The organism is Neomoorella sulfitireducens (assembly GCF_024733845.1).
In the GTDB taxonomy this organism is placed as follows: Bacteria; Bacillota; DSM-521; order Neomoorellales; family Neomoorellaceae; genus Neomoorella; species Neomoorella sulfitireducens.
The window spans coordinates 1-57,671 of the sequence record NZ_JANRHG010000015.1; the positions used below are offsets into that span (position 1 = coordinate 1).

At 58.5% G+C, this 57,671-nt stretch carries 57 protein-coding genes, 1 pseudogene and 1 riboswitch (1 of these 59 running past the window's edge); of the genes and pseudogenes, 2 read left to right on the forward strand and 56 right to left on the reverse strand.

Annotated features, from left to right (window positions below):
• The 32 genes and pseudogenes from NWF31_RS12500 to rimP all read right to left on the reverse strand — a co-directional run.
• Positions 1-1,314: pseudogene (locus NWF31_RS12500) on the reverse strand (methyl-accepting chemotaxis protein); the annotation flags it as partial.
• Between the two features lie 50 nt (positions 1,315-1,364).
• Positions 1,365-1,595 (reverse strand): hypothetical protein, encoded by a 231-nt coding sequence (locus tag NWF31_RS12505; RefSeq protein WP_258360844.1) that lies wholly within the window; start codon positions 1,593-1,595, stop codon positions 1,365-1,367.
• Positions 1,596-1,660: 65 nt separating this feature from the next.
• Positions 1,661-2,101, reverse strand: coding sequence for a type VII toxin-antitoxin system HepT family RNase toxin (hepT, locus tag NWF31_RS12510; RefSeq protein WP_258360845.1), 441 nt, complete (start codon positions 2,099-2,101; stop codon positions 1,661-1,663).
• Positions 2,091-2,534, reverse strand: a complete 444-nt coding sequence (gene mntA / locus NWF31_RS12515; protein ID WP_258360846.1) for a type VII toxin-antitoxin system MntA family adenylyltransferase antitoxin — start codon at positions 2,532-2,534, stop codon at positions 2,091-2,093. Before mntA ends, hepT begins: the two co-directional genes overlap by 11 nt.
• A gap of 178 nt (positions 2,535-2,712) precedes the next feature.
• Positions 2,713-4,356: an S-layer homology domain-containing protein gene (locus tag NWF31_RS12520; protein WP_258360847.1), complete on the reverse strand. Its 1,644-nt coding sequence runs from the start codon at positions 4,354-4,356 to the stop codon at positions 2,713-2,715.
• A gap of 77 nt (positions 4,357-4,433) precedes the next feature.
• Positions 4,434-6,617, reverse strand: coding sequence for an S-layer homology domain-containing protein (locus NWF31_RS14840; protein ID WP_258360848.1), 2,184 nt, complete (start codon positions 6,615-6,617; stop codon positions 4,434-4,436).
• Positions 6,618-6,650: 33 nt separating this feature from the next.
• The gene (locus tag NWF31_RS12530) at positions 6,651-6,929 is read right to left on the reverse strand and encodes a hypothetical protein (RefSeq protein ID WP_258360849.1); all 279 of its coding nucleotides are present in this window, start codon (positions 6,927-6,929) and stop codon (positions 6,651-6,653) included.
• Between the two features lie 218 nt (positions 6,930-7,147).
• Complete coding sequence (locus NWF31_RS12535; RefSeq protein WP_258360850.1) at positions 7,148-8,815, reverse strand: ribonuclease J; 1,668 nt, start codon at positions 8,813-8,815, stop codon at positions 7,148-7,150.
• Positions 8,816-8,948: 133 nt separating this feature from the next.
• A complete protein-coding gene (dapA, locus tag NWF31_RS12540) occupies positions 8,949-9,836 on the reverse strand; it encodes a 4-hydroxy-tetrahydrodipicolinate synthase (RefSeq protein ID WP_258360851.1) in 888 nt (295 codons plus the stop codon).
• On the reverse strand, positions 9,823-11,064 hold the full coding sequence (gene dapG / locus NWF31_RS12545) for an aspartate kinase (protein ID WP_258360852.1): 1,242 nt from the start codon (positions 11,062-11,064) through the stop codon (positions 9,823-9,825). Before dapG ends, dapA begins: the two co-directional genes overlap by 14 nt.
• A 16-nt stretch (positions 11,065-11,080) precedes the next feature.
• Positions 11,081-12,088, reverse strand: a complete 1,008-nt coding sequence (locus NWF31_RS12550) for an aspartate-semialdehyde dehydrogenase (RefSeq protein WP_258360853.1) — start codon at positions 12,086-12,088, stop codon at positions 11,081-11,083.
• A 10-nt stretch (positions 12,089-12,098) separates the two neighbouring features.
• A complete protein-coding gene (locus NWF31_RS12555) occupies positions 12,099-12,710 on the reverse strand; it encodes a dipicolinate synthase subunit B (RefSeq protein WP_258360854.1) in 612 nt (203 codons plus the stop codon).
• Between the two features lie 22 nt (positions 12,711-12,732).
• Entirely contained in the window at positions 12,733-13,626 is an 894-nt protein-coding gene (gene dpsA, locus NWF31_RS12560; protein ID WP_258360855.1) for a dipicolinate synthase subunit DpsA, read from the reverse strand.
• A gap of 78 nt (positions 13,627-13,704) precedes the next feature.
• Positions 13,705-14,508 carry a 4-hydroxy-tetrahydrodipicolinate reductase gene (dapB, locus tag NWF31_RS12565; protein ID WP_258360856.1) on the reverse strand — a complete coding sequence of 268 codons (804 nt, stop codon included), beginning with the start codon at positions 14,506-14,508 and terminating at the stop codon, positions 13,705-13,707.
• A gap of 88 nt (positions 14,509-14,596) precedes the next feature.
• Positions 14,597-14,822: riboswitch (Lysine riboswitch) on the reverse strand.
• A 58-nt stretch (positions 14,823-14,880) separates the two neighbouring features.
• Entirely contained in the window at positions 14,881-15,147 is a 267-nt protein-coding gene (locus NWF31_RS12570; RefSeq protein WP_258360857.1) for a YlmC/YmxH family sporulation protein, read from the reverse strand.
• Positions 15,148-15,151: 4 nt separating this feature from the next.
• Positions 15,152-15,466 carry a hypothetical protein gene (locus NWF31_RS12575; RefSeq protein WP_258360858.1) on the reverse strand — a complete coding sequence of 105 codons (315 nt, stop codon included), beginning with the start codon at positions 15,464-15,466 and terminating at the stop codon, positions 15,152-15,154.
• Positions 15,467-15,512: 46 nt separating this feature from the next.
• Positions 15,513-15,890, reverse strand: a complete 378-nt coding sequence (locus tag NWF31_RS12580) for a dUTPase (protein WP_258360859.1) — start codon at positions 15,888-15,890, stop codon at positions 15,513-15,515.
• A 12-nt stretch (positions 15,891-15,902) separates the two neighbouring features.
• Positions 15,903-17,168: a M16 family metallopeptidase gene (locus NWF31_RS12585; RefSeq protein ID WP_258360860.1), complete on the reverse strand. Its 1,266-nt coding sequence runs from the start codon at positions 17,166-17,168 to the stop codon at positions 15,903-15,905.
• A gap of 24 nt (positions 17,169-17,192) precedes the next feature.
• Positions 17,193-18,284 (reverse strand): D-alanyl-D-alanine carboxypeptidase family protein, encoded by a 1,092-nt coding sequence (locus tag NWF31_RS12590; RefSeq protein WP_258360861.1) that lies wholly within the window; start codon positions 18,282-18,284, stop codon positions 17,193-17,195.
• An 87-nt stretch (positions 18,285-18,371) separates the two neighbouring features.
• Positions 18,372-19,088: a polysaccharide deacetylase family protein gene (locus tag NWF31_RS12595; RefSeq protein ID WP_258360862.1), complete on the reverse strand. Its 717-nt coding sequence runs from the start codon at positions 19,086-19,088 to the stop codon at positions 18,372-18,374.
• A 68-nt stretch (positions 19,089-19,156) separates the two neighbouring features.
• Positions 19,157-21,391, reverse strand: a complete 2,235-nt coding sequence (gene pnp / locus NWF31_RS12600) for a polyribonucleotide nucleotidyltransferase (protein ID WP_258360863.1) — start codon at positions 21,389-21,391, stop codon at positions 19,157-19,159.
• A gap of 141 nt (positions 21,392-21,532) precedes the next feature.
• A complete protein-coding gene (rpsO, locus tag NWF31_RS12605) occupies positions 21,533-21,802 on the reverse strand; it encodes a 30S ribosomal protein S15 (protein ID WP_258360864.1) in 270 nt (89 codons plus the stop codon).
• Positions 21,803-21,934: 132 nt separating this feature from the next.
• A complete protein-coding gene (locus NWF31_RS12610) occupies positions 21,935-22,156 on the reverse strand; it encodes a hypothetical protein (protein ID WP_258360865.1) in 222 nt (73 codons plus the stop codon).
• 89 nt (positions 22,157-22,245) lie between these two features.
• On the reverse strand, positions 22,246-23,178 hold the full coding sequence (locus NWF31_RS12615) for a bifunctional riboflavin kinase/FAD synthetase (RefSeq protein ID WP_258360866.1): 933 nt from the start codon (positions 23,176-23,178) through the stop codon (positions 22,246-22,248).
• Positions 23,179-23,190: 12 nt separating this feature from the next.
• On the reverse strand, positions 23,191-24,105 hold the full coding sequence (gene truB, locus NWF31_RS12620; RefSeq protein ID WP_258360867.1) for a tRNA pseudouridine(55) synthase TruB: 915 nt from the start codon (positions 24,103-24,105) through the stop codon (positions 23,191-23,193).
• Positions 24,086-25,066, reverse strand: coding sequence for a DHH family phosphoesterase (locus tag NWF31_RS12625; protein WP_258360868.1), 981 nt, complete (start codon positions 25,064-25,066; stop codon positions 24,086-24,088). Before NWF31_RS12625 ends, truB begins: the two co-directional genes overlap by 20 nt.
• Positions 25,053-25,427: a 30S ribosome-binding factor RbfA gene (gene rbfA, locus NWF31_RS12630; RefSeq protein ID WP_277999020.1), complete on the reverse strand. Its 375-nt coding sequence runs from the start codon at positions 25,425-25,427 to the stop codon at positions 25,053-25,055. Before rbfA ends, NWF31_RS12625 begins: the two co-directional genes overlap by 14 nt.
• 7 nt (positions 25,428-25,434) lie before the next feature.
• On the reverse strand, positions 25,435-28,209 hold the full coding sequence (gene infB / locus NWF31_RS12635) for a translation initiation factor IF-2 (protein WP_277999021.1): 2,775 nt from the start codon (positions 28,207-28,209) through the stop codon (positions 25,435-25,437).
• Between the two features lie 18 nt (positions 28,210-28,227).
• On the reverse strand, positions 28,228-28,536 hold the full coding sequence (locus NWF31_RS12645; RefSeq protein WP_258360870.1) for a L7Ae/L30e/S12e/Gadd45 family ribosomal protein: 309 nt from the start codon (positions 28,534-28,536) through the stop codon (positions 28,228-28,230).
• Positions 28,529-28,810, reverse strand: a complete 282-nt coding sequence (rnpM, locus tag NWF31_RS12650; RefSeq protein WP_258360871.1) for an RNase P modulator RnpM — start codon at positions 28,808-28,810, stop codon at positions 28,529-28,531. Before rnpM ends, NWF31_RS12645 begins: the two co-directional genes overlap by 8 nt.
• A 2-nt stretch (positions 28,811-28,812) precedes the next feature.
• Positions 28,813-29,904 carry a transcription termination factor NusA gene (gene nusA, locus NWF31_RS12655; protein WP_258360872.1) on the reverse strand — a complete coding sequence of 364 codons (1,092 nt, stop codon included), beginning with the start codon at positions 29,902-29,904 and terminating at the stop codon, positions 28,813-28,815.
• Positions 29,905-29,906: 2 nt separating this feature from the next.
• The gene (gene rimP, locus NWF31_RS12660; protein WP_258360873.1) at positions 29,907-30,383 is read right to left on the reverse strand and encodes a ribosome maturation factor RimP; all 477 of its coding nucleotides are present in this window, start codon (positions 30,381-30,383) and stop codon (positions 29,907-29,909) included.
• Positions 30,384-30,615: 232 nt separating this feature from the next.
• Here rimP and NWF31_RS12665 point away from each other — a divergent pair, with 232 nt between their 5' ends.
• Both NWF31_RS12665 and NWF31_RS12670 read left to right on the forward strand, forming a co-directional pair.
• Positions 30,616-30,888: a YlcI/YnfO family protein gene (locus NWF31_RS12665; RefSeq protein ID WP_258360874.1), complete on the forward strand. Its 273-nt coding sequence runs from the start codon at positions 30,616-30,618 to the stop codon at positions 30,886-30,888.
• Entirely contained in the window at positions 30,876-31,277 is a 402-nt protein-coding gene (locus NWF31_RS12670) for a type II toxin-antitoxin system VapC family toxin (RefSeq protein ID WP_258360875.1), read from the forward strand. The genes NWF31_RS12665 and NWF31_RS12670 overlap by 13 nt, the downstream gene beginning before the upstream one ends.
• Positions 31,278-31,380: 103 nt before the next feature.
• Here NWF31_RS12670 and NWF31_RS12675 read toward each other — a convergent pair whose 3' ends face one another.
• The 24 genes from NWF31_RS12675 to NWF31_RS12790 form a co-directional block, all read right to left on the reverse strand.
• Positions 31,381-35,073, reverse strand: coding sequence for a PolC-type DNA polymerase III (locus NWF31_RS12675; protein WP_277999022.1), 3,693 nt, complete (start codon positions 35,071-35,073; stop codon positions 31,381-31,383).
• A gap of 18 nt (positions 35,074-35,091) precedes the next feature.
• The gene (locus tag NWF31_RS12680; protein ID WP_258360876.1) at positions 35,092-36,813 is read right to left on the reverse strand and encodes a proline--tRNA ligase; all 1,722 of its coding nucleotides are present in this window, start codon (positions 36,811-36,813) and stop codon (positions 35,092-35,094) included.
• Positions 36,800-37,885, reverse strand: a complete 1,086-nt coding sequence (gene ispG / locus NWF31_RS12685) for a flavodoxin-dependent (E)-4-hydroxy-3-methylbut-2-enyl-diphosphate synthase (RefSeq protein ID WP_422880284.1) — start codon at positions 37,883-37,885, stop codon at positions 36,800-36,802. The genes NWF31_RS12680 and ispG overlap by 14 nt, the downstream gene beginning before the upstream one ends.
• A 16-nt stretch (positions 37,886-37,901) precedes the next feature.
• Positions 37,902-38,912 carry an RIP metalloprotease RseP gene (gene rseP / locus NWF31_RS12690; protein ID WP_258360878.1) on the reverse strand — a complete coding sequence of 337 codons (1,011 nt, stop codon included), beginning with the start codon at positions 38,910-38,912 and terminating at the stop codon, positions 37,902-37,904.
• A 335-nt stretch (positions 38,913-39,247) separates the two neighbouring features.
• Positions 39,248-40,423, reverse strand: coding sequence for a 1-deoxy-D-xylulose-5-phosphate reductoisomerase (locus NWF31_RS12695; protein WP_258360879.1), 1,176 nt, complete (start codon positions 40,421-40,423; stop codon positions 39,248-39,250).
• Entirely contained in the window at positions 40,408-41,523 is a 1,116-nt protein-coding gene (gene ytvI / locus NWF31_RS12700; RefSeq protein ID WP_258360880.1) for a sporulation integral membrane protein YtvI, read from the reverse strand. The genes NWF31_RS12695 and ytvI overlap by 16 nt, the downstream gene beginning before the upstream one ends.
• An 18-nt stretch (positions 41,524-41,541) precedes the next feature.
• A complete protein-coding gene (locus NWF31_RS12705; protein WP_258360881.1) occupies positions 41,542-42,327 on the reverse strand; it encodes a phosphatidate cytidylyltransferase in 786 nt (261 codons plus the stop codon).
• Between the two features lie 18 nt (positions 42,328-42,345).
• Positions 42,346-43,125 carry an undecaprenyl pyrophosphate synthase gene (uppS, locus tag NWF31_RS12710; protein ID WP_422880285.1) on the reverse strand — a complete coding sequence of 260 codons (780 nt, stop codon included), beginning with the start codon at positions 43,123-43,125 and terminating at the stop codon, positions 42,346-42,348.
• Positions 43,126-43,188: 63 nt separating this feature from the next.
• On the reverse strand, positions 43,189-43,359 hold the full coding sequence (gene fdxA / locus NWF31_RS12715; RefSeq protein ID WP_258360882.1) for a 4Fe-4S ferredoxin: 171 nt from the start codon (positions 43,357-43,359) through the stop codon (positions 43,189-43,191).
• Between the two features lie 18 nt (positions 43,360-43,377).
• Entirely contained in the window at positions 43,378-43,587 is a 210-nt protein-coding gene (locus NWF31_RS12720) for a PASTA domain-containing protein (RefSeq protein ID WP_258360883.1), read from the reverse strand.
• A 2-nt stretch (positions 43,588-43,589) separates the two neighbouring features.
• A complete protein-coding gene (gene frr / locus NWF31_RS12725) occupies positions 43,590-44,147 on the reverse strand; it encodes a ribosome recycling factor (RefSeq protein WP_277999023.1) in 558 nt (185 codons plus the stop codon).
• A complete protein-coding gene (pyrH, locus tag NWF31_RS12730) occupies positions 44,147-44,869 on the reverse strand; it encodes a UMP kinase (protein ID WP_258360884.1) in 723 nt (240 codons plus the stop codon). The genes frr and pyrH overlap by 1 nt, the downstream gene beginning before the upstream one ends.
• A 103-nt stretch (positions 44,870-44,972) precedes the next feature.
• On the reverse strand, positions 44,973-45,581 hold the full coding sequence (gene tsf, locus NWF31_RS12735; RefSeq protein WP_258360885.1) for a translation elongation factor Ts: 609 nt from the start codon (positions 45,579-45,581) through the stop codon (positions 44,973-44,975).
• Between the two features lie 114 nt (positions 45,582-45,695).
• Positions 45,696-46,394, reverse strand: a complete 699-nt coding sequence (gene rpsB, locus NWF31_RS12740; protein ID WP_258360900.1) for a 30S ribosomal protein S2 — start codon at positions 46,392-46,394, stop codon at positions 45,696-45,698.
• A 169-nt stretch (positions 46,395-46,563) separates the two neighbouring features.
• On the reverse strand, positions 46,564-47,346 hold the full coding sequence (codY, locus tag NWF31_RS12745) for a GTP-sensing pleiotropic transcriptional regulator CodY (protein WP_258360886.1): 783 nt from the start codon (positions 47,344-47,346) through the stop codon (positions 46,564-46,566).
• A 20-nt stretch (positions 47,347-47,366) separates the two neighbouring features.
• The gene (gene hslU / locus NWF31_RS12750; protein WP_258360887.1) at positions 47,367-48,749 is read right to left on the reverse strand and encodes an ATP-dependent protease ATPase subunit HslU; all 1,383 of its coding nucleotides are present in this window, start codon (positions 48,747-48,749) and stop codon (positions 47,367-47,369) included.
• Between the two features lie 22 nt (positions 48,750-48,771).
• Positions 48,772-49,296, reverse strand: coding sequence for an ATP-dependent protease subunit HslV (gene hslV, locus NWF31_RS12755; protein WP_258360888.1), 525 nt, complete (start codon positions 49,294-49,296; stop codon positions 48,772-48,774).
• 5 nt (positions 49,297-49,301) lie between these two features.
• Positions 49,302-50,231, reverse strand: a complete 930-nt coding sequence (gene xerC, locus NWF31_RS12760; protein ID WP_258360889.1) for a tyrosine recombinase XerC — start codon at positions 50,229-50,231, stop codon at positions 49,302-49,304.
• A 54-nt stretch (positions 50,232-50,285) separates the two neighbouring features.
• Positions 50,286-51,599 carry a methylenetetrahydrofolate--tRNA-(uracil(54)-C(5))-methyltransferase (FADH(2)-oxidizing) TrmFO gene (gene trmFO, locus NWF31_RS12765; RefSeq protein ID WP_258360890.1) on the reverse strand — a complete coding sequence of 438 codons (1,314 nt, stop codon included), beginning with the start codon at positions 51,597-51,599 and terminating at the stop codon, positions 50,286-50,288.
• Between the two features lie 24 nt (positions 51,600-51,623).
• Positions 51,624-53,714 carry a type I DNA topoisomerase gene (topA, locus tag NWF31_RS12770; RefSeq protein WP_258360891.1) on the reverse strand — a complete coding sequence of 697 codons (2,091 nt, stop codon included), beginning with the start codon at positions 53,712-53,714 and terminating at the stop codon, positions 51,624-51,626.
• Positions 53,715-53,725: 11 nt separating this feature from the next.
• On the reverse strand, positions 53,726-54,820 hold the full coding sequence (dprA, locus tag NWF31_RS12775; protein ID WP_258360892.1) for a DNA-processing protein DprA: 1,095 nt from the start codon (positions 54,818-54,820) through the stop codon (positions 53,726-53,728).
• Positions 54,821-55,045: 225 nt separating this feature from the next.
• A complete protein-coding gene (locus NWF31_RS12780; RefSeq protein WP_258360893.1) occupies positions 55,046-56,149 on the reverse strand; it encodes an iron-containing alcohol dehydrogenase family protein in 1,104 nt (367 codons plus the stop codon).
• A 103-nt stretch (positions 56,150-56,252) separates the two neighbouring features.
• Complete coding sequence (locus NWF31_RS12785; protein WP_258360894.1) at positions 56,253-56,777, reverse strand: ferredoxin domain-containing protein; 525 nt, start codon at positions 56,775-56,777, stop codon at positions 56,253-56,255.
• 125 nt (positions 56,778-56,902) lie between these two features.
• Positions 56,903-57,671 carry the 3' portion of a YifB family Mg chelatase-like AAA ATPase gene (locus NWF31_RS12790; protein WP_258360895.1) on the reverse strand. It continues 779 nt past the right edge of the window, so 769 of the gene's 1,548 nt are visible here — the last part of the coding sequence; its start codon lies off the right edge, out of view; its stop codon occupies positions 56,903-56,905.

Below are 57,671 nucleotides of genomic sequence, written 5' to 3' on the forward strand. Positions count from 1 at the left end.
CACTTCATTGGTCTCGGAAGCGATGTTGTTCAGCAGGGATCTTATCTTATCCGAAGAGGCGCGGGACTGCTCGGCGAGTTTCCTCACTTCGTCCGCCACCACTGCAAACCCGCGTCCCGCTTCCCCGGCGCGTGCCGCTTCTATCGCCGCGTTTAACGCCAGCAGGTTCGTTTGTTCTGCTATCCCGTTGATCACTTCCAGGATTTCTCCTACCTGGCTTACCGATCCTTTCAGCCCTTCCAGCCTCTCCCTGACTGCCTTGAAGGCCTCGCTTACACTCCTGATAGAGCCTATAAGACTGTCGAGTTCTTCTTTGCCTGTAGCGGCCAGGCGGGATGTCTCCTCACTGTTGGCCTTGACCCGGCCGAGTTCGGTATAAACCTTTTCCAGGTTGGTCGTCATCTTTTCAAGCAAGCCCAGTATCTCCTGCAGGTGGCTCGACTGCTCCCCGGCTCCCGCAGCCACCTGCTGGATGGCTTTAGCGGTTTCACCGGAAGAGGATGCGATCTCTTCTGACGACGCGCTTAAGTTTTCAGAGTTGCTGGATAGGGTCTGGGCGTCGGTCTTTAGCTGTACCAGCAGGGGTTTTATGTTAGCTAATATACGGTCAACGGCCCGGGTAAGCTCTCCTATCTCGTCCTTTGCGCGCAGGAATTTCTCAGACACCGGACGGGTAAAGTCGCCGTCGGCTATGGCCCCCAGGAAATCTAAAGCCATCCTAAGCGGCGCGGAAATCCTCCGCAGGATGAAGCTTGCCAAGCCCAGCAGGATTACTATGCCCAAAATAATTATAATCAGAGACATGTTCCGGGCACGTATATAGCTGGCGTTTGCTATATTCTTTTCATCTTCTGCCATCTGGAGAGATATTTCCGTAAGCGTATTAAGGGGTTCTCTAGCGTTTTCAAAGAGGTTATCTATTTGGTCACGCATTGCTACAGCCTGTTGCTTTGCTTCCGGCGTGCCCTCCTCAAGCAATTTTATATATCTATCAAGTTCCGTCTTCCATTTATCCCTGGCGTTTATATGCTGGGCAATAACCTCACGCTGCTGCCCGGTAGTCGCCAGCTCCGCGTACCCGTTCACCCGGTCAACTACCTGCTGGAAGTTTTCCTCTATATCTTTAAGAGAGTCGCCCCATTCTGGACTTCCAGGCGTATACTCGGACATCTTCAACTGGGCTACATAAACCTGGTAAAGGTCCCTGTCCGCGTTAAGTATTTTCTCTACGCTGGGGATAAAGACATCTTCTATCGTTACCGTAATCCCGTTGACCCTGGCCAGGTTATATATGCCGGCGTACCCCACGATCAGGGTAGTGATTATAGCTATTGCCAGCATAATAACCATGCTTGTCCGTAGTTTCATGCCGTTTGCCTCCTTTCGTAATTAGCGGTCGTAACCGCCTTATCGTTTTTTGCCTTTATGCTGTCATATTTCGTCAGGTTTTGTCTATATACATCGGTTATCATGGTCAATAATAAACCCCGCCTTGCATTTAAAGCGGGGTTTCGGATTTCAAGCGGGCCGTCTTCAGGGCAAAAAAACAACGCAACAGCTCGATCGCTGGCTGTAATTTGGTGTTCAGCCGGCATAGTCCAGCATCTCCTCAAGACATCGACAACCCCCTAGAGCTGGGCCTCGCCCCGGCAGCAGGATGTTATGGGGAGCCGCCCCGGGAAGCAGAAAACAATTCAACCATTGTCTTTAAAAATATATCCAAATCTTTAAGGCCATTTTTCATGATACTGTAGAGGGTATTATTATCAACATCCCAGTAAATATGTACTAACCTGTTGCGAAAGCGGGCCATACTGATAAGGGTGCCTACAAATTCCGGCGGAAAAATACCGGCTTCACCCAGTACGCGGAAGGTATCGGCGTAATCCTCCGGTATCCGCCAATTATTCTGGGCTATAATGTGGTTACTCAAATCAATGGCCGCCTCAATGGCGACAATAAATTGATATTTAGCGCTACCGATTTTATCCGGGTCGGCTAAAAAATCATTTTCAGGCAGGCGGGCCAGCTCCTGCAGTCGTTTTTGCGCCTGCTTAAACGCCGCCAGGAGCTTGCCGGCCTTCAAGGCGTCATATTTCAAGGCCCAAAGTCTCCTTTAAATAACGTTTGCGAAAAAGGACAAAATCAAAATACCTGTCCAGGACATACTCCTGAAAGTCAGCCCGGATATCAGGAGCATTCTCAAGCAACAGGCGGCCGTTTTTAAGCACACTGTACCTAAAGGACAAAGGGGCATTATTGAGGATACGAACGTCAACCGGATAAGGTATCAAGGCCCGGATATCATCCTCCAGGCGAATTTCATAAAGAAAGTCAGCATCGCCCGGCGCCTTTTTACAAAGATAAACGGCCAGATCAATATCCCTGAAAGGTCCTTCCTCCAGGAAAGAACCGTGGAGGTAGGCAAAGGCAATCTCCCACCTTTTTTTCAAGGCGGCCGCGATTTTTTCCATCAGGCGTTCTTTTTCTTCATCCGTCAGGAAAAAAAACTTGAAACGATCCAGGCCTGTCACCTTCTTCCTTACTAAACCTCAAACTGGTCACTTACCTGCTACCATTGTAAATATTATAACGAAATGTTGCAAGATAAAGATCTCGAAGCCAGCTTCTCCCGCCAGGCAGCCGCATTGCAAAACATCCTGTTCCTCCTTACAGGGCCACTGATCCACCTGGTGGCAGTATCACTCCAGCCTACAATCCCGGTGCCATGGCTTTATCCACCAGCCTCTTCAGCATTACCACGGCTTCGGCCCGGGTGGCGCGCTCCCGGGGCGCCAGGCCCCCATCGCGGCCGCCGATGATCCCTGCCGTCACGACTGCCACCATAGCCGGCCGCGCCCAGGAAGGAACATCCGCCTGATCTTTATATTCCTGCAGGACGTCCTCCACCGCGCCGGGTTCCTGCTGCACCGCCAGGCCCTTTATAGTCATGGCGTTCTGCAGCATAGCTGCCATTTCGGCCCTCGTTATCGGGCTGTTGGGCTTAAAGGTCTTATCATCAAAGCCGTGCACCAGTCCCGCCCGGACGGCGGCGGCCACGGGGGAAGCGTACCAGGCATCAGGCGGCACATCCTTGAAGATAACTGCCGTCCCCTGCGCCGGCAATTCCAGGACCCGCTGCAGGAGGCTCGTAAATTCAGCTCTGCTAATCGCGCGGTCAGGCTCAAACCGTCCCTCACCCACGCCGGCGGCGATATGCCTGGCTGCCATAATCTCTACATCCCTGGCCGCCCAATGACCCGCCAGGTCGGCAAATCCGGCCCGGTACTCCATGACGGCGTAACTACCGTTACCCGGCAGGGTAAATTCCAGGTAAGGTCCTTCTTTCACTATCCTGCCACTGCAGTAGACCAGGGTCCCATCCTCCTGCACCTGGTAGACGCCCAGGAGGTCCCGGTCCAGCCCCTGTTCCTCTTCATATTTTATCCTGGCGACGATACCGGACGGGAGCCCCGCCTTATCCCCGGCGGTGAGGGTATAAACCACACCGGCCGCCCTGTAACCCGGGCCATTAACTTCTTTTACCCGTGCCAGGTCCGGGCTCGCCTGGCTGCACGCCAGCTCCGCCCCGCCAGAGCCCAAAGCCGCATAGGCGGCCGGCGGCAGGGTAAGGCATACCGGGCCGTAGTCCAGCTCCAGGGTTGCCCCCATTTCCTCCAGGTCCCGGAGCAGGGCCGGCGGCAGGGAAAAAATCCGGGAAGAAGCCGTCTCCCCGGCCAGGGAAAGGACCAGCCTGCCGTCCTTTATCCCGGCGGCCGCTTCCGGTGTCACCTGCCAGGTAACTACCCCGGCTGCTGCATCACGCTGGATCGCTTCCCCCGTACCCGCCGGCGGCACCCCCGGCCCGCCCCCACCGGTTGCGGGCTGCCCGCCGGTGCCCAGCAGGTCGGCTACAATCTGCTGCCTGACGGGCTCCAGGGCCGGCGGGAAATTGCCCTGCAGGAGAGCTTGAATACTGGAACTGGACGACAGTGCCCCGGCAAGGGTATTATATTTTTCATCAAGCAGCAATTTCATCGCCGTTTTCATGACCAGGGCGTTTACCTCATCCTCACTATCAATGCCCTCCGTACCGGCAGCTGCAATTCCTTCCTGCAGCTCCGCCAGGAAGGAGCGGATGTCGCCGTCAAAATCCTTTTCGGTGCCGTTTAACTTGAGGTATTTTTCGAGCAGTTCCCCGCGGTAGGACTGGTAGGCGGGGTCGCCTTTCAGCCGGTCGTAAAGCCCGGGAAGATCCAGCCCCGCGGCCGCGACCGGCCCTCCCGTTAGTGAAAGCAGCATAAGAAACAACAGCGTCCAGCAAATAAAAAACCTTGTAGAAACCCTCCGCAGCAACCTTCTTCCCCCCGGTTAAAAAATAGGAGGCATGCCCGCCGTTGGAGGCATACCCCCGTTTTCTTTCAACAAGCAGGTTAAATACGGTCCTGCAGCCGTTTGAGCATGACCACCGTCTCCGCCCGGGTGGCGCTGCCCAGGGGCACGAAGGTGGTAACCGTCCGGCCGGCAATTAACCCGGCCTCCACCGCTACAGCCGCGCTCTCCCTGGCCCAGGCCGCGATGCTGCCGCTGTCAGTGAACCTGCTCAAGATATCGGCCACCCGGCCGGTGACATCCACCTTCTTGCCGGTGTAAGCCAGGGCCCGGCTCAACATGGCGGCCATCTCCTGGCGGCTGATGGCCTTATCCGGCCGGAAGCTGCCGTCCTCGTAACCAGCCACCAGGCCGGTCCCGGCGGCAGTCACCACGGCGCCGTAATACCAGTCGCCCGGCCGGATGTCATTAAAGGGATTGACGGCGGCCCCATCCTCATCGATGCCCAGGGCACGTAGCAGGAAGGCCGTAAACTGCGCCCGTGTTACCTGGCCTCCGGGATTGAATTCATCGGCCGTGACGCCGGCCGCAACGTGGCGGGCAGCCATGATCTCGATATCCCGCTGGGCCCAGTGTCCCTGGATGTCGCTGAAGGTCTTTTCATAGGACAGCACCGTGTACTTCGAGAAGGATTTAAGGATGGCGCTGATGGAATTGGTGGCCTTATCCACCCTGCCGCCCCTGTATTCCCAAATGCCTGCAGCAACATTGTAGCGGTAGATGCCCAGCTTGTCGGCGTCCACACTCTGCGGGCGATAAGTCAGGGTAAGGGTCACGGGTTTGGCCGGGGTAACCGCCTGCCGGTCGTCACCCTTTACGGCAAACAGGTCGATCTCGACAACGTCCGCAGCCTGGCGCATTGCTGCCGGTAGAGCGCCGGTAAACGCCCGGGCCTCTGCTTCATCCAGGACCTGGAAGGCAAAATTAATTTTTATCTCCGGCGCGGCCAAAACCTCCGGCGGTATCACTCCTGCCGGGAGAAGCGCCTTAACACCGGCCACTTCCAGGGAAAGGGCTTTAGCTTCTTCCGCGGCTTTAGTAAAGACGGCGGCCGGCAGTTCCATCGTAACGGTTTTTACGGTCACATCTGCCGGGAGGTCAACTTTAAAGACCACCGGGCCGGTGGCAGTTTGGGCAATCAGGTCGGCCGCCTTGCCTGCATCGATGGCAGTCGTCACGCTGCCCGTGGATTTGTCGATGGTTACCTGACCGAAGTCGGTGGTAGTGGTAGTAGTCTCCCCGGCCGGCGGGACACCACCGCCACCACCGGAAGCAGCCGTAGTAACTGTCACTTCAAATTCCGCCAGCCATAGCGTGTTGTTAAAATCCGGCTTCGCCCCCGCCGAGGGATGGTAAGCGCGGACGGTGATAGTCCCCTTTTTATGGGCAGTTAGCTTGTTCCCGTCAAAACTGGCGACATACGGATCGGACGACTGCCACCCCAAGACGGCAGCTACAGCAGGACTCACTTCGAATTGGTTTAAAACCGTTAATCCGAATTCACGGGTATCGCCGACAGTCAAAGTGGTGCTGCCCAGCGGCTGAGTCCGGGAGCGTATGTATCCCTTCAGCAGGGCCTGCTCGGCGGCTTTGCCGTGGTCCACTTTAGCGCGCAAAGCTTCTTTAACCTGCATCAACCGCTCGATATCCCAACCCAAACCCGTCATCAGGGCGTCTTTAAAATCAGAATTTACCTCAGAGGCGGCGTCAGACACAATGTCGCTGAAACTGTCCAAAACTGCATCATAGCTTGAACCTGTTATAAAATCCGCTAAAATATTGCCGAGTTTCTCTTCAATAGCACCAGGTAAATTTTCCTCAACAGCCAGGGCAAAATCCCAGGCCTCGTCGACGTTTACGCCCGGTAATAACTTGCTAAATATTTCGCTGTTGTCGGGGTCGGTACGGAAGGTGTTGATTTTTTCTTTCAATTCGCCAGCGTCCTGCGAGTACTGGATTTCAGCCGCGGCTATAATCATTGGCGCCAGCTCACAGGCAGCTGTATTTTCATCATCAATATCAAGCTTGGTTTTTACATCTTCGGTTATCAAACCATTACCAACTAAAATACTCGCTACCTCGTCCTCTCTAAGCCCCGCAAGCTCATTCTTTGCCGCCTGGATATCCTTCTTATCAGCATCGTCCAGGCAGTCATACACCTCTCCCAGCCTGTTCACCAGCCAAAATACCACCGTTCCTCGCGGTACGGTGGCGCCAGGGCTCACGGCTTTTTTACCACCATCGCTGTAATGGCTGCTTTAAAGGACGGCCATCACCCGTACCAGGACAATAAACCCGAAGCCAATGAGCAAGGGGATGATGCCCACGGTCAGGGCGCGGCTGAGGGGCCGTACCCACGGGTAAGGGGCTGCGACCGCCGTTCCTTCCCCCGTGCCCTCGACGCTTGTGCCGGCATCCAGCAGTTCCTTGGCGATCAGGAAGGCGATCAGGCAGAGGACTGCCGCCAGGCCAAGTCCCGCAGCCATGGTGGAGCTGGCAATGGTGGTGACGGTGGTGGTTGTGACCGTAGAGATCAACGGCAACACCTCCCGTTATTTATTTTGCGGGGGGCTCCTTCCCCGGCTATCTGGATTATTTCGGCATAAATAGAAATTCCTCCTTTGTGGTTTTAATTTCGCTTGCTTTTGGTTAAAAGTTTCGTGCCTCGCCTCGCCCGCTGCCGGGCATAAAATTTATAGGCGGTCCCCTTGTGGCAGAGGACCGCCTCGATAGGAAAGTGTTATCCAGTAGAGCGCTATACCTCCATGATAATCGGCAAGATCATGGGGCGGCGCCTGGTCTTTTCATAGAGGAACTTGCTTAAAGAGTCGCGGATATTGCCTTTTATGGTGGCCCAGTCGGTTACCCGGCGTTCCTCGCATTTTTCCAGGGCCTGGCGGACCTTTTCTTTGGCTTCCTCCAGCAGTTCCTCGGCCTCGCGGACGTAGACGAAGCCCCGGGAGACGATATCCGGCCCGGCGACGACGGCGCCGGTTTCTTTGCTTAAAGTTACGACGACGATCATCAGGCCGTCCTGGGCCAGCTGTTTGCGGTCCCGCAAGACAATATTGCCCACGTCGCCTACACCCAGGCCGTCCACCAGGAGCCTCCCGGCCGGAACCCGCCCCGTGATGCCGCCCCGCTCGCGGGTAAACTCCAGCACCTGGCCGTTTTCCGCCACGAAGACGTTTTCCGGCGGGATGCCGAGTTCTTCGGCCAGGCGGGCATGCTTGATGAGCATGCGGTATTCGCCGTGGACGGGGACGAAGAATTTGGGTTTGACCAGGCTTAAGACCAGCTTGAGCTCTTCCTGGCTGGCGTGGCCGGAGACGTGGACGCCGTCTACGGCCTCGTGGTAGACGTCGGCCCCCTGGCGGAAGAGCTGGTCCACCGTCCGCGCCACCAGCTTTTCGTTGCCGGGTATGGGCAGGGCCGAGATGATGACCGTGTCGCCGGGGACGATCTCGATCTGGCGGTGGTCGTTCCTGGCGATGCGGGTCAGGGCCGACATGGGCTCGCCCTGGCTGCCGGTGGAGATGATCACCGTCCTGTTCTTGGGCAGGTAGGCCAGCTCGCTCAAATCCACCAGGGTGTCGTCCGGGATATCCAGGTAGCCCAGCTCCAGGGCGATGTTGACGACGTTGACCATGCTGCGGCCGACCACGGCCACCTTGCGGTTGTACTTGCAGGCGGTGGAGATTATCTGCTGCAGCCGGTGCACGTTGGAAGCGAAGCTGGCGACGATAACCCGCTCCCGGGCCCGGCGGAAAACCTCGTCAAAGGTCGCCCCCACCACCTTTTCGGACATGGTGTAGCCGGGGCGCTCGACGTTGGTGCTGTCAGACAGCAGCACCAGGACGCCTTCTTCCCCCAGCCGGGCGAATTTATAGAAGTCGAAAACCTCGCCGTCAATGGGCGTGTAATCGATTTTGAAATCGCTGGTGTGGACAATAGTCCCCACCGGCGTGTGGATGGCCAGGGCCACCGTGTCGGCGATGGAATGGCTGACGTGGATGAACTCCACCCTGAAGGGGCCGACCCGCAGGGTATCCCGGGGCTTCACCTGCTGCAGCTTTACCCCGTTCAGGTTGCCCTGCTCCTTCAACTTGGCCTGGAGCAGGCCCAGGGTAAGTCTCGTGCCGTACACGGGCACGTTCAGGTCCTTCAGCACATAGGGCAGGGCGCCGATATGGTCTTCGTGGCCGTGGGTAACGATGATCCCCTTCACCATCTGCCGGTGCTCCAGCAGGTAGGTGTAGTCGGGTATTACTGCATCCACGCCCAGCATCTCTTCCTCGGGAAAGGTAAGGCCGCAATCGACGACCAGTATGCTGTTCCCGTACCTGATCGCCATCATGTTCTTGCCTATCTCCCCGAGGCCGCCCAGGGGAATCAGGGATACTTTTTGCTCGTTTTCGGCCATTAATCCACCTCCATTGATAAAAATTTTACGGCGCCATCACAATTAAACCGGGCCTGCTCGTGCCGGCCCGGTTATAACCCACGATCTCAACCAGCTATATTTATTATACCCCATCCGTCCTGTTCCCGCAACATCACCCGGCCGGCAAAACGCCGGCTTCTTTCAGGGCGGCGGCGATTTTTTCCTTTTCCGCCTGGTTGGCCCCGACCAGGGGCAGGCGCACCGGGCCGGACGGCAGCCCCAGCATTTGCAGGGCTTCCTTGACCGGCACCGGGTTGGAGGTTATAAATAGGGCTTTAAACAAGGGGAAGAGCTCCCGGTGCAGGGCCGCCGCCGCGGCCACGTCACCGCCGGCAAAGGCCCTGACCATGGCCTGCATCTTTTCCCCCGCCACATGGGAGGCGACGCTGATCACGCCATGGGCGCCCACGGCCATTAAGGGCAGGGTCAGGGAGTCGTCGCCGCTGTACAGGAGGAAACCGGGCGGCGCGTCTTTGATGATGGCCGTGGCCTGGTCCATATCGCCGCTGGCTTCTTTGACGGCGACGATGTTTTTAATCTCCGCCAGGCGTAAGGTCGTGGCCGCCTCCATATTGCGCCCCGTGCGGGAGGGGATATTGTAGAGGATGATGGGTAGGGAAACGGCCCCGGCAATGGCTTTAAAATGCTGGTACAGGCCCTCCTGGGAGGGGCGGTTGTAGTAGGGTACCACCAGCATCAAGCCGTCTACCCCCAGGGCTTCTGCCTCCCGGGAGAGCTCGATGCTGGCGGCGGTGGAGTTGGTACCCGTGCCGGCAATGACCGCCGCCCTGCCGCCCACCGCTTCTTTGACAGCCCGGAAAAGGGCTATCTTCTCGTCATGGCTCAAAGCCGGCGACTCCCCGGTGGTGCCGGCCACCACCAGGCCGTCGCTGCCGTGGTCTACCAGGTAAGCGGCCAGTTGCTTAGCGCCGTCCAGGTCTAGTTTACCATCTTCTGTAAAAGGGGTCACCATGGCAGTGAGGATTCTACCCCACGGCATTAGCTTTCACCTCGCCTGTTTCTTCATCGTGCAGCTTGAATTCGCGGTGCAGGACCTGTACGGCCCGCTCCATGTCGGCCTGGTCTACCAGGCACCATATCGAGGTATAAGAATCGGCCGACTGTAAAATCTTTATTCCCGCGCGGTTCAGGGCGGTGACGATGGCCGCCATGACCCCGGGTACGCCGCGCATGCCGGCCCCCACGGCAGCCACCTTGGCGCAGTTGGGACGGGCCGCAACGTTAAAGCCCAATCCTTCGATCAACTCCACCGCCCGGCCGGCGACGCCGGCGGCGACGGTAAAGACCAGTTCGCCGGGAAAGACGTTAATGAAGTCCACGCTGATGTCGTCCCGGGCCAGGGTCTGGAAAACGGTCTCGGCCCCTGCGTCGCCCGGCAGGGCAACCTTCAGCTGGGTCAGGCCGGCCATATGGGTGATGCCCGTTATTACCCGGTCCCGGCTGATATGCACGCCGCCGGGGCCCGGCTGCCAGGCCACTACCAGGGTGCCCGGCCCGTCGCCAAAGGTGGACTTGATCTTCAAGGGGATATTTCCTTCCTGGGCGATTTCCACGGCGCGGGGATGGATCACTTTTGCCCCTTCGTAGGCCATCTGGCAGGCTTCCGTATAGGTGATGGTGCTCAGGGTCCTGGCGTCGCTGACGATGCGGGGGTCGGCCGTCTTGACACCGTCCACGTCGGTGAAAATCTCCACCGCTTCCGCCTGCAGGGCCACGCCCAGGGCCGCGGCCGTGGTGTCGCTGCCGCCCCGGCCCAGGGTGGTGATTTCCCCGGCTTCGGTAACCCCCTGGAAGCCGGCCACCACCACAACCTGTTCCTGCTCCAGGCAGGACCGGACCCGCCGGGGGTCCACCCGGAGGATACGGGCGTCGTTAAAGCGGGCGTCGGTAATGATGCCGGCCTGGCCGCCGGTAAGAAAGACGGCCGGCAGGCCCCGTCCCTGCAAGGTCGCGCTTAACACGACACCGGCAATAATCTCCCCGCAGGACAGGAGCAAGTCGCGTTCCCGGGGAGAAATGGGGTTGCCGGACAACAAATCCAGTAATGTATCGGTGGCATAGGGTGCCCCGCGGCGGCCCATGGCCGAAACGACGACCGCCACCCGGTAACCGGCCCGGCAGGCCGCTTCAATATGCCGGGCCACCAGCAACCGCTGCTCCGGGGTGGCTACCGAGGAGCCGCCGAACTTCTGCACCAGGACCTTCATGGCCGTCACCTCGCTTTTAGAGAAGGCCCTCCTGCACCAGCAGTTCCGCAATCTGGACGGCGTTGGTCGCCGCGCCCTTGCGTAAATTATCGGCTACGATCCACATGTTCAGGCCGCAGGGGACGGTAAAATCTTCGCGGATGCGGCCGACGAAGACTTCATCGCGGCCGTCGGCATGGATGGCCAGGGGATAGGCTCTGGCTTCCAGGTCATCCACCACCACGACCCCCGGCGCCCGGCGCAGGAGTTCCCTGGCCGCCGCTGCCGTCAGTTTTTCCCGTGTCTCCACGTTGACCGCTTCCGAGTGGCCGTTAAAGACCGGCACCCGCACCGTCGTGGCCGTTACCTGGATCTGGTCGTCGCCCATGATCTTTTTGGTCTCGTTGACCATTTTCATTTCTTCTTTGCTGTAGCCGTTCTCCAGGAAGACGTCGATGTGGGGCAGGCAGTTGAAGGCGATCGGCCAGGGAAATACCCTGCCCGTTACCTCTTCCCCGTTCAGGACCTGCTGCGCCTGCTGCCGCAGCTCGTCGATGGCTTCCTGGCCGGCGCCGGATACGGCCTGGTAGGTGGAAACAACAATCCTCTTGATGCCGGCGGCGTCGTAGATGGGTTTTAGAGCCACCACCATCTGGATGGTGGAGCAGTTGGGATTGGCGATCAAACCTTTGTGCCAGCGGACGTCCCGGGGATTGACCTCCGGCACCACCAGGGGCACCTCGGGGTCCATGCGGAAGTTGTTGCTGTTGTCGATTACCACCGCGCCGGCTTCCACCGCCGCCCGGCCGTAAAGCTTGCTGGCCTCGCCGCCGGCGAAGAGGGCCACGTCAATGCCGGCAAAGGAGGCCGGGGTGGTTTCTTCGATAACGTACTCCTCATTCCTGAAGGTTACGGTTTTGCCTGCCGAACGGCTGGTGGCCAGGACCTTCAGCCTGCCGACGGGGAAATTCCTCTCCTCCAAAACCTTGAGCATGGCCTGGCCCACGGCTCCGGTTCCAACTACAGCGACGTTATAAGTCTTCATTTGCTGATTGCTATCCTCCTGTCGCCTGTCCCTTTGGCGGCGGACCCAGTAAAAGGGGCTGGATCTGGCGCCCCTCCAGGGCCGCCAGGATGGTGTCGACTATTAAATCCATACTGGCTACCAGGGAATTGGGTTTATTGTGGGGGTCGTCCTGGCCAAAGGGAACCAGGTAAATATTTTTCATGTTCATTACCCGGCCTAAATTCACGGCGTTGGCCCCCAGGCCGTCGTTGGTGGAAATGGCCAGCACCACCGGGCGCAGGTTGCGCAGCTGGGCTTTCATGGCCATCAGGACCGGGGTGTCGGTAATCCCGTTGGCCAGTTTGGCCAGGGTATTGCCGGTACAGGGGGCAACGACAATGACGTCGAAAAGTTTTTTCGGGCCGATCGGCTCTGCCGTAACAATAGTATCTATGGCTTTTTGCCCGGTAATTCTTTCTACCTCCGCCCGCCAGAAGGCACTGGTGCCGAAACGGGTATCGCTGTCCCTGACGGCCGGGGACAGGATCGGCACCGCCCTGGCGCCTTCGGCAACAACCCTGGCCAGCTCCTGCATTACCACCGCCAGGGTACAATGGGAGCCGGTGACGGCAAACCCTACTCTCTTGCCCTGCAGCCGCATGATAAGCACCTCCACGCAGGGTTTACAGTCGTCCCAGGCATTTCCGGATAACGGCGGGGTACACCCGGGCCAGGATTTCCCCGGCTGTCCGGGGGGCCACCTTGCCCGGCAGCCCCGGGGCGAGGACGGCCCGGCGCTTGAGGGCGGCAGCGGCGGCGAAATCAGTCCCACCGGGGTCCGACGCCAGGTCGATGATCAGGACCCCCGGCCTAGTCAGGGCCAGGAGTTCTCCCGTCAGGACCGGGGCGGGAACGGTATTGAAAATGACGTCGGCCCGCGCGATTACGGCTGCCAGATCGGTAAAGGCGAAGGCCGGCCACCCCACGGCGTAGGCCCGGGCCCGGTCGGGCGCCCCCCGGTCGACTACCGTCACCCGGGCGCCTATCCCGGCCAGCATCCGCGCCAGGGTGAAACCGGTACGGCCCAGGCCCAGGACGAAGGCCTCGCTGCCGTGCAGGGTAATGGGGAGCTCCTGCATGGCCATCATGATGGCCCCTTCGGCAGTAGGGATGGAATTTAAGATGGCCATTTCGTCCATCTCTGCCGTTTCTACCAGCTGCCAGCCGCGCTCTGCCGCTATTTCTTTCAGGAAGGCCTTGGCCACCCCTACCAGGACCGGCGTCCCCGGCGGGATGGCAGCGGCCAGTTCCCCGGTGAAATACAGGGGCCGCCGCGCCAGGGGGGCGTGGATGGTACCTCCCGCTTTTACCCCCGGCACCGGTAAAATAATTACCCCCGCTCCCCTCACGGCGTCCGGGGGATGGTCATAACAGGTGCAACCTTCCCGCTCCGGTAAATCACCCAGGCCGGCTACCTGCACTTCTGCTCCCCGGCGCAGCAGCTCTTCCAGGAGAACTATTTCCCGGGCATCGCCTCCCAGCATTGCCACCTTAGTCCCTGCCAGCATCCCGCCCATGCCGGAACGACCTCCTGTCAAGTTAGTACAACTGTACTACTTGCAATATATGTGCGGCCGCCCCGGGAGGTGCCAGGCCTATAATTCCAGCAGGTTTTCCAGCCCGTAAACCAGCCCTTTAAGGTGGAGGACCTGCCGCACGGCCAGTAAAAGCCCGGGCAAAAAGGCTTCCCGGCCGGTTGTGTCATGGCGGATGGTCAGGAGCTGTCCCTGGCCGCCGAAAATTACCTCCTGGTGGGCTATTGCTCCCGGCAGGCGCAGGCTGTGGACGGCCAGGCCCCGGTAAGCGCCTCCCCTGGCCCCGGGCACCTTTTCTTCCCCGGCCGGCAGGGGCGGTACCGCCTCCATCGCCCCGGCCATAAGTTCGGCCGTTTTTAAGGCCGTCCCCGAAGGGGCGTCGATCTTTTGTTCGTGGTGCATTTCGATAATTTCCGCCCGGGGGAAGTAACGGGCCGCCTGGCGGGCAAAGTGCATCATTAATATGGCCCCGAGGGAAAAATTGGGAGCCACCACCGCGCCTACCTGCCGGGCTTCGCAGAGCTGGTGCAGCTCGTCCAGCTGCGCAGTGCTCATGCCGGTGGTGCCGATGACCGGGCTTACCCCCTCCTCTACGGCCAGGCGGGCGTTGGCCAGGGCGGCGGCGGCCACGGTGAAATCGACCAGCACCCGGGGGCGGGCGGCCCTTATCACTGCTGCCAGGTCGTCACTGATGGACACCCCGGCAGGCTGCAAGCCGTTTAAGGTGCCGATATCCGTGCCGGCCGCCACCCGGTCTACGGCGCCTACCACTTCTATGTCATCAGCCTGGAGCAGGCCCTTCGTCATCTCCCGGCCCATGCGGCCGGCGGCGCCGGTAACTACCACTCTTATCGTTGCTGTCACCCCCTTTTAAAAAAACTAAGGGGAAACCATGAGCATCCCGCTCCGGTTTCCCCCGGATTACCAGAATACTCATCTCGCCAGGCCTCTTCGTGCGAGTAGCGCTCCACCGTTAACGCCTCGCCTCCGGCGCCGGTCCCATGCCTCAATACCGGCGCCCCCGCCGTTACGGTGACAGTCCGGCCCTTATTCAGCGGCCGTCCCAGGAAGATGACCTTGGGCCTGCCATCTCCCTTCGGCAGCGTACCCTTTCCTGCCGGCTCACCGGTGCCCGCCTCACCGGCAGTACTCTTGCCCGCTGCACCTCTACCCCACTGCACACGAGATGAGTTTATGCCTTTGTTTACCCTATGATACCACCGGAGATAAGTCCTGTCAATCTTTCTCCCGCCGGCGGCTGTAAGTGGGATCCAGGCTGACTACTACCACTTCGCTGCCGACCTTCTGGACGGCTTCCCAGGGGATCACCATTTCCTGGCGGGCGCCGAATAAAGACAGCCATCTCCCCTTCACGGGCAGGATAATGGCGGCAATGGTCCCCCCGGCCAGGTCCAGGATCAGGTCGGCGTCGCCGATATGTCCCAGGCGGGAGCCGTCGTAGAGGTTAATTATCTCCTTGCCCATGAGTTCCGTCAGGCGCATGCCTCTACCGCCCTTTCCGCCGCGGCCAGATAACCAGGACCAGGGGCTGGACGAGGGCTATTATCAGGGCGACAACGGCCAGGGGATCGACCAGCAACCCGCCGATGGCTATCGTTTGCGGCAGGCTGATCTTTAAGAAGCTGGCCAGGAGCACCAGGGAGAGGTAAATACCCCCGGCGATGGCTGCCAGTTCGGCCAGGGCCCGGGAAACGGGGCTGGCGACGGCTTCCATATTGCTGCTGCGGTAAAAGCCGACCTTGGCCTTTAGGGCCAGGATTAAAAGGAAGAGCAGGAGGCAGATAAAAAATAAAGCATTCATGGATCTCATCTCCCTTCGCTAAAACATATGAAGGGAGAGGTCTACTTTATGCCTCCTTGTCCTCCCCGATGGCGGCATATTCCTGCCGATCCGTCAGGCCCTGCTGCCGCTTGAAGTTTTCCTCGTTTTTAGCCAGGTACGCCCGGTAAAATTCGTCTGCCGTAATGCCGGCTTTGAGGCACATGCTGACGAGAAAGTGGAGGATGTCGACGAGTTCGCCTTTGATGGCTTCGCGGTCTAAAGGATGGGGATTCTTCCACCATTTGAAGTTTACTTCATCCAGGAGCTCTCCCAGCTCGGCGACCATGGCCAGGACTTCTTTCTGGATCCACTCCTCCAGGCCGTAACCGGGCAGCCGGCGCCGACGGGCCAGGTCCCTGTCGAAGCGCTCCTGGAGGGCAAAGATATGTTCTAAACGATCCATGAGTAATCCTCCCTAAACCCCGGCCTGGCGGGCGCAGGCGGCCAGGTCCAGGGGTTCGACTTCCGGCCCCAGGGTGGTCAGGGACAGGTATTCCGGCCGGAAGAGGCGCCCGGCGACGGCCCGGACGTCATCTTCAGTAACCTCGTTCAATCGCTCGATAACTTCTTCCGCCGTAATAACCCGGCCATAGGTGAGTTCCGTCTTGCCCAGCCGGCTCATGCGGTGGTTGACGTTCTCCTGGCCGAGAAGGAGGTTGCCGCGGATCTGGTCTTTGGTGCGTTTTAATTCTTTCTCCGTTACCCCTTTATCTTTCAGAAAAGCTATTTCTTCTAAGATCAGGGTTACCACCCGGCGGTAATTATCGGGGCTGGTGCCGGCGTAAATGGTCAAAAGGCCGCTGTCGCTGAAACCGGCATGGTAAGAGTAGACGGAATAGGCCAGGGCCTGTTCTTCACGGATGAGCTGGAAGAGGCGAGAACTCAGGCCGCCGCCCAGGATGTTGTTCAGGGCCTGGAGGGCATAAATATCGCCATGGTCCTGGGGCAGTCCCGGCACCCCCAGGCAGATCTGCACCTGCTCCGTGTCTTTAACGTTAACGCTGACCCCGGGGTGGTTCCGGGGCGGGCGGTATTCCCCCTGCCTGCCGGGGCAGGTTTTAAGGCCGAAGGCCTCGTGAAGCCTGGCGACCAGTCCGGCGGTGCTAAATTTCCCGGCAGCCGCCAGGACGATACTGGCGCTGTTGTAATGTTCCTGGTAGTAGCGGTAAATGACGTCCCGGTTTAAATTGGCTACCGTTTCATAAGTACCAAGGATGGCCCGGCCCAGGGGATGCCCGGGCCAGATGGCCTGGGCAAAGAGGTCGTGTACCAGCTCGTCCGGGGAATCTTCGTACATCTTGATTTCTTCCAGGATGACCTTCTTCTCTTTTTCGATGTCTTCGACGGCCAGGAGGGAATTAAAAAACATGTCGCTTAAAACGTCAATGGCCAGGTCCAGGTGTTCGGCCAGCACCCGGGTGTAAAAACAGGTGTATTCCTTGGTGGTAAAGGCGTTGATTATTCCCCCCACTGCCTCCAGTTCCTCGGCTATCTGCCGGGCCGTTCGCCTGGTTGTGCCTTTAAACAACAGGTGCTCCAGGAAATGGGAAACGCCCTGGTTGGTTGTGTCTTCATCGCGGGAACCGGTACGCACCCACACCCCCAGGGCTATGGAATTGGCAAAGGGAACTTCTTCACTCACCACCCGGATGCCGTTCTCCAGGATATGTTTTTGGTACATTCCCTTCCCCCTAACTTTTTCTTTTTATTTCTTAAACCGTGACCACCAGGGCCGGGCAGCTACATCCCGGGTGGCAACAAGGGTAGAACCGGCGACTTCCCGGCCCCGGAACAGGATCTTTACCTGGCCCAGCTCCTGGCCTTTCCTGACGGGAGCTTTAACGGCAGCCGGCAGTAACACGCGTTTTTCCAGATAGGCCGCCTGGTCCGCGGGTACCGTGAAACCGGCCGTCACCAGCGGCGCTACAGGGACGGATGTTTCTTTCCCGTTTTTTACATAAACCCGGCCGGCAGGTTCCCCGGCCGGGGCGGTTTCGTTATAAAAATCGTTAAAGCCGTAGTCCAGCAGGGCGCGGGCGTCGGCATAGCGATCCCAGCTGCCCAGGACGACGGCAATGAGCCGGCGTCCCGCCCTGGTGGCCGAAGCGACCAGGCACTGGCCGGCGGCGTCGGTGGTGCCGGTCTTGACGCCATCGGCTCCGGGATAGGAGCCCAGCAGGCGGTTGGTATTGTAGAGGTAACGCACACCGTCCGGCCCCGGGATCTGGTCCTCCTGCGTGGCTACCAGGCGGCGAAAGATGGGGTTGTCCAGGGCGTACCGGGCCATGAGGGCCAGGTCATAGGCAGTGGTGTAATGGTCTGGATCGGTAAGCCCGTGGGGATTGTTAAAGTGAGTGTGAAAAGCCCCTATCTGCCGGGCTTTACGGTTCATGAGCCAGGCAAAACCCGCTTCCGTGCCGGCCAGGCATTCGGCAATGGCAACGGTGGCGTCATTGCCGGAATTAAGGAGGGCGCCTTTGACCAGGTCGCCCAGGGTTAATATTTCTCCTGTAGTTAAATAAATACTGGCCCCGGGTGTAGTGGCGGCATAGCTGCTCACCTTAACGGGAGTATCCGGCCGGCCCAGTTCCAGGGCCAGGATGGCGGTCATGATCTTCGTGGTGCTGGCCGGCGGCCGCTCTTCCCTGGCGCCGTATTCGTAAAGGACCTGGCCGGTACCGGCCTCCATCAGAATAGCCGCCGTTGCCGTAATGGAGGGTTCAGCGGCAGCCCCTGCCGTCCCGGGCCAGAAGAGACAGTTTATGATTAGCAGCAGCGCGTATACAAGCCTTGACAACAGGCCTTCACTCCCCTGGAAAATTATCATTAAACAGGGGTTATTATCTCCAGGGAAGGCCGGCCTTATAAAACAGGTGTCCTGCTGTTAAAGGATCTCGGAAACGGTTACCAGGGCATAGCCCCGCTTTTTCAATTCTTTTAATAGCTCCGGCAGGGCTTTGCCGGCCGGTCCGGTCGGGTGCATGAGGATGATGGCCCCGTTCTGGCATCTGGGAATTACCGTGGCCAGGATGTCCTCCGGTCTGGTATTGGGCAGGTAGTCGCCGGTATTGATGGTCCACATGATAAATTTGTAGCCCAGGTCGCCGGCCGCAGCCACTACCTGGGGTTGGCTCTCCCCGTAAGGGGGAGAATAAAGGAGGGGTTTCCTGCCGGTAATGGCCACCAGGGTATCTTCCCCGGCCTGGATGTCGCGGCGGTTTTCCTCCCGGGTTAAATTATCGGGGTGGGGGTGGCTCTGGCCGTGGTTGCCTATTTCATGGCCGCCGGCCAGCATCTGCCGCACCAGTTCGGGGTGCCTTGCGGCCCACTGGCCGGTGGGAAAAAAGGTGGCCCGTGCCCCTTCCTGCTCCAGGGCCTGCAAAATGGCCGGCAGGTACTCTTCCCCCCAGTCAACGGTAAAGGTCAGGGCTACGGCTTTGCGCCCCGGGTCGCCCTGGTAGATGGGCTGGGTTTTCATGACCGGCACCGCCCTCGCCGCCAGCCAGTGCCGGGCAGTAAAGCCGAGGACCAGCAGCAACACCGCCGCAACCAGCAGGGCCAGGCGCCGCAGCTGCTGCCGCCGGTAGTAGAACACATACATTGACCGCACCACCTTTATCGTGTCCTGATCAATGTATATGCCCCCGGCGCTGCAATCAGACGCGGCTGCTAGCGCGGCCGCCGGTTGTTCAGGCCGCGGTTGCCGTCCCGGCCCTGGCGGCGCAGGTGGCGCCCGCCTCCCTCATGGACGGGCTGGGGCAGGGCTTCTTTACGGGAAAGCTTCAACCGCCCCTGGGAATCAAAGCCGATGGCCTTGACGAGGATATAGTCGCCCTCCTGGACCACGTCTTCTACCTTTTCTACCCGCTCGTTGGCCAGCTGGGAGATATGCACCAGGCCCTCTTTGCCGGGCATACCCAGGACCCCGGGGATGACTTCCACAAAGGCGCCGAAATCGGTTATCCTGGTCACCTTGCCGTTATATACTTTGCCCGTCTCTATATCCTGGGTCAGGGCCTGGATAATCTCCGCCGCCCGCTCGCCCCTGGCGGCATCGGTGGAAGCGATAAAGACGCGGCCGTCGTCCTCGACGTCGATCTCTACGCCGGTTTCTTCAATGATCTTTTTGATAATCTTGCCGCCCGGGCCGATGATGTCGCGGATTTTATCGGGGTCAATGGTTAAGGTCAGCATCCGGGGAGCATAGGGAGAAAGCTCGGCCCGCGGGGCGGGGATGGCGGCCAGGATTTTGTCCAGGATGAAAAGCCGTCCCCGGCGCGCCTGTTCCAGGGCGCGTTCTAAAATGGCCCGGTCGATGCCCGCAATCTTTATATCCATCTGCAGGGCCGTAATGCCGTTTCTGGTGCCGGCAACTTTAAAGTCCATATCCCCCAGGGCGTCTTCAATCCCCTGGATGTCCGTCAGCACGGCCACCCGGTCCCCTTCCTTGACCAGGCCCATGGCCACCCCGGCTACCGGTGCCTTGATGGGCACGCCGGCGTCCATGAGGGCCAGGGTACTGCCGCAGACGCTGCCCATGGAAGTGGAGCCGTTGGAGCCCAGGACTTCGGAAACCAGGCGGATGGCGTAGGGGAATTCTTCTTCCGGGGGAATCATGGGTTCCAGGGCCCTTTCCGCCAGGGCGCCGTGGCCAATCTCCCGCCTGCCGGGGGCGCGGATGGGCCGTGCCTCGCCGACGCTGTAGGGCGGGAAGTTATAATGGTGCATGTAGCGCTTGGATTCGTCTACTCCCAGGTCGTCGAGGATCTGTTCGTCGCTGATGGGGCCCAGGGTGGTTACCGTCAGCACCTGGGTCTCGCCCCGGGTAAAAAGACCTGACCCGTGGGTACGGCTCAAAACCCCTACTTCACAGGTAATAGGCCGGATTTCATCGAGGGCGCGGCCGTCGATCCTCACGCCCTGGGTAAGGATCATTTGCCGCATTATTTCTTTTTCTATCCTGGTAATTAAATCATTGACCAGCCGAGGGACCTCCGGCTGCTCCGCCAGCAACTCTTCCCTGCCGGTCAATACCAGTTCCTTGATCTCTTCCCGGCAGGCCTCCAGCCGTTTTTCCCTTTCCTGCTTGACAAGCCTTTCATCGCGGCTGCTGTAGATGGCTTCCTGCAGGCGCGGTGTGGCAATCTCCCGCACCTGGCTTTCCAGTTCGGGATCCAGGCGGGGCTCAACTACTTCCTGCTTTTCCCAGGCCAGGCCCATTTCTAAAGCTCCGGCGCGGAAATCATTGATAAAAGCGACAATCCGTTTAATCTCTTCATGGGCCTGCATGATGCATTCCAGCATCAGTTCCTCGGGGACCTCTTTGGCCCCTGCTTCGACCATCATAATAGCCGTTTCCGTACCGGCTACTACCAGGTTTAGAGCGCTTTTTTCGTCTTCGGCCAGGGTTGGGTTGATAACCGGTTTGCCGTCGATTAATCCCACGGCTACCGCCCCTATGGGCCCGGCAAAGGGGATGGACGAGATGGTCAGGGCGGCCGAAGCGCCGATAATGCCGGCCACATTGGGCGGGCAATCCTGGTCTACCGATAAAACGGTGGCGACGACGTGGACGTCGTTGCGGTAATACTTGGGAAATAACGGCCGGATGGGCCGGTCGATCAGCCGGGCCGAAAGGATGGCCTTCTCGCTGGGGCGGCCTTCCCGTTTAATAAAACCGCCCGGTATTTTACCGGCAGCGTAAAGCCTTTCTTCGTAGTCAACCGTCAGGGGGAAAAAATCGATTCCTTCCCGCGGTTCGGCGGCGGCTGTGGCCGTGACCAGCACCATGGTGCCGCCGTAAGTTACCAGGACGGCACCCCCGGCCTGGCGCGCCAGGCGGCCGGTTTCCAGGGTTAAATCCCGGCCGGCAATGGTGAGGGTTTTGCGCAATACCCCTTGCATTAGTTTTAAGTAGCCTCCTTAATCATACCATTAATAAACTTTAACTCATTCGACATTTGTTATAGTATTTCCTTCCAATGTCGCCCTAAATACTGCTAAAAAGTCATTAAAAAAGGAGCGGCCTTACCGCTCCTCCAAACTTTATCGCCTTAATCCCAGGGCTTCGATTATTTGCCGGTAGCGCCCGATGTCATTATCACGCAGGTAGTTAAGTAAACCGCGGCGCTGGCCGACCATTTTCAGCAAACCCCGGCGCGAATGATGGTCCTTATGGTGCACCTTCAGGTGTTCCGTCAGGTGGTTGATGCGTTCCGTCAGGATGGCAATCTGGACTTCCGGTGAGCCGGTATCATTTTCATGCTGCCGGTAGCGGGCGATTATTTCCTGCTTTTTGGCTTGATCCAGGGCCATCAGCGTCACCTCCTTCTCCTTAAAATCCCCAGCGGGCCAAGAAAGGCGTCGGAGCTTCGCCAATCCTCGCCTCGGGTTCATTAATTATATTATAGGCCTTGCCGGCGCCGAACGCAACTGCAGCTTTCACGGCTATTTACCGATAATGGTGATCACCAGCCTCCCGGCCGGCACGTCTTTTACCACCAGGTCGAAGGCGCGCCCGGAAGCAGCCACAAAACCGCGGAAACGGGTGGCCGTGGGGATATATCCCGGGATGCTCCTGGCTGCCGCCCGGATGTCCTGTTCCCTTATCTGTTCCTGGCGCAATTCCTGCAGGCGTTTCCTGGCATGGGCCGTGATCACTACCTTCATCATTCCCAGCCCCATTCCGGCCGCGGGTAAATTTCTGGACTCGCCGCAGTATATTTTACGCCGTGGCCCGATGGGTGGTTACCCCTGCCTTACGCCTGCCGTTCGTTTAAAAAGGCGCGCGCCCTGGTACAGTCTTCCTGCATCTGGGCTGCTAACTCCCGGGGACCGGCAAAGCGGCGCTCCGGGCGCAAATAGGCGCGTAACTCGAGTTCTAATTGTTGGCCGTAGAGGCCGCCTTCAAAGTCGAGGAGGTGGGCTTCAATAGTTGCCGGCAGGTCCGTCCCAAAGGTGGGCCGGCGGCCGATGTTTACTACCGCCCGGTATACCCGGTCCCGGAAGCGGGCCAGGCAGGCGTAAACTCCCCGTGCCGGCAGCTTGATTTCCGGCGGCACGGCCAGGTTGGCGGTAGGAAAACCGAGTTCACGCCCGCGGCGGTCGCCGGCGACAACAGTGCCGGCCAGGACCGGCCAGTAACCCAGGAGTTTCCTGGCGAGGAGGATATCGCCCCGGTCGAGGGCGTCGCGGATGGTAGTGCTGCTGACCGTCATCCCTTCGTACGTAACCGGGGCCATTACTTCTACCTCAAAGCCGAGTTCTTCCCCCAGCCGTTTAAGCAAAGCGGGCGTGCCCGCGCCCCGGTGGCCGAAGGTGAAGTTAAAGCCCACGGCCACCAGGCGCGGGTGAAACCGGGGCCAGAGGATATCATACACAAAGGTTTCCGGTGCAAGCCGGGCCAGTTCCCTGTTAAAGGGCAGGATAAATAAAAAGTCCACTCCCAGGGCGGCTATTAATTTTTCTTTCCTATCTGTAGTGGTTAAAAGGCCGGGAGGGTTGTCACCAGTTATACAGGCGGGATGGGGCGAAAAGGTGATAACTACAGCCGGTTTCCCTGCTATTCTGGCTTTCCGGACGATGCTGCCGATTAGTTGCTGGTGGCCCCGGTGGACGCCGTCGAAGTTCCCGAGGGCCAGGTAACAGCCTGCGACTATTTCCTCTCCCGGCATTCCCTGCCGTACCTGCATTGCTCTACTCCTTCACTGCAATACCTTTTCGGGTTTAAAACAGTATCCTTCACCTTTCGGCACCACCCTGGCCACGGCCAGGAGAACCCCCGCGGGGGTTTCCAGGCGAACCAGATGCCCCGGCCGCAGGGCCGGCACCAGGGTGCAGCCGTCCGGGTCGACGGCGGCGCCGCTGGCCGCTGCTTTGACGGCCTTTCCCGTGACGACGGCCGCCGGTAAATGGGCTATACCCGCTGCCGGCGGCAGGAGGAATTCCCGGCCGCCCTTTGCCACCTGCCCTGCTATTTCTTCCAGGGTCCAGGCCTCCTCCAGTTTAAAACTGCCGGCGCGGGTGCGCAGGAGAAAGGCCAGGGTGGCCCCGCAGCCCAGGTAATCACCCCAGTCGGCACCCAGGGTGCGGATGTAGGTGCCTTTAGAACAGGTAATATCCGCCAGTACGCGAAAGAACGGCCCGTCCGGCCATCCTTGCAGCACCTGGAATTTTTCGATATTGACCAGGCGGGCCGGCCGCTCCACTTCCAGGCCTTCCCTGGCCAGCTCGTAGAGGCGCCGTCCCTCAAAATGAACTGCCGAAACCATGGGCGGTACCTGGCTGATGCTGCCGGTAAAGGGGCGGGCTGCTTCCTGGAGCTCCGCCAGGGTAAATCCCCGGCACCCCGGCCGGGCCAGGACCCGGCCGCCGAGGTCCTGGGTATCGGTCTTCAGCCCCAGGATAAACTCCGCCCGGTAGGCCTTGCCGCCGGCCTGGATGTATTCCAGCAAACGGGTCGCCCTGCCGGCGGCCACCGGCAGCACCCCGGCGGCCATGGGATCCAGGGTGCCGCCGTGACCGATACGCCGTTCTTTCAAAAGGCGGCGTAATTCCTGGACGACATCATGGGAGGTAAGGCCGGGGGGCTTTAGAATATTAATGAAACCTGCCGTCATTTAATTCTTCACCTGCCGCCGCAACGACCATGGCTACGACGGCGTCGAGGTCACCCTTAACGGTACAGCCGGCAGCGCGGCGGTGGCCGCCGCCGCCAAAGCGCGCCGCTATGGCGTTAACGTCGACGCTTTTTTTGGAGCGCAGGCTGACCTTTACCTGGCCGCCGGGCAGTTCCCGGAAAAGCAGGCCCACCTCGACGCCGGCGATGCTGCGCGGGTAATTTACCAGGCCCTCGGCATCTTCCGGCCGGGCCCCGGTGGCTTCCAGGGCCGTCCCGGAAACCGTCATCCAGGCAATCCTGCCGTCATAGGCCAGGGTCAGGGTGGGTAAAGCCGCCGCCAGCAGGCGGATGCCGGCCAGGGGCTTCCTCTCCCACAGGTATTCCCTGATCCGGGGCAGGTCGGCTCCCAGTTCCATCAGCCTTGCCGCCAGGCGCATGGTCGCTGCCGTACAGTTTTCGTACTGGAAAGAGCCGGTGTCGGTGGCCAGGGCGGTATAAAGACAGGTGGCGATGTCCGGTGTAATGGTGACGGGCATTTTTTCCAGGATGGCAAACACCAGCTCGGCCGTAGCTGCCGCCCTCCCGTCTACCAGGTTCAGGTCGCCGAAACGGGTATTGCTGACATGGTGGTCGATGTTAATGACCGTCCCGGTTTTTTGCCGCCACCGGCTGAAGCCTTCCCCGGCCCTTTCCATGTCGGTGCTGTCAACCATTACCAGAAGCCCGGGTACCTCTGTCACCCTCGCGGGAGGGATAATGGTTTCCTGGCCGGGGAGGAAGTGAAACATCTCCGGCACTGGGTCGGCGTTAACGGCCACTACCTTTGCTCCCCGCTGCCGCAGGGCCAGGGCCAGGGCCAGGGTGGACCCCAGGCAGTCCCCGTCCGGGATAATGTGCGAGACAACGGCTGCTTCCCGGGCCGCAGCCAGGGTGGCGGCTATACTTTCAATTGCCGTCATCATCCTGCTCCTCTGCCTTGACGCGCGCCAGCAGCCTGTTGATGTGATCGCCGTGGGCGATGGAGGCATCAAATTTAAAGGTTATTTCCGGTGTATAGCGCAATGGCAGGCGCCGGGCGATTTCCCGTCGCACAAAGCCCGTCGCCCTGGCCAGGCCTCCCATAACTTCCCTTTTTTGGGCTTCATCACCGTAAACGCTGACGTAGACCCGGGCATAGCGGAGGTCACTGGATAGCTCTACTCCTGTAACTGAAACCAGGCCGGCTTCCAGGCGGGGATCTTTTAATTCATCCCTTAAAATCCGGGCTATTTCTTTTTTCATCTGCTCGGCAACCCGTTCAACCCGTAACGCCAAGGCCATCGCCTCCCTACAGTTCCCTTTTAACCTCTTCTATAATATAGGCTTCGATAATGTCGCCGACCTTAATATCGTTATATTTTTCCAGGCCTATACCGCATTCGTAACCCTGGGCTACCTCGCGGACGTCGTCTTTAAAGCGCTTCAGGGATTCGATGCGGCCTTCAAAGGCTACCACTCCATCCCGGATTACCCGCGCCAGGGCCCGGTTCTGGATTTTGCCTTCGGTGACAAGGCAGCCGGCTACGGTGCCCACCTTCGGCACTTTAAAGGTTGCCCGCACTTCAGCCCGGCCCAGGACAACCTCCCGTTTCTCCGGTTCAAGGAGGCCGCTCATGGCCGCCTTGACCTCGTCGATAGCCTCGTAGATCACCCGGTAGAGACGGATTTCTATCCCCGCTTCTTCCGCCGCCTTACGGGCGTTGGCGTCCGGGCGGACGTTAAACCCAATAATGATGGCCCTCGAAGCGGCGGCCAGCATGACGTCGCTTTCGGTGATGGCGCCGACGCCGCCGTGAATAATGCTGACTTTTACTTCGGCGGTAGATAGCTGCTCCAGGGCGGCCCGCAGGGCTTCCACCGAACCCTGGACGTCGCCTTTGATGACCAGGTTGAGTTCTTTGACCTCGCCTGCTTCCATCTGTTTGAACAGGTCATCCAGGGAAGTCTTATTGGCGGCCTTGAATTCTTCCTGGCGCTTTTCTTCGTGGCGCAGGGAGGCCACCTGGCGGGCCAGCTTTTCGTCCTCCACGACCTGGAAAATGTCACCGGCCTGGGGCAGTTCGGCAAGACCCAGAACTTCCACCGGCATAGACGGCTCGGCGCTCTTTACCCGCTCGCCTTTGTCGTCGAAGAGGGCCCTGACACGGCCGTACACCGACCCGGCTACCAGGTTGTCGCCCACCTTCAGGGTCCCCTTCTGGACCAGCATGGTAGCCACCGGGCCGCGGCCTTTATCCAGCTTGGCTTCAATGACTATCCCCCGGGCCGGGCGATCGGGGTTGGCCTTGAGCTCCATCATATCGGCCGTGAGCAGGGTCATTTCCAGCAGTTCATTGAGGCCTTCTTTTTTAAGGGCCGAGACGGGCACCATAATGGTTTCGCCGCCCCACTCCTCCGGCACCAGGCCGTACTCCGTCAGCTGTTGCTTGACCCGCTCCGGATTGGCGTCGGGCCGGTCCATTTTATTGATGGCTACAATAATGGGCACGCCGGCAGCTTTGGCATGGTTTATGGCCTCCACCGTCTGGGGCATGACGCCGTCGTCGGCGGCTACCACCAGGATGGCTATATCCGTAGCCTGGGCGCCCCGGGCACGCATGGCGGTAAAGGCCTCGTGGCCGGGAGTATCCAGAAAGGTAATTTTCCTGTTTCTAACCTTGACCTGGTAAGCACCGATATGCTGGGTGATACCGCCGGCCTCGGTAGCCGTAACGTTGGTGCGCCGTATGGCATCTAACAAAGAGGTCTTACCGTGGTCGACATGGCCCATAACGGTTACTACCGGCGGCCGTTCCTGCAGGCTTTCCGGGTCATCGGGCAGGTCTTCCAGCAAGGTAATGGGTTTCTCCTCTTTAACTTCAACGACGGCTCCCATTTCCTGGGCGACAATGGCGGCCGTATCGATATCCAGTTCCTGGTTGATGGTGGCCATTATCCCCTGGCCGAGTAAAAACTTAATAACCTCGGCCGCCGTTTTACCGAGCCTTTTGGCGAGTTCCTGGACGGTAATACTGCCCGTTAAAGTGACCCGGCGCACGACCCTGGGAGCTTCCTGCTGGACGCCTCTGGCTTTATTCTTTTCTTTACCCCGCCGCATCAGGCGTTCTTCAAGCTGCTCTTCCAGGGCTACCATCTTGCGGCTGCGGCCCGGTTCGGCCTGCCTGGGAGCCGGCTTGCCCGCCGGGCGTTCCCGCCGCTTTTCCGGCGCTTCCTTGGTAACTGCCTCCGGCGGCTTCGGAATGCGCAACTGTTTGTTGCGGGGCGGCCTGGCCGGTCCTTTCCCTGCCGGGCGCGGGGCGGCATCCCTGGCGGGCACCGGTACCTGCTGGTCCACCCTGGCCGGGCGCTCTTCCCGTTGCGGGGCCCGGCGATTATCCTGTTCCTGGCCTTTATTTTCCCGGCGGCGGGCCTGCTTCTGGTCCTGACGTTTAGCCTGCCCGGGGTGTCTTTTCCCCGACGGCTGGCCTTCTTTTTCTACCTTGCCGGGACGTTCTTTGCTTTCAAACTCCCGGAGCCGTTCCGGCTTAGCTGCCGCAGGTCCCGGTTCTTTCGTGGGTGCCTGCTGCTCTTTTTCCGGGCGTGGCTTTGTCTCTACCTCTGCTGCCGGTGGGGAAGGTGATTTTGCAATAACCTGCTGGCTCTGGCCGGCACCTGGCTTACTGGCATCCTGGTCCGGCCGGGTGCGGGTGGCTGCTTTCTCAATTACCTCGTCCGGGGCGGCAGCGGCTGTCTTCTCCACGCCCTGCTCCCCCGGGGCCGTCTTTTCAGCAACCGGCTGTGCCGGCCCGGCAACCGCCACCTTTTCCGCCTTATTGTCAGCCGGCTGCGGCTGGCCAGCAGCTTCTCCGGGCGACGCCGCTGCTGCCTGTTGCTGCTTGAGCCTGGCCGCCTTTGCTGCCCGCCACATCTGCCGGTAATGGTTACGTATTTTTATAACTTCCCCGTTCTCCAGGACACTCATGTGGGAACGGGTATAAATCCCTAGCTGGGCCATGGTGTCCATTAGATCCTTATTAGAAACCCGCAATTCTTTGGCTAATTCGTAAACGCGTGTTTTGGCCATTAAACCACCCCCATATTCTCATGCACCAACCTCCCGTACATGTTGCCGGATTAACCTTGCCAGTTCTGCATCAGTAACGCCGACGACGGCACATGGAGGTTTACCTAGCGCTGCTCCCATGGTAAATTTGTCGCCGTAAACAATAACTTCAATGCCGGACTCCCGGCAACTCGCCATAAGTTTATCTCGCATTCGGAAACTGCTGTCAGTTGCCAGTAACAAGAGAAAAATCTTTTGCCCCTTGATTGCCCGTATAACTGCCTGGTATCCCCAGGTTATCCTGCCCGCCCGGTAGGCCAGGCCGAGGAGGTTATAAACTTTATTCATGGTCTTCGTCCTGGCTAAGACTGGCTTCGAGGTCCGCCACGACCTCCGGGGTCAGGCTTACGCCCAGGGCCCGCTCCAGGGCCCTGCTTTTAAGGGCTTTGCGCAGGCATTCCACCCTGGGGCAAATATAGGCTCCTCTCCCGGCCCGTTTGCCGGTAGGGTCGAGGACCACCTCTTGCGCCGGTGTACGGACAACTCGTATCAGGTTTCTTTTGTCATTACGAGCCCGGCAACCGACACACATGCGCACGGGTATTTTCCTGGGCTTGGGCAAGCTTACTCCTCCTCTATTATCCCGTCTGCAAATTCAAGGTCGTCATCCCAGGTATCCCAGTCACCGGCTTCGGATTCACTTTTGATGTCGATTTTCCAGCCGGTTATCCTGGCCGCCAGGCGGGCGTTCTGGCCTTCCTTGCCGATGGCCAGGGACAGCTGGTTGTCGGGAACGATTACCTGGCTGACCTTGTTTTCTTCATCCACGGTAACGTCCAGCACCCGGGCCGGGCTCAAGGAGTTGGCTACAAAAACGGCCGGGTCGTCGCTCCATTTAATAATATCGACTTTTTCGCCCCGGAGTTCCTGGACTACGGCCTGGACCCGGGAGCCTTTTGGCCCTACGCAGGCGCCGACGGGATCTACTTTTTCATCCCGGGAATGGACGGCAATTTTGGAACGGGCCCCTGCCTCCCGGGCCACGCCCTTAATCTCCACAATACCGTCATGAATTTCTGGTACTTCCATTTCAAAAAGCCTTTTAATCAGGCCGGGATGGGTCCGGGATACCAGGATCTGCGGCCCTTTGTTGGTTTTGCGCACTTCCAGGATGTAGGCCTTGAAACGTTCTCCCTGGCGGTAAACCTCGCCGGGGCTCTGCTCACCAGGTAAGAGGATGGCTTCCGCCCGGCCCAGGTCCAGGATTATATTTTTTCCTTCCTGGCGCTGGACAACGCCGGAAACAATATCGTTTTCGCGGCCAATATACTCGTCGTAAATCAGGTTCCGCTCTGCTTCGCGGATACGCTGGACGACTACCTGCTTGGCCGTCTGGGCGGCGATGCGCCCGAAATCCCGCGGCGTTACCTCCCTTTCTACGACATCGCCGATCTCATAATTGCTGTTGATGGCCCGGGCTTCCGCCAGGGAAATCTCCGTCCGCGGGTCGCTTACTTCTTCGACCACCTGGCGCTGGGCCAGGACTTTAATCTCGCCTGTGTCCCGCCCGATTTCTACCCGGACATTGTGGGCCGAACCAAAGTTTTTCTTGTAAGCAGAAATTAGAGCTGCCTCAATGGCTTCCAGCAGGATGTCGACCTTGATGCCTTTCTCTTTCTCCAGGTCGTGCAATGCTTGGATAAACTCAATATTCATCCTTAGGCCTCCTCATCCTCTGCCAGGTCAAAAATAAGCCTGGCCGTCGCTACCTGGTCCGGGGGTACGGCCAGCAGGCGACCATCTTCAAGCTGCACCTGCACCTGCCCATCCCGTAAACCAAGGAGCCGCCCCTGAAAATGGCGTTGACCGTCAATTGGGGCAAAGGTTCGCATTTTTATTTTCCGCCCGGCAAAACGCTGGAAATCGGCTTCTTTTTTTAAGGGGCGCTCCAGGCCCGGCGACGAGACTTCCAGGTAGTAGCTGTGGGGAATGGGATCTTCCTGGTCCAGGATGTCGCCGACGGCCCGGCTGGCCTTTTCACAGTCATCCAGGCCGATACCTCCCGGGCGGTCGATAAACAGCCGCAGGATATAGCGGCCTCCTTCCCGGCCGTACTGCAGGTCGACCAGTTCGTAGCCCATGTCGTCCAACACCGGCTCTACCAGGCCCTGGATTAATTCTGTCAGCTTGCTCAAAAGGGTAACCTCCCGGGTTTTCAACATAAAAGAGTGGGCAGGTACCCACTCTTTTCCAGCTAAAACAGCAAGTAATGTTGCCTGAAAAACAACCTGGAAATAGTATAGCACAGCTTATTCCCGCCTGCAAGGGAAAAATCAAGCCGGAGCAAATTATCTACTAAGTGATCGGGAAAAGTTGTGTTTTACCGCCATTTATGGTAACATTATATGTAACAGGAGGTGATATAATTTGGATAGTACAAAGATATTACACATCAGGTTCCCGGTAGAGGTAGTGGAACAATTATCTTCTTTTCTTAAAAATTATAGCGCCAACCGGAACCGTTTTATCGTCGAGGCAGTTGTTGAGAAAATGCGTCGCGAAATGCAAGTTCAAGCATTTAAAAATACGCGCGGTATTCTGGCGGCCGAGGATGCCCCGGAATGGGTAAATAACCCAGGTGCTGATTGGGTGAAAAAATTGCGCAGTAAAGAAAGGACGGTTCATTCTTGGTCTACCTGATTGATACATGCCTGTTAATCGATCACCTAACCGGCCGGCTGCTGCCCCAGGTATCCACATGGCTGGAACAAGCCATAATCTCAGGAGCAACAGCCACCAGCGTGGTAGTTTACCACGAACTTTTAACCGGGGCGCGTACCGCCAAAGCTCAGGCAGCTATTAAAAACCTCCTGGAAAACTGGGAGGTTATTCCTGTTAACCGTAAAATTGCTGGGCAAGCAGCAGCATTAAGGCGCGAATGGGCCGCCAAGGGAAAAGCCATAGGTATGGCCGACAGCCTTATCGCTGCCACAGCCGCTGTTCACGGGTTAAAAGTAGTGACAGCTAACTTGAAGGATTTTCCGGCTGTAGCTGCTTTAAGTCCGGAAGAAGCAGCTGGAATAAAATAAATACCCGCTTATTTTCCTAACTTCACAATTAAGCCCCTCAACGCCACCGCCGATCTGAAGAGGCTGTTGGAAAAGAGCTGTTAGGGATTAATAATAGAGAGTGTTATAAAAAACCGCCAAAAAGCACTAGCTGGTCGGAGGCAGGTAAATCAGCTAAAGCGCCGTGTTTCTCCAGGGCTTCGATGACCGTTTTGCTCACCCGGCTGCGGGCCTGGAGGTCCTCCAGGGAAGTAAAGGGCCGTTCCCGGCGGGCGCGGACGATGGCTTCGGCCGCCGCCTGTCCCACCCCGGGCAGGGCTGCCAGGGGCGGTAACAGCCTGTCTTTCTGCACCTGGAAGCGGCCGGCGTCCGATCGCTGCAGGTCGATGCGCTCCATGGCAATGCCCCGGCAGTACATTTCCCGGGCTACTTCCAGGATGGTAAGGATATTCTTCTCCCGGGCCGTGGCTTCGTTGCCTTTTTTCTCCAAAGAGGCGATTTCCTCCTGGATACGGGGCAGGCCGGCGGCTACAATGTCAGCATCGAATTCATCGGCGCGGACGCTGAAAAAGGAAGCGTAGAAGGCCTCCGGGTAATAGACTTTAAAGTAGGCGATGCGGAAGGCCATGGTTACGTAGGCCACGGCGTGGGCCTTGGGAAAGAGGTAGCTGATTTTTTTACAGGACTGGATGAACCATCCGGGCACCCCGGCCGCCCGCATGGCCTCTTCGTACTCCCTTTTCACGCCCTTGCCCTTCCGCACATCCTCCATGGTCCTGAAGGCGATGTCGGCCACCACGCCGTACTGGATGAGGTAGTTCATGATATCGTCGCGGGTGGATATGGCCTCGCTGAGTTTGGCCGTGCCGCTTTTAATCAAATCCCGGGCGTTATTTAACCACACATCAGTACCATGGGAGAAACCGCTAATGCGCACCAGCTCGGCAAAGGTCCGCGGCCTGGTTTCCTCCAGCATCTGGCGGACGAAACGGGTGCCGAATTCGGGAATACCCAGGGTGCCGACCTGGGTGCCTATGTCCTCGGGCCGCACCCCCAGGGCCTCAACACCGGAAAAAAGGGACATGGTGCGGGGCTCGTCCAGGGGGATATCCCGGACGTCAACGCCGGTCAGGTCCTCCAGCATCTTGATAACCGTGGGATCATCGTGGCCCAGGAGGTCCAGCTTCACCAGACGGTGGCTGATGGCTTCATAGTCAAAATGGGTGGTGATGGTATTGCTGCCGGTGTCGTCGGCCGGCCGCTGCAGGGGCGTAAAGAGGTGGATATCCACCCGCCGGGGAACGACCATCAGTCCCCCCGGGTGCTGGCCAGTGGTCCGCTTGACGCCGGTGATCCCCCTTACCAGGCGGTTTATTTCCGCCTGGCGGGCCTTGAGGCCCCGCTCCTCCAGGTACTTATGGACAAAGCCGAAGGCCGTCCGTTCGGCCAGGGTGGCGATGGTCCCGGCCCGGAATACGTGGTCTTTGCCGAAGATTTCTTCGGCGTACTGGTGGGCCCGGGGCTGGTATTCCCCGGAAAAGTTGAGGTCGATGTCCGGCACCTTGTCCCCTTTAAAACCCAGGAAGACTTCGAAGGGGATGTCGTGGCCGTCTTTGAACAACCCGGTCCCGCAGCGGGGACAGTCTTTCGCGGGCAGGTCGGCGCCGCATTTGAAGCTGCCGTCGGTGATAAACTCGCTGTAGCGGCAGGCCGGGCAGCGGTAATGGGGCGGCAGGGGGTTTACTTCCGTAATCCCGGCCAGGGTGGCCACCAGGGAAGACCCCACCGATCCCCGCGAGCCGACCAGGTAACCGTCTTCGTTGGATTTCAATACCAGCTTGTGGGCTATGAGGTACAGCACGGCAAAGCCGTGGCCGATAATGGATTTCATTTCCTTATCCAGGCGGGCCCGGACAAGTTCCGGCAAGGGGTCGCCGTACCAGTCATGGGCCCGGGTGGTAACGATGCGGGTTAACTCCTCTTCGGCGCCGGGTATCTCCGGGGGATAGAACTCGTCGGGAATGGGCTTTAACTCTTCCACCTGGCCGGCAATGAGCCGGGGATTGGTAATTACTACCTGGCGGGCTGTGGCATCATCCAGATAGCTGAATTCCGCCAGCATTTCCTCCGTCGTCCGGTAGTAGAGGGGGGCCTGGACTTCTTCGGCATAGCCCTGGCCGGCCTGGAGGATCTGGCGGTAGACGGCATCCTCCGGGTTTAAAAAATGGACGTCGCCGGTAGCAACGACCGGTTTGTTAAGCTTTTGACCCAGGGCGATGATTTGCCGGTTCATGTTCATCAGGGCCCGGGTATCGGCAAGTTTGCCTTCCCGGATTAAAAAGTCATTGTTGGCCAGGGGCTGGATCTCCAGGAAATCATAAAAGGAGGCAATTTCCTCCAGGCGTTCGGCCCCTGCCCCGGCCAGGTAATGCCTGATTAATTCCCCGGCCTCACAGGCGGTGCCTAAAAGAAGCCCCTCGCGGTACTGCTGGATCAAATGGCGCGGCAGCCTGGGTTTGCGGTAAAAATATTCCAGATGGGCGTGGGATACCAGGCGGTATAGATTTTCCAATCCCTGCCTGTTTTTCACCAGCAGGATGATGTGATAGGTCTGCTGGCGGTCCGGGGGCTGGCCGTCTTCATCAAAGAGGTAGCCTTCCAGGCCGTAGATGATTTTTACCCCGTATTTGCTGCCGGCCTCGGCGGCGGCCGGGAAGGCCTGGAGGACGCCATGGTCGGTGATGGCGATGGCACCGTGGCCCCACCGGGCCGCCTGTTTCACTGCCGCCGCCACTTCGATGACGCCATCCATGGCGCTCATCTTGGTGTGGAGGTGGAGCTCCACCCTTTTTTCCGGCGCCGCATCCCGGCGCCCGGGGCGTTCCCCCCGGGCGACAGCATCGGCGATTATCGCCAGTTCCTGGCTGTAACGGTCGAACTGGACCGGGCCCTGCACCTGTACCCATTCCCCCGGTTCCAGGCCCTCATCTACCAGGGGGCCGGCATCGGCAAAGGCTTTGACGCTAATGGAGTCCGTGTAGTCGGTGAGATCAAAGCTTACCAGCCAGCGGCCGGACTTTAACTGCCGTGCGGCAAAGGCCAGGACTTCCCCCTGGACGGCGACCTGCTTTTCCTCTTCCTGGATTTCCTTGAGGGGCCGGAAGGGAGCCGTAATCTTCTTCCCCAGGAGGAAGCCGTTGTCCGTATTTTGCCGGCCGTTTTCTTTTTTCTCCCGGCCGTCCTTTTTAGCCGGGCCGTCTTTCTTTGCCCCGCCGGCTGCTTCTTCCCTGACCCGGACTAAACGCTCCTCCTGAAGCTGCCGGGAAACGGCAGCCAGTTCTTCCCGGTAGTCGGGATCGGCCACCAGTTCCACCTGCATCCCATAGCCGTATTGCTGCAAAACTTCCTGCAGGACTGATTCTCCCCGGCAGGACCTTAAAGTATCAACAGCCAGGGGTACGGGGAGGATTAACCGCAGGACCCCGCCCTCAGGTTCCAGCCGCGCCCCGGCCAGCCAGGCCGCGGCGCCGTTACCCAGGCGCCGGGCCACCTCCTCCAGGATGGTAACCTTGTTTTCCCGGCAAAAGGTTACCAGGTCAGCAGGGGGTGAAGGTTCCAGGACTTTAAATATAAATTCTAAGCCGGGGAACTGCCGCGCCAGGAACTGCCGGCAGGCTTCGATGTCCCCGGGTTCCAGGGGGCAGGGGGGTGAGAGGGAAAGGTAGCACCTGCCGCTCTTGCGCTCAACTGTAACTTTACGGACGGCCCCCTGCCGGAGTAATTCCTGCCACAGGCTTTCCCTGCCATCCATGGCCATCAACCTTTACCCCAATCATTAGCGGTACTTTTCCATTTCCCGGGCCAGCATCGCTTTTACCCGGGGCACCAGGCCTTCCCGGGGCAGGGCTAATTCCTGCCCTTCATGGCGCCATTTCACGTCCACAGTGCCCTGAACCAGGGTTTTCTTGCCTATGGTTAAGCGCAGGGGATAACCTATCAGATCGGCTTCGACAAACTTCATGCCGGCCCGTTCGTCGCGGTCGTCGAATACGACCTCTACCCCGGCCGCCAGGAGCTCTGCATATATGCCTTCGGCCGCTTCCCGCTGGGCATCGTCCTTTAAAGAAGCTGGTATAATAACTACTTCAAAGGGGGCCACACTTAAGGGCCAGATAATGCCGTGCTCGTCATGATGCTGCTCGACGACGGCGGCCATGGTACGGCTAACGCCGATGCCGTAACAGCCCATGACAATGGGATGTTCCCGGCCCTGTTCATCGGTATAGGTGGCGCCCAGGGCCCGGCTGTACTTGGTCCCCAGCTGGAAAACCTGGCCCACCTCTATGCCGCGGGCCTGGCTCAGGGGAGCGCCGCACCGGGGACAGGGCTCCCCGGCCTCCACCTGGCGGAGGTCGGCATAGGCGTCCGCTTTAAAGTCGCGGCCTGGGTTGACGCCTGCCAGGTGATAGCCTTCCCGGTTGGCGCCTGCTACGGCGTTGACCAGGTAGGGGATCTCCGCGTCGGCGTAAACCGGCACACCCTGTAAGCCTACCGGCCCGACATAACCTACCGGCGCGCCGGTTGCGGCCGTTACCTTTTCCGGTTCGGCCAGGGTGAGATGCCGGCAGCCCAGGTAATTCTGGAGCTTTACTTCATTTAGTTCCCGGTCGCCCCGGATCAGGACGGCCACCAGTTGGCCATCGGCTTCATAAAAGACGGTTTTAATCAGCCTGTCGGGGGTAATACCCAGGAAGGCGCTAACCTCGGCTACCGTCTTCTGCCCCGGGGTGGCTACTTCTTGCAGGAGCTGCGGCGTTTCCGCCACCGGTTTGGGCAGGGCCCTGGCGGCGGCAATTTCGACATTGGCGGCATAGTCGCATTCCTGGCAGTACACCAGCAGCGCCTCGCCGGTAGAGGCCAGGGCCATGAATTCATGGCTGTAGTTACCGCCGATGGCGCCGGTATCGGCCTGGACCGGCCGGAAATCCAGGCCGCAGCGGCGGAAGACGTTGCTGTAGGCCTGGTACATTTTGGCGTAACTCCGATCCAGGCCCTCCTGGTCCCGGTCAAAGGAATAGAGGTCTTTCATAATAAATTCCCGCCCCCGCAGGAGCCCGAAGCGGGGCCGCCGCTCGTCGCGGTATTTATTTTGAATCTGGTACAGGAGCAGGGGCAGTTGTTTATAGGAGTTAACCTCGCTCCGTACCAGGGCGGTGATGATCTCCTCGTGGGTGGGACCCAGGCAAAACTGGCGCTGGTGCCGGTCCCGGAGGCGGAACATCTCTTCCCCGTAAACCTCCCAGCGGCCGCTCTCCTGCCAGAGTTCGGCCGGCTGGATAATGGGCAGGACAACCTCCTGGCCGCCGGCCCGGTCCATTTCCTCGCGGATGATCCGCTCCAGTTTGGCCAGCACCCGCCGTCCCAGGGGTAAATAGGTATAAATGCCGGCTGCAGCCTTGCGGATGAAGCCGGCCCGCAGCAACAGCTGGTGGCTGGCGATTTCGGCCTCGGCCGGTATTTCCCTTAAAGTCGGTGCCAGTAATTCACTCGCGCGCATTCTCTTCCTCCTCTTCGTCTGCTGCCAGGCGCCTTACTTCTTCAATAAGAGCCCGGGCCATATCTTCTTCCCTGACCTTACGGACGGGACGGCCGTTGCGAAAAAGCAGGCCAAAGCCGGGCCCGCCGGCAATGCCGACATCGGCCTGGCGGGCCTCGCCGGGACCGTTGACGGCACAGCCCATGACGGCAACTTTCAGGGGCCGGGCTACATCCTGGAGTTCCTGCTGTACCTGGGCCGCCACCCCTTCCACATCGACCTGGCAACGGCCGCAGGTGGGGCAGGAAATCAGCTCGACGCCGCGCCGGCGCAGTCCCAGGCTGCGTAAAATGGCAAAGCCGGCCACGACTTCCTGCACCGGGTCGCCGGTCAAAGAGACCCGGATGGTGTCGCCGATGCCTTCGTTAAGTAAAATGCCGATCCCCACGGCCGACTTGACGGCCCCCTCCAGGCCCCGGCCTGCTTCGGTCACCCCCAGGTGCAGGGGATAATCGACCTCCGCGGCCAGCCGGCGGTAGGCTTCCAGCATTAAGGGAACCTCCGCGGCTTTCAGGGATATTTTTATATCATAGAAATCCAGATCTTCCAGCAGGTGAATATGTTTCATGGCACTGGTTACCATGGCGGCGGCTGTAACCCCGCCGTGGGCGGCCATGGCTTCCTTTTCCAGGGAGCCGGCATTGACGCCGATGCGGATGGGTACCCGCCGGGCGGCCGCTTCCTTGACTACAGCCTTCACCCGTCCGGGACCGCCTATATTCCCGGGATTCAGGCGGAGGCCGTCCACCCCGGCTTCCAGGGCGGCCAGGGCCAGGCGGTAGTCAAAATGGATGTCGGCGATGATGGGGATAGCCACCTGTCCTTTTATCCTGGCCAGGGCCGCCGCGGCTTCCTGATCCGGGACGGCCAGGCGGACTATTTCGCAGCCGGCCCGGGCCAGCCTCCGGATCTGGGCGACGGTGGCGGCGATGTCCCTGGTATCGGTATTGGTCATTGATTGGACGGAAATGGGCGCTCCTCCACCTATGGCTACGCTGCCAACCCAAATCTGCCGCGCCGGCCGGCGTTTAATTTCCATTTATGTCACCTCAGCTGAAAATACGGAGCAAATCATTATAGGTTATTAAGATGAGCAGGCCCATAAGGAGGGCAAAGCCGATGAGGTGGATTAAATTTTCTTTTTCGGCGCTTATAGGCCGGCCCCGCAGGCCTTCCAGGGTTAAAAATACCAGCCGGCTGCCGTCCAGGGCGGGGATGGGCAGCAGGTTAATGAGCCCCAGGTCCAGGCTCAAGACTGCCATGAAGTTCAGAACGTTGGCCAGCCCGTAGGTGGCCGCCTGGCCCACCAGCTGGATAATGCCCACCGGCCCGACAACCTCGGGCGCCACCTTGCCGGTTATCATCTGCAGCAGGCTTAAGATAATGAGGCGGGTTATTTCATAGGCCTGCCTGAGACCGAGGCTAATGGAGGTCCACAAACCCTGCCGCTCCCAGGTAGGGCCGATGCCGATCAAGCCTACCCCTGATTGGGGATCCCTGATGGTAGTCAGGCCGACCTGCTGCTGCCTGCCGTCCCGTTCGATTACCATGGTAATTTCTTTTTCCGGGTACCGGTAGATAAGTTGGACCAGATCTCGCCAGTTATTGACCGGGGTATTGTTTACCATTAAAATTTTATCTCCCGGACGCAAACCCGCCTGGGCGGCGGGCATTCCCGGTTCTACGCGGCCGATGATGTTTTTATCGGCAGGAATGCCCAGGACCATGAAGACGAAAACAAAAATAAGGATGGCCAGGAGGAAATTCATTCCCGAACCGGCGGCAATGACTCCCATGCGTTTAAATAGCGGCTGCCTGTTGAAACCCCGCGGGTCGTCCAGGTCCGGCCCTTCCATCCCGGCTATGCGGTTGAAGCCGCCCAGGGGAAAGGCACGCAGGGAGTATACCGTTTCCCCCCTCTTCACCTGCCAGAGGGCCGGGCCCATGCCGACGGCAAATTCTTCTACCTTGATGCCTGCTTTTTTGGCCGCCAGGAAGTGCCCGCCTTCGTGGACCACGATTAAAATACTGAAGATGACCAGGGCCAGGATAATGGTCACCGGGCGTCAGCTCCTTCGAGAGTATGGTGCTGCCAGAAATAGTTCTTAATCCCATTCCTTAACCCGGGCTGGAGGGCACAGGCTCCGGTGGTTCTCGGCTAGCAAACTAAACGCTCAGCCTTGCCCGGCGGCGGGGGAGGCATGGCTTTGTTGCTTTGATAAACCATAACGGGGCGTGGTAATTCTGATTTCTAAAGCCACGTTACGATCCCCATCCCGTTCACCGCCGCCTCCCTGCGGCTTCGCTGAGTTTGCTGACGCCTCGAACCAAGTCGCCTTCCGCCTGTACCCTCCAACCCTTGTCTGCTACATTTCCATATTTTGTGAGGCCTGCGTCAACTGCAAGAAGGCTTTCTCTTGCTAAACCCTTCCGCCACTTCTGCCGCCCTGCGCCGCGCCCAGGCGTCGGCGGCAAGAATTGCTTCCAGGTCATTGGCCGCCGCCGGCCGGTGTTCTTCCAGGACCCTGGCCACGACATGGCTGATGGCCGTCAAGGATATCTTCCTTGCCAGGAAGTACTCGACGGCGATCTCGTCGGCGGCGCTCAAGACCGCCGGGTAAGTCCCCCCGGCCCGGCCGGCACGCCAGGCGAGTTCCAGGCACGGGAAGCGTTCCAGGTCCGGCCGTTTAAAATCAAGTTGTCCCAGGGTTGCCAGGTCCAGTACCCGGGTGTTTAAATCCCAGCGTTCCGGCCAGGTCAGGGCGTACTGGATGGGCAGGCGCATGTCGGCAGGCCCCAGGTGGGCAAAAAGGGAGCCGTCACTGTAGCGCACCAGGGCGTGAACCACGCTCTGGGGGTGGACCAGGACATCAATCTGGTTATACTCCAGGTCAAAAAGATGCCTGGCTTCAATAACTTCCAGGCCTTTATTCATCAGGGTGGCGGAATCGACGGTAACCTTGGGCCCCATTACCCAGGTGGGGTGATTTAAAGCCTCTTCCGGGGCAACGGCGGCCATCTCTTCTATAGTTTTCTCGCGCAAAGGCCCTCCCGAAGCGGTAATAATCACCTGTACCACCCTGCCGCCCTGGTGCAGGCACTGGAAAATGGCCGAATGCTCGCTGTCTACCGGGATCACCCGGCGTTTCAGGGCCCGGGCCCGGCCCATGACCACCTCACCGGCAGCTACCAGGATCTCTTTATTGGCTATGGCAATATCTTTACCTGCCTCCAGGGCAGCAAGTACTGCCGGCAGGCTGCGGATGCCTACCATGGCGGCCACTACCCTCTCTACCCCGTCAAGGCAGGCTGCAGCCAATAGGCCTTCATCCCCCGCCATAACCCTGACCTTTAAACCGCCAACCCTCCTGGCCAGTTCCCGCGCCCCTGCCGGGTCAAGGAGGACGGCCAGGCGGGGGCGAAACCGCCTTACCTGCTCGGCCAGGAGGTCAATATTCCTGGCCGCGGCCAGGGCGGCAACCTTGAATTGGCCCGGATGGGAGGCCACAACCTCCAGGGTCTGGCGGCCGATGGAACCGGTTGATCCCAGGACTGCTATTTCCCTGGCCACTGGTTGTTCACCCCCTGTTTGGAGCTTAAGAAGGCCTTGAAAAATACCACCGCCAGGGGGCCAATAACCAGGCCGGCAATACCCAGGAGCTTTAAGCCGGCATAAAGGGCAACCAGGGTCGTCAACGGGTGCAGCCCCAGGTTAAAGGCCACCAGTTTTGGCTGCAGGACCTGGCGCAGGATAATTATAAAGGCATACAGGATTAACAGGGCCAGCCCCATGCTGTAACGCCCCAGGATAAATTCTACTATGACCCAGGGAATGAAGACTGTACCCGGGCCGACTATGGGCAACAGATCGGCCAGCCCGATTAAGATGGCCAGGGTAAGAACGTAATCTACATTTAATATTAAAAGCCCGATGATACTCTGGGTCATCTGCAGGGTTACAAGCAAAAACTCCGCCCGCAGGTAGCCGATGATAGCCTGGCCCAGGGAAGAAAATACCGTACCCGTCCGTTCCCGCCAGGAGGGTTTTATCAGCCGGAGCAAAGTATTTATAATAAATTCTTTATCCCGGCTGAAGAAGTAAGTTGCCAGCAGGGTAATTATAAAAGAAATAAAGAGCTCCGGCAGGTAGGTTATAAAATTTATGAGCCACTGGACCGCCAGGCCCAGGAGGTTTTTCATCCAGTTTACGGCATTGTCCAGGAAGGACTGCAGGGTATTAAGGACTTCAACGGGCAGGTTACCTGCAAAATAAAAACTCTGGAGGCGGGCAAAATATTCCTGGAAGAGCGATCCGATGGCCCGCGCCTGCACCGGCAGGGTTAAAGCTATGCTTTCCAGCTCGACGATCAGGTTGTTAACCAGGTAAAATACGGCTATGCTGAGAACAGTAAGAACAGACGCCAGGGTGATAATTACCGCCCAACCCCGGCCAAGTTTGATCTTTTTTTCAATAAAGTTTACTACCGGATCGATAAGGGCAGCCAGCAGGGCGGCCAGGACAAAGGGCATGACCACCGGCACCATTATTCCCAGAATTTTGGATACGGCCGGCAATATGGAATAATAAAACAAAAGGAAAAGAAAGGCTGCCATTAAAGCCAACAATAATGTTTGAAATCTTTGTTTAAACCGGTCGTTCAAGCCGTTCACTTGTTTTTCACTCCATTTTTATAAAAAGAAGGCCACATAATAGTATACCACCGGGGCTACCAGGAGCAAACTATCAAAACGGTCTAAAATTCCCCCGTGGCCCGGTAAAAGCCGGCCGCTGTCCTTAACACCTGCCTGGCGCTTGAAACCCGATTCAATTAAATCGCCGGCCTGGGCGGCAACGGCGGCGAGTACGGCCAGGCCGGCCAGGAGCCAACTGTTAAAGGCAGGCAGCAGCAGAGGCCCCAGAACTTCCACAATTATTAGAGTAGCCAGGAGGCCGCCGGCAGCCCCGGCCCAGGTTTTACCGGGGCTGAGGGCCGGCCAGGGATGGCGGCGGCCGAAAATACGGCCGCAAAAATAAGCGCCAGTATCGTTGGCCCAGGTCAGGAGGAAGGCCAGGATAAGGATCCCGGCACCTCCAGGTAAAAGGCGAAGGAGGGGCAGGTAAGCCAGCATGCCCCCTATGTACCAGCTGCCCAGGAGGGTTATGGCCACATCCGCTGCCGCCACCCGGGGAAAAAGGGCCAGGAAGAGCAAGAGCATGGCCAATGTGAGCCAGGCACCCATCCAGGCCGCCGTACCCTTACTAAAGTATGCTCCGACAATAAAAAGTAAGCCACCTGCAATCCCCGCCGGGACGATTGGTTTTAGCTTCCAGCGGGCAGCCAGGTGATAGAATTCTACCAGGCCGGTAAAAGCCATAAGGATTACCAGCAAGAGCAACATCCAGCCGCCCAGGTAGGCCGTTCCGAGTAATAGCGGGATGCCTGCCATGGCAACTAAAATCCTGGTGACCAGCATATGAAACACCACCATGGCTCATATTTTCAGGCCGCCGAATCGCCTTTCCCTTTGCTGGTAAGCCAGCAGGGCCTGGCGTAAATTCTCCCGCCGGAAATCAGGCCAGTAGATGTCAGCAAACCATAATTCCGTATAGGCCAGCTGCCAGAGCAAGAAGTTACTTAACCGCATTTCCCCAGATGGGCGAATTAAGAGGTCGGGATCCGGCAGGTCCCCGGTATAAAGGGCGCCTTTGATTACGTCTTCATCGATGTCCTCAGGGCGGAGTTTGCCGGCCAGGACTTCGCCGGTAACCCGCCGGCAGGCATCCACCAGTTCGGCCCGGCCGCCATAGTTGAGGGCGACGTTGAGAATGAGCCTGCTGTTGCCGGCCGTTTCCCGCCTGGCCCGGGCCAGCTCTTCCCGGGCAGCAAGGGGCAGGGCTTCCAGGCGGCCAATGGCCCGCACCTGGACCCCCTTCTCCTTTAATTCGGGTAACTCCCGGCGCACGTACTCGACCAGGAGGTTCATCAGGGCTTCTATTTCTTCCTGGGGCCTTTTCCAGTTTTCTGTAGAAAATGCATATACCGTTAGAATGGCAATACCCCAGTCAACGCAGGCCCGGACGATATCGCGTAAAGCCTCGACCCCGGCCCGGTGGCCGGCCACCCGGGGCAGGCCTCTCTTCCCGGCCCAGCGCCCATTGCCGTCCATGATAATGGCTACATGGCGGGGCAGTTTGCCCGGTTCGAGTTCGGCCTCCTCCGCCGTCATGGTCGGCCCGGGGCGGAGCCATCTAGTCAGGAAACCAGCCACCAGCTTCCCCCCTAATGTGAGCAGCCTATAAAACAAACCCCCTCGGCGAGGGGGAATGTTGCCATCTTATTCTTCCACGATGGCTTCATTAGGACAGGCTTCCATGCAAGTACCACAATCAGTGCACAATTCCGGGTCAATAACATAGGTATCTTCACCTTCGGAGATGGCGCCCTGGGGGCACTCATCTGCACAGACGCCGCAGGACAGGCATTCTTCCGTGATTCGATGGGGCATAGCCTTTTACACCTCCTTTCACTGGTGGTGAGTATCTACATAAGCCAGGACCAGGTCAACCCGGCCGGCTCCCACCAGGCGTAAACGCACGACACGGCCCTCTTCTTCCTCTGACGGCAAAGGGCGCAGGGGACCGGTAAAGGAGTAATTATGCACCTGCCATCCGCCAGCTGCCAGGACCCTTCTGGCTTCGGCCAGGGTTAAACCTATGCAGTCAGGTGCATCCAAAGCTATACCTCCATGATTTCCGCTTCTTTGTTGGCCAGGAGTTTATCGATAGCCTGGATGTAATTATCGGTCATTTTCTGGACCTTTTCCTGGGCCCGCTTGACCTCATCTTCGGAGGCAGTTTTATTCTTCTCCTGGGCTTTTAACTTGTCGTTGGCTTCCCGGCGCACGTTGCGAACCAGGACCCGGAATTCCTCCGCCTTCTTGCGGACCATTTTGACCAGCTCGGTGCGCCGTTCTTCCGTTAGCTGGGGAATTACAATGCGTATAACGGTGCCGTCGCTGGCCGGCGTCAACCCCAGGTCAGACTTTAAAATGGCCTTTTCCATATCCGGCAGGATATTGCGGTCCCAGGGCTGGATGACCAGGAGCCGGGCTTCCGGGGCCGAAACCGTAGCCAACTGGTTAATAGGGGTCGGTGTGCCGTAATAGTTAACGGTGACCTTTTCCAGCAAGGCCGGGTTGGCCCGCCCCGCCCTGATAGAAGCCATTTCGCGGCGCAGCCCCTCCACCGTCTTCTGCATCCTGCTTTCGGCTTCTTTTAAAATTTCCTCCAGCATCACTCTAACCTCCCGACAAAGGTACCGATGGCTTCACCCATGATGACTTTAAGGATATTGCCTTTTTCTTTTATGCCAAAGACAATAATGGGAATACGGTTGTCCATACACAGGGAAGTCGCCGTCGCATCCATTACTCCCAGGCCGCCGTTTAATACTTCCAGGTAATCGAGATCCTTCAACCTCCTGGCGTGGGGGTTTATCTCCGGATCGGAATCATAAACGCCATCAACCCGTTTCGCCATTAAGATAACGTCAGCCTCGATCTCGGCCGCCCGCAGGGCCGCAGTTGTATCGGTGGAAAAATAGGGGTTGCCCGTCCCGGCAGCAAAGATGACCACCCGGCCCTTTTCCAGGTGGCGGATGGCCCGGCGGCGGATGTAGGGCTCGGCTATCTGGCGCATTTCAATGGCCGTCTGGACCCGGGTATCCACACCCTGGCTTTCCAGGGCATCCTGGAGGGCCAGGGCATTAATTACCGTTGCCAGCATGCCCATATAATCGGCCGTAGCTCGATCCATACCCCGGGCACTCCCTTTAACTCCCCGCCAGATATTGCCGCCGCCGACAACAATGGCTACATCCACTCCCAGCTCCCTAACCTCTTTTATTTGCGCGGCGATAGAACTGAGGACTTCCTGATCTATGCCGAAACCCTGGGTGCCGGCCAGGGCTTCACCGCTGACCTTTAAAACTACCCTCTTATACTTGGGTTGCCCCATACCCGGTATATACCTCCGTAACCCCTGAATACTTCTACATGTTCCTGCAAATTCCTCTTTGCCTGCGGAAAAAAAGAGCACCACGGTGCTCTTTTTTATGCCTTTATTCCTCCGCCACGATGCCTTCGCCGACTTCGTAACGGGCAAAACGCCGGACAACAATTTTCTCGCCCAGCCTGGCTACGGCTTCGTTAATAAGGTCCTGGACTTTCCGGTCCATATCCTTAATAAAGGGTTGCTCCAGAAGGCAACTGTCCTGGTAGAATTTTTCCAGGCGCCCGGCGACGATCTTTTCGACTACCTTTTCCGGTTTGCCTTCATTTAAGGCCTGGGCCTTTAATATTTCTTTTTCTTTGGCCAGGACTTCTTCCGGCACATCTTCCCGGGCTATATATTCAGGCCGGGAAGCAGCCACCTGCATGGCCAGGTCGTGAACCAGTTCTTTAAAAGCGTCGGTCTTGGCCACAAAGTCCGTCTCGCAATTGACCTCGATCAAAACGCCGATCCGGCCGCCGCCGTGGATGTAGGCGTGGACCAGGCCTTCGCTGGCTATTTTACCGGCCCTTTTGGCGGCGGTGGCCAGGCCTTTCTTGCGTAAATATTCAATGGCTTTCTCCATATCGCCACCGGAATCTTCCAGGGCCTTTTTGCAGTCCATCATCCCTGCTCCAGTCCGGTTGCGCAGCTCTTTGACATCAGCAGCCGAAATCATAGCTTCACTCCTCCACTCTTAGCTTTTACCGGCAGGCTACAAAATGTAACAACCTGTTCCAGGGCAGCAGGCACACACTATGTAAGCGTAGGTAAAACCTACGCCCGGTAAAAATTATTCTCCCACGACTTCTTCCGGTTGATCCTGTCCCTGCAGGCCCTCTAAAACGGCGTCGGCCATTTTACTGGTCAGCAAGCGGACGGCCCTGATGGCATCGTCGTTGCCGGGAATGACATAATCTACTTCGTCAGGATCGCAGTTGGTATCGACAATGGCCACAATGGGAATGCCCAGCCGCCGCCCTTCGGCCACGGCAATCCGCTCTTTCCGGGGGTCGATGATAAAGAGGGCGTCGGGTAAATTCTTCATTTCCTTAATGCCGCCCAGGTAACGCTCCAATTTTTCCTTCTCGCCCCGCAGGCGGGCTACTTCCTTTTTGGGCAACACCGTAAAGGTTCCTTCTTCTTCCATGCGTTCCAGTTCTTTTAAACGCTCGATGCGGCGGCGGATGGTCTGGAAGTTGGTGAGGGTGCCTCCCAGCCAGCGTACATTGACATAAAACATGCCGCAGCGTTCTGCCTCTTCCTTTACGGCCTCCTGGGCCTGCTTCTTGGTCCCCACAAAAAGGATTTTGCCCCCGTCGCGGGCCAGGTCCCGGACGAAATTATAGGCTTCTTCAATCTTTTTGACGGTGCGCTGGAGGTCGATGATATAGATCCCGTTGCGCTCCGTAAAGATATACGGTGCCATTTTGGGATTCCAGCGCCGCGTCTGGTGGCCGAAATGGACCCCGGCCTCCAGCAATTGCTTCATTGATATAATCACTTATGTTACACCTCCTGTAGTTTACCCGCCGCTTCCTTCATCAGGCCAGGGGGACCCTCACAACCGGCACTTCCCCTGCCTTCAGGCGCGTGTGGAATTAAGCACCAGAGGTTAGTATAACATAAACCCCAGGTACCCGGCAAGTAATACCTTGAATTTAACGGCGCAGCTTTTCTAACTCCTCCAACAGGTGGTCATTGAGGATACGGATATAGGTTCCCTTCATGCCAAGGGACTTGGACTCAATGACGCCGGCGCTTTCAAATTTCCGCAGGGCGTTGACGATAACGGACCGGGTTATACCTGCCCTGTCGGCGATTTTACTGGCTACCAGGATACCTTCGTCGCCGTCCAGCTCGGAGAAGATATGTTCAACGGCCTCCAGCTCGGAATATGACAGGGTCGCCAGGGCTACATGGACGGCGGCGCGCTTGCGGGCTTCTTCCTCAATTTTATCTGTTTTGGAACGCAGGATCTCCATGCCCACGACGGTAGCCCCGTATTCAGCCAGGACCAGGTCTTCGTCGTCAAAGCGGACATTAAATTTGGAGAGGACCAGGGTCCCCAGGCGCTGGCCGCCGCCGACGATGGGCACCACCGTCGTCAGCTTGTTGTTGAAGACACATTTTTTATCCAGGTCAAAAACGCAGGCATTGCCTACCTGGCAAAAGTTGGCCTGGGTCTCGTCGATGCGCAGGAGCTGTTCATTGTACTGTTCCGGGAAACGCTCCGATTGGAAGACAATGTCTTCCATAATGTCGCAGGTAAAGCCTTCAACAAAGGCATAACCCAGGACGCGAGCATGGCGGCCAACAATGTAGGTGTTGGCTCCCAGGACGTCGCGCATTACGCTGGCCATCTCTTGAAAATCTACCGGATTACCTGCCGCTCGCTGCAGCAGGCGGTTAATTTTCCTTGACCTTTCAAGTAAAGTTTCCATCAACCATCTTCCTTCCTTAATTAAAGTATATAACTTTGCAAATCGACATGAGACATGATGTCGCCCAGCTGTTGCCGGACATAGGTGGCGTCGATAATAACCCGCCGCTCCTCTACTTCCGGTGCCTGGAATAGGAGATCCTGCAAAACCTTTTCCAGGATGGTATGCAGCCGGCGCGCACCAATATCTTCCCCCTGATTATTTACAGTATAAGCAATATCGGCAATTTCCGCAATAGCATCGGCTGAAAATTGTAATTCTATTCCTTCTACCGCCATTAGTGCCGTATATTGCCGTAACAGGGAATTTTTAGGTTCGATTAAAATGCGCTTGAAGTCATCCCGGGTCAAACTTTTAAGTTCTACCCTGATGGGAAACCGCCCCTGGAGCTCGGGAATGAGATCCGAGGGTTTGGTCACATGGAAGGCCCCGGCGGCGATAAAGAGGATATGGTCGGTTTTTACCGGGCCGTACTTGGTCTGGACCGTGGTACCCTCCACTATGGGCAGGATGTCACGCTGGACTCCTTCCCTGGAAACATCAGGGCCGGCCCCTTTTTCCCGCCCGGCAATTTTATCGATCTCATCCAGGAAGATAATCCCATCCTGTTCTACGCGCCGGACGGCAATGGCTGCCACTTCGTCCATATCGATCATTTTATCGGCTTCTTGCTGGGTGAGTATCCGCCGGGCTTCCGCCACCGTTACCATACGCTTGCGCTTGCGCCGGGGGAGGAGGTTGCCCAGCATATCCTGGATGTTCATCCCCAGCTCTTCCAGTCCCAGGCCGCCCATTACAATCCCCGGGGTGGCACTATCTTCTACTTCCACCTCCACCATCATATCTTCCAGCTCCTGGCGTTTTAATTTTTCCCGGAGGATGGCCCGCTGTTCGGAAGTTTGTTCGTCTTCCGGCACTGCCCCTTCCCCGCCGGTCCCTCCCCCACCGAAAAGGACTTCCCACGGGGAACGACCGCCCCTGTCCTTCCCAGCCCGGGGAGCTATTAAGTCCAGCAGGCGTTTTTCCGCCAGTCTGGCTGCTTTGGCCTCTACTTCAGCCCGCTTTTCTATTTTAACCATTCTCACGGCATTTTCTACCAGTTCCCGGATCATAGATTCGACATCGCGGCCGACATAACCGACTTCCGTGAAACGGGTAGCTTCAACCTTTAAAAAAGGCGCCCCTACCAGGCGCGCCAGCCTGCGGGCAATCTCGGTTTTGCCGACACCGGTAGGCCCGATCATAATGATATTTTTGGGCAGGACTTCATCGCGTAAATCGGCGTCCAGCTTTTGCCGGCGGTAGCGGTTTCTCAGGGCAACGGCCACGCACTTTTTCGCCTCTTCCTGGCCGACGATATAGCGGTCTAGCTCGGCTACTATCTGCCGGGGTGTAAGATCCAAGCTTTTCCCCCCCACCTGGAGATTAGATTTCCTCTAATACAATATTATTGTTGGTATAGATGCAGATAGAAGCGGCAATCTCCATGGCCTCCCGGGCGATGGCGCCGGCATCCAGTCCGGTATGCTTGATTAGAGCCCGGGCTGCCGCCAGGGCATAGGGACCGCCGGAGCCGATGGCGGCGATGCCGTCATCGGGTTCAACTATCTCACCGTTTCCCGATATTATCAATAGATGTTCCCGGTCGGCCACCACCAGCAGGGCTTCCAGGCGCCGTAAAAACCTGTCCGTACGCCACTCTTTCCCCAATTCTACGGCGGCGCGCTGGAGGTTGCCGTGGTATTCTTCCAGCTTGGCCTCGAACTTTTCAAAAAGGGTAAAAGCGTCGGCCACACTGCCGGCAAAACCGGCCAGGACTTTATTCTGGTACAGGCGGCGTACTTTACGGGCCTTGTGTTTCATAATGGTATTCCCAAAGGTGACTTGCCCGTCGCCGGCTATGGCTACCTTGCCTTTATGGCGTACGGCAATAACCGTTGTACCGTCCACAGATTCTACTCCTCACTTCTTTTAGCCCTCGGGTGGGCCTGCTGGTATATTTCGCGTAGCCTCGCCTGGCTTATATGGGTGTAGATCTGGGTGGTAGAAAGGTTTACATGGCCCAGGAGTTCCTGCACTGCCCTGAGATCCGCCCCCCTCTCCAGCATATGGGTGGCAAAACAGTGACGCAGGGTGTGGGGGGAAATGCCGCCATTTAAAGCCGCCTTCGCGATGTAATGGTTTAACCGCTCCCGCACGCCGCGAACGGTAAGCCGGCCTCCCAGGTGGTTTAGGTACAGGGCCTTTGCTTCCGGCGGGTTGCGGCGGGCGGCCAGGACCGGGCGCCCCCGGAGCAGGTAGTCCCGCAGGGCTTTAATGGCCTGGCTACCAAGGGGGACGACCCTTTCCCGCCGGCCCTTGCCCAGGACGCGGGCATAACCGGCCTCCAGGTCCAGGTCATCCTGGTCCAGGCCGACCAGCTCGCTCACCCTGATGCCGGAGGCATATAGAGTTTCCATTATGGCCCGGTCCCTCAAACCCAGCGGCGTGGCAGCCGGTACGGCCAGCAGTTTTTCCACTTCGCCGTAGCTTAAAAAACGGGGTAAACGTTTCTCCCGCCGCGGTCCTGCCAGCAGCGCCGCCGGGCTGCTTTCTACCTTTCCCTCCCGGAGCAAAAAACGGTAAAAGGAACGCAGAGCAGCCAGCTTGCGGTTCATGCTGCTCTTTTCCCGGCCCAGTTGATTCAGCCAGCCGAGAAAACGGCGCACCAGCCAGGTATCGACGTCGCCCGGCCCGGCCTCAGGACCCCGGCGCTCGTATACAAAGGCAGCAAATTGCTCGATATCGGCCCGGTAAGCGGTAACGGTACAGGGGGAAGCCTGTTTTTCGCCCTCCAGGTATAAGATAAACCTTTCCAGCCCTTCTTGAAATGCAGTCCCGATCATACCCCCATCCCCCGAACCCTATATATGCTAACATATTCACCTGGGGAGTGCAAGTCAATTGCCGGAAAATTCACCGAGACCGGACCAAATTTCTAAAGCCCGTTCCGCCAGGGCCCGGTTACGCGCTTCCCGGTTTTTCACCCGGCGTTCCAGGGGCGGCAGCAGGCCAAAATTAATATGCATGGGCTGCAGGGGGTCATGGGTAGGATCGGTAATATAGTGAAGGAGGGCACCGTGGGCCGTAACCGGCGGTAGGGCCAGGGGTTCCAGGCCCTTGATTAAACGCGCCGCGTTGACTCCCGCTACCAGGCCGCTGGCGGCAGATTCAATGTAACCCTCCACTCCGGTCAGCTGTCCTGCCAGGAAAACCTGCGGGTGTTCCTTCAACTGCAGGGTAGGTTTAAGTACCCGGGGCGCATTAATATAGGTGTTGCGGTGCATGACGCCGAAACGGACAAACTCCGCCTCTTCCAGGCCGGGGATGAGGCGGAAGACCCGTTCCTGTTCTCCCCACTTGAGGCTCGTCTGGAAACCTACCAGGTTATACAGGGTACCGGCCAGGTTGTCCCGGCGCAGTTGCACCACGGCATAGGGTTCTTTGCCGGTGGCCGGGTCAACGAGGCCTACCGGGCGCATGGGGCCGAAGCGCAGGGTATCCGGTCCCCGCCGGGCCATGACTTCCACCGGCATACACCCTTCAAAAACCACTTCCGGTTCAAATTGATGCCGGGGGTGGCGTTCGGCCGTAATCAGGGCCTCATAAAAGCGCCGGTATTCCTCTTCATTCAGAGGACAGTTGAGATAGTCTTCTTCTCCCCGCCCGTAGCGGGAAGCCTTGAAAATGCGGCTGTAATTTAAAGAATCGGCAGTGACAATGGGTGCCGCCGCGTCGTAAAAGTATAGATAACCGGTGCCGGTTAAACTGTTTAAGCTTTCGGCCAGGGCCAGGGAAGTTAAGGGCCCGGAAGCAACGATTACCGGCGTATAATCGGGAACAGCCCGGACTTCTTCCCGGATAATGGTTATTTTTTCTTCGGCCTCCAGGGCGGCAGTCACCCGGGCGGCAAACTCCTCCCGGTCCACGGCCAGGGCCTTGCCGGCCGGGACCCGACATTCCCCGGCTACGGCCATAAGGAGGGAACCGGCCAGGCGCATCTCCGCCTTTAACAGGCCGGCCGCGTTTTCCAGGGTATCGGCCCGCAAAGAATTGGAGCAGACTAACTCCGCCAGGTAGCCGGTACGATGGGCCGGCGTCATCTTGCCCGGCCGCATCTCCCACAGCTCGACTTTTATCCCTCGCCTGGCAGCCTGCCAGGCGGCCTCGCTACCGGCCAGGCCGCCGCCGATAATGATCAGCTTTTCCGGCAACTTATCGCCTCCGTTGATGGCAGATTACTTGGCCTGCTGGACCTTTTCTTCATAGCCGCATTCCTTGCTGGGGCACAGCAGGCGCACACCATGGCGGGAAGCCTTTTCCACCAGGCGGGTCCCGCAGCGAGGGCAGTTCAGGTTGGTAGGCTTATCCCAGGAAACGTAGTTGCATTCCGGGTAGTTCTGGCAGCCGTAAAATTTGCGTCCTTTTTTCGTCCGCCGGGCCACAATTTCTCCCCCGCACCGGGGACACTTAACGCCGATGGTTTCCAGCAGGGGTTTGGTAAAGCGGCAATCGGGAAAGCCGGGACAGGCCAGGAATTTACCAAAGCGGCCCGTTTTGACCACCAGGTTGCGGCCGCAGAGTTCGCATTTTTCTTCGCTTACTTCTTCCGGGATGTCGATGGTGCCGATTTCCTTTTCGGCCCGTTCCAGGACCCGGCTGAAGGGCTCGTAGAATTCGGCCACTACCCGGCGCCAGGATAATTTCCCGGCTTCAATCTCGTCCAGCTGTTCCTCCATATGGGCTGTGAATTCGATGTCGATAATATCAGGAAAGTGTTCTTTTAGGAGATCTACCACCACCCGGCCCAGCTCCGTGGGGATAAACTGTTTCTGCTCCCTCACCACATAACCGCGTTCCAGGATGGTTTCAATGGTAGGGGCATAGGTGCTGGGCCGACCGATACCCAGCTCTTCCATCGTTTTCACCAGGGTGGCTTCGGTATAACGCGGCGGCGGCTGCGTAAAGTGCTGTTTGGGCTCCAGGGATTGCAGTTGCAAAACCTCGCCTTCAGCCAGGGCGGGCAGCCTTTGCTCCTGCTCCTTACCTTCACCGTCGCTGCCTTCCTGGTAAACCCGCAGGTAGCCCGGGAACTTGATTACCGACCCTGCGGCCCGGAAAAGGCAGGGACCGGTGCTGATATCTACCGTCATAGTATCCATTACGGCAGCCTGCATCTGGCTGGCTACAAAGCGTTCCCAGATTAGATTGTAGAGGCGAAACTGGTCCCTGGTCAGGACGTTTTTCAGGGATCCCGGTTCCCGCCAGACGGAAGTGGGCCTGATGGCTTCATGGGCATCCTGGATGTCCTTGCGCCCCTTAAACTGCCTCAGGCCTTCAGGTACGTACTCGGGGCCGAAGCGCTCCATGAGAAAATCCCTGGCTTCCAGCTGGGCTACCCTGGCGATACGGGTGGAATCGGTTCGGATATAGGTAATCAGGCCGACGGGGCCTTCACTGCCTCCCAGATCGATGCCCTCGTAAAGCTGCTGGGCCACCTGCATGGTCCGCCTGGCGGTAAAATTAAGCCTGCGATAAGCCTCCTGCTGCAGGGTGCTGGTGGTGAAGGGGGGGGCCGGGTTTTTACGCCGTTCCCGTTGCTTGACCCCGGTTACGACATAGCTAGCCCCTTCCAGGGTTGCCAGGATGGCCTGCATTTCGCCTTCATTTTTAATCTTCGGCTCCTCGCCGGCAAACTTAAAGAGTTTAGCCGGAAAAGCCTCGCCGTCGCCTCCTGCCAGCAGCCATGCCGTCAGGCTCCAGTATTCTTCCGGCCGGAAAGCTTCTATTTCCCTTTCCCGGTCGACAATCAGGCGCACGGCCACCGACTGCACCCGGCCGGCACTTAAACCTTTACGTACCTTGCGCCACAGGAGGGGGCTCAGGCGGTACCCCACGACGCGGTCCAGTACCCGCCGGGCTTGCTGGGCATCAACCCGGTTCTGGTCGATTTCCCGGGGTTTTTTGATAGCTTCCTGGACGGCATTGCGAGTTATCTCATTAAACTCGATGCGCACCGGCCCGGGAGGCAGGTCCAGGAGGTGCTGCAGGTGCCAGGCGATAGCCTCCCCTTCCCGGTCCGGGTCCGTAGCCAGCAAGACGCGCCCGCATTTCTGGGCTGCTTCCCGCAATTCTTTGACAATAGTACCTTTGCCCCGGATGGTAATATAGCGGGGCTCAAAGCCGCGCTCGATGTCAACGCCAAACTGGCTCCTGGGCAAATCGCGGATATGCCCCATGGACGATTTAATGGTGTAGTTCCTTCCCAGAAATTTACCAATAGTTTTGGCCTTGGCCGGCGATTCCACGATAACCAGTGTATGGGCCAAAAGAATTCCCCCTAACAGCGCAGGTAAAAACCTCCCGGCAAGCGCCGGATTATATTTCTCATTTCCAGTTGCAGCAAGGCGGTATTCACTTCCCCCGGCGGCAGGCCGGTTGCGGCTATAATGGTATCCAGGTGGACGGGCATGACGCTGATAGCGTCCATGACCTTTTCCTCGACGGCCGATAGGGTTACCTCCACCCGGCTTTCCTGCGGGGATAAATTCCACAGAGAATCGGCCTCATATTCGGCCAGAATGTCGGCCACCCCGGTCACCACCCGCGCTCCCTGTTTAATTAATTCGTTGGGACCCTGGCTGTAACGGCCGGTGATCGGCCCCGGGACGGCAAAGACGTCACGGTTCTGTTCCAGGGCCAGGTCGGCCGTAATTAAAGCGCCGCTCCTGGCCGCGGCCTCGACGACCACCGTACCCCTGGCCAGGCCGCTGATTATGCGGTTGCGGGCCGGGAAATGGCCGGCTTCCGGCGGGGTGCCCGGGGGATACTCGGAAAGGACGGCCCCGTGGTCCATGACCTGGTGATAAAGTTCACGGTGTTCGGGGGGATAAATGACATCCACCCCGCAACCCAGGATACCCCAGGTGAGGCCGTTTTCCCGGATGGCTCCCCGGTGGGCGGCGGCATCTATGCCCCTGGCCAGGCCGCTGACCACACCGGCGCCGGCGGCGGCAAGACCCCCGGCGAGTTCGGTAGCCACTTTAAGGCCGTAGGCCGTCGCCCGGCGAGTGCCGACAATGGCGATTTTAAGTTCTTCCCCCGGCAACTTGCTCCCCCGCCAGTAAAGGACGGGCGGCGGGTCGTAAATACGCTTGAGTTCCAGGGGGTAATCCTCATCCGCCAGGGTCAGGACTTTTATCCCGGCCGAATCTAGTTTAGCCATAATTTTTTCCGGTGTTACCTGGCGGCGCCAATCAATCAAAGAAGTTGCCGCCTTTCCCAGACCTTCAAGGGCCAGGAGTTCTTTTTCCGTCGCCTGCCAGGCGGCCCGGGGACTCCCGAAAAATTTAACCAGCTGGAGGACCCGGCGGGCTCCCAGTCCGGGTGCCTGCTGGAGGGCTACCCAGAAGGGCTTTTCTTCTAAAGTTCTCATTGGGTCTCCCCTGCAGTGCCTTTCAGTATGGTTTTTTAAGCTAACCTTTCGCGGTCCGGATGAAATTTCCTGCCGCTATGGATGAAAGATAAAGTTACCGGGTTTTTTAAAAGCATATCTATTCTTTACAAGGTCGTCAAGACCGGAATAAAAAAAGTCCCTCGAGAGGGACATAATAGATGCGGCAAGCTAAAAGATTTAGAACCCGGAGCCGGGTTCCGGATATTACCCAAAGCTCCGGCATAAAATATTGCATAAATCGGCCGGGGTCGCCTGGCGGGCCGTCCAGGCCAGGCTGCTCCCATTGGTTGCTGCCAGGGCGGCCATCCTTTCCAGTTCTTTTTCCGGGAATTTTCCCGGGGGAGGTAATAAGCACCGGGTCAATTCCGCAACTTCCTCTACGGATGCCATCCCCAGGACCTTTAGGATATTATCTACTTTGACCGGTTCCGCCGGCCGGATGAATTCAAGGTATGCTGCCAGTAAATAGCCATTGGCGCGGCCATGGGGTATGTCATGGCTGTAGGTTAAAGGATAACCCAAAGTATGAAGAATGGTCGTCCGGGTCTGGGCAATGACCATACCTCCCAGGGTGGCGGCATACATGAGGTCCCGCCTGGTCGCCGGGAGCAGTTTGCCGGCCAGCAGGGCCTCCTTTTGCCCGGCAAAAAGACTTATGGCTTCCAGGGCCAGGGTATCGCTTAAAGGGGTGGCCCGCCTGGAAAGGTAACCCTCTATGGCATGGGTAAGGGTATCAAGGGCCGTATCGATAGTAATATCGAGGGGCAGGGAATAAGTATAACGGGGATCCACCAGGGCCAAAACGGGAAAACAGCGGTCGTCGCTAAAACCTTTTTTTATTTCCTTTGCCGGTAAAGTGAAAACAGCATGCTGGGTAACCTCGCTCCCTGTCCCGGCAGTAGTGGGTATGGCCACCATAGGCAGGGGAAGCTCCGGCAGGTCCGCCTCGTAAAGCCGGCCTGCCTCTGCCCGGTTGGGAACGAGGAGGGCAACGGCCTTGGCGGTATCCATGGGGGAACCGCCACCAATGCCAATGACCAGATCGGCATCCTCCCGGCGGGCCAGGTCAACGGCTTTGGCGACAGTCTCCAGGGTCGGGTTGGCCGGCACTTCATCAAAAACAACCCGGCTCAAACCAAGCCTTTTAGCCAGCTCTTCAAAGTCGGCCATAGCACCGCTGGTAACGGCACTTTTGCGCCCGGTAACTACTAAGGCCCGCCGGCCAAGGCGGCCGAGGAAATCGCCATACTCCTCTAAAACCCCCTCCCCCAAAAAAACCCGGGTTGGCAGGTAAAAACTGAAGGCCATTTTAATCTCCTCCACAAATCCCTTCAATAATAATGAATGGGCGCCCAGGGTAAGAAGCCCTGGGCGTCATGAACCGGAGCTGTAGTCCTGCTTTGTTATAATATTATCGATCAAAATAAATATTTTTTCCGGTAGCGGCGATGGGTATACCGGCAATAACGTCGGCGTCCATGAGGCCCATCTTCCTGGCTACGACCCCAATACGGTACATTATGCGGTTGTCGGCATTAAGCATCCCCGCCATCTTGGCGGCCGATCCCAGGGCTATCCCCAGGTCCATTACCCGCCAGGCGCAGATCGGCCCGGCAAACTCGGGGCCATCATGCAACTGTTCCAGGTCGGCACAGCGAGGCACCCCGCAGGCACCGCAGTCCAGGCCGGTTTTAGCGGCGTTTTTCAGCCCTACCAGGAGCACGGCATCGGAACGGCGGACATTCTCGCCGTCGCGGTCAAAGTTTTTCTTCCCGCTCTCCTGGCCGTAGCGGGCCATAGCTATAGCCAGGTCTTCTAAGCTTTCTCCCCGGAGAATCTTTAGCTCAATGAAGTCTTTCCCTCCGGTCTTGGGTGCAGTCCGGGCGGCAATGGCCATCAGCTCGGCAATTACACCCATGGCTTGAAATTCAGGCATGCACATTTACCTCCTTAATTACGCTTGGGCCGAGCAGTTAAAATCCATTTGGCTGCAGATAACATGCCCTGGCTGTAAAGACTTTATAACCTTGCAAACACCCCGGTTCCCCGGCAGGGACGCCTTTATTGTATCATGCCCTGTTTCTCTTCTCCCCAGTCCAGGCTGCGGTACTGGATGGCTTCGGCCAGGTGGGCGGCAGTTATTACCCCCGCTCCTTCCAGGTCGGCTATAGTGCGGGCCACCTTGAGGAGACGGTCATGGGCCCGCATGGAGAGGCCCAGCTTATTAAAGGCATCCCGCAGGAGGGTGCGCGCCTGGTGATCCAGGCGGCAAAATTGATATACCTGGCGCGAGGGCATGGCGGCATTGCAGGCAACTCCCGTACCCTTAAACCTCTCCCGCTGCTTTTGCCGGGCGGCCGCAACCCGCTCCCTTACTGCCGCCGAATTTTCCCTGGCGGCCCCGGCCTCAACTTCGCTATAGGTCAACCGGGGAACTTCCAGGTGCAGGTCGATCCGGTCCAGCAAGGGCCCCGACAACCTCCTGCGGTACTGGGCCACCTGGTGGGGGGTACACACGCATTCTTTAACCCCGTCGCCGTAATAGCCGCAAGGGCAGGGATTCATGCTGCCGATTAGAAGAAAATCGGCAGGATAGGTGATAGCCGCCGCTACCCTGGAGACGGTGACGACCCTATCTTCCAGGGGCTGGCGCAGGGCTTCCAGGACGTCGCGGCGGTATTCGGCCATTTCATCCAGGAATAGGACGCCGTGGGTAGCCAGGCTTACTTCCCCGGGTTTGGGGATACGTCCGCCGCCGATTATGCTGGCCGTTGAAGCCGTATGGTGGGGGGCGCGGAAGGGGCGCTCCGTTACCAGCCCCTGGCCGGGT

Bases quoted from the DNA above. Each gene is read 5' to 3' on its own strand.
- infB (WP_277999021.1), bottom strand. From the start codon at position 28,209: ATGGCCAAAACACGCGTTTACGAATTAGCCAAAGAATTGCGGGTTTCT.
- frr (WP_277999023.1), bottom strand. From the start codon at position 44,147: ATGCTGGAGGAAATTTTAAAAGAAGCCGAAAGCAGGATGCAGAAGACG.
- xerC (WP_258360889.1), bottom strand. From the start codon at position 50,231: ATGATCGGGACTGCATTTCAAGAAGGGCTGGAAAGGTTTATCTTATAC.
- NWF31_RS12580 (WP_258360859.1), bottom strand. From the start codon at position 15,890: ATGGATCGTTTAGAACATATCTTTGCCCTCCAGGAGCGCTTCGACAGG.
- dapA (WP_258360851.1), bottom strand. From the start codon at position 9,836: ATGCCGTGGGGTAGAATCCTCACTGCCATGGTGACCCCTTTTACAGAA.
- NWF31_RS12610 (WP_258360865.1), bottom strand. From the start codon at position 22,156: ATGAAGGTAGTGATCACGGCCCATGCCAGGAAACGCCTGCAGGAATTG.
- NWF31_RS12505 (WP_258360844.1), bottom strand. From the start codon at position 1,595: ATGCCGGCTGAACACCAAATTACAGCCAGCGATCGAGCTGTTGCGTTG.
- rpsB (WP_258360900.1), bottom strand. From the start codon at position 46,394: ATGAAGCAATTGCTGGAGGCCGGGGTCCATTTCGGCCACCAGACGCGG.
- dapG (WP_258360852.1), bottom strand. From the start codon at position 11,064: ATGAAGGTCCTGGTGCAGAAGTTCGGCGGCTCCTCGGTAGCCACCCCG.
- NWF31_RS12625 (WP_258360868.1), bottom strand. From the start codon at position 25,066: ATGACGGCAATTGAAAGTATAGCCGCCACCCTGGCTGCGGCCCGGGAA.
- NWF31_RS12680 (WP_258360876.1), bottom strand. From the start codon at position 36,813: ATGCGCGCGAGTGAATTACTGGCACCGACTTTAAGGGAAATACCGGCC.
- pnp (WP_258360863.1), bottom strand. From the start codon at position 21,391: ATGCAAGGGGTATTGCGCAAAACCCTCACCATTGCCGGCCGGGATTTA.
- fdxA (WP_258360882.1), bottom strand. From the start codon at position 43,359: ATGCCCCATCGAATCACGGAAGAATGCCTGTCCTGCGGCGTCTGTGCA.
- NWF31_RS12675 (WP_277999022.1), bottom strand. From the start codon at position 35,073: ATGGCCATGGATGGCAGGGAAAGCCTGTGGCAGGAATTACTCCGGCAG.
- codY (WP_258360886.1), bottom strand. From the start codon at position 47,346: ATGGAAACTTTACTTGAAAGGTCAAGGAAAATTAACCGCCTGCTGCAG.
- NWF31_RS12595 (WP_258360862.1), bottom strand. From the start codon at position 19,088: ATGTATGTGTTCTACTACCGGCGGCAGCAGCTGCGGCGCCTGGCCCTG.
- dpsA (WP_258360855.1), bottom strand. From the start codon at position 13,626: ATGGGCGGGATGCTGGCAGGGACTAAGGTGGCAATGCTGGGAGGCGAT.
- NWF31_RS12550 (WP_258360853.1), bottom strand. From the start codon at position 12,088: ATGAAGACTTATAACGTCGCTGTAGTTGGAACCGGAGCCGTGGGCCAG.
- rpsO (WP_258360864.1), bottom strand. From the start codon at position 21,802: ATGGCCCTGGATCAAGCCAAAAAGCAGGAAATAATCGCCCGCTACCGG.
- dprA (WP_258360892.1), bottom strand. From the start codon at position 54,820: ATGAGAACTTTAGAAGAAAAGCCCTTCTGGGTAGCCCTCCAGCAGGCA.
- tsf (WP_258360885.1), bottom strand. From the start codon at position 45,581: ATGATTTCGGCTGCTGATGTCAAAGAGCTGCGCAACCGGACTGGAGCA.
- NWF31_RS12570 (WP_258360857.1), bottom strand. From the start codon at position 15,147: ATGCGCCTGACGGAACTCATGGGCAAGGAGATAATTAACCTCTACGAC.
- pyrH (WP_258360884.1), bottom strand. From the start codon at position 44,869: ATGGGGCAACCCAAGTATAAGAGGGTAGTTTTAAAGGTCAGCGGTGAA.
- NWF31_RS12615 (WP_258360866.1), bottom strand. From the start codon at position 23,178: ATGCAGGTACGGCAGGGAATGCCGGGAGAGGAAATAGTCGCAGGCTGT.
- NWF31_RS12785 (WP_258360894.1), bottom strand. From the start codon at position 56,777: ATGCCTGAATTTCAAGCCATGGGTGTAATTGCCGAGCTGATGGCCATT.
- NWF31_RS12705 (WP_258360881.1), bottom strand. From the start codon at position 42,327: ATGCTGGTCACCAGGATTTTAGTTGCCATGGCAGGCATCCCGCTATTA.
- truB (WP_258360867.1), bottom strand. From the start codon at position 24,105: ATGACGGCAGGTTTCATTAATATTCTAAAGCCCCCCGGCCTTACCTCC.
- NWF31_RS12555 (WP_258360854.1), bottom strand. From the start codon at position 12,710: ATGCGGCTGCAGGGCAAGAGAGTAGGGTTTGCCGTCACCGGCTCCCAT.
- NWF31_RS12585 (WP_258360860.1), bottom strand. From the start codon at position 17,168: ATGTACCAAAAACATATCCTGGAGAACGGCATCCGGGTGGTGAGTGAA.
- NWF31_RS12780 (WP_258360893.1), bottom strand. From the start codon at position 56,149: ATGGCCTTCAGTTTTTACCTGCCAACCCGGGTTTTTTTGGGGGAGGGG.
- nusA (WP_258360872.1), bottom strand. From the start codon at position 29,904: ATGAATATTGAGTTTATCCAAGCATTGCACGACCTGGAGAAAGAGAAA.
- rbfA (WP_277999020.1), bottom strand. From the start codon at position 25,427: ATGGCCTTGGCGTTACGGGTTGAACGGGTTGCCGAGCAGATGAAAAAA.
- NWF31_RS12645 (WP_258360870.1), bottom strand. From the start codon at position 28,536: ATGAATAAAGTTTATAACCTCCTCGGCCTGGCCTACCGGGCGGGCAGG.
- NWF31_RS12575 (WP_258360858.1), bottom strand. From the start codon at position 15,466: ATGAATGCTTTATTTTTTATCTGCCTCCTGCTCTTCCTTTTAATCCTG.
- NWF31_RS12535 (WP_258360850.1), bottom strand. From the start codon at position 8,815: ATGGCCGAAAACGAGCAAAAAGTATCCCTGATTCCCCTGGGCGGCCTC.